This is a genomic window from Psychromonas arctica, from assembly GCF_038155225.1.
Lineage (GTDB): Bacteria > Pseudomonadota > Gammaproteobacteria > Enterobacterales > Psychromonadaceae > Psychromonas > Psychromonas arctica_B.
This window is the reverse complement of the sequence record NZ_JBAKBA010000010.1, coordinates 57,672-107,550: the sequence shown is the minus strand read 5'-3', so window position 1 is coordinate 107,550 and position 49,879 is coordinate 57,672. Positions and strand designations below refer to the sequence as shown.

At 36.0% G+C, this 49,879-nt stretch carries 40 protein-coding genes (1 of these 40 running past the window's edge); 10 read left to right on the top strand and 30 right to left on the bottom strand.

The annotated features are described in order from the left end of the window. Positions 1-255 precede the first annotated feature (255 nt). From V6255_RS06300 to V6255_RS06265, 8 genes are all read right to left on the bottom strand, one after another. Positions 256-1,233: a collagen-binding domain-containing protein gene (locus V6255_RS06300; RefSeq protein WP_341627389.1), complete on the bottom strand. Its 978-nt coding sequence runs from the start codon at positions 1,231-1,233 to the stop codon at positions 256-258. Between the two features lie 252 nt (positions 1,234-1,485). Then, positions 1,486-2,046: a heme-binding beta-barrel domain-containing protein gene (locus tag V6255_RS06295; RefSeq protein ID WP_341627388.1), complete on the bottom strand. Its 561-nt coding sequence runs from the start codon at positions 2,044-2,046 to the stop codon at positions 1,486-1,488. A gap of 230 nt (positions 2,047-2,276) precedes the next feature. Further along, the gene (locus V6255_RS06290) at positions 2,277-2,888 is read right to left on the bottom strand and encodes a hypothetical protein (protein WP_341627387.1); all 612 of its coding nucleotides are present in this window, start codon (positions 2,886-2,888) and stop codon (positions 2,277-2,279) included. Positions 2,889-3,062: 174 nt separating this feature from the next. Then, positions 3,063-3,803 (bottom strand): amino acid ABC transporter ATP-binding protein, encoded by a 741-nt coding sequence (locus V6255_RS06285; RefSeq protein ID WP_341627386.1) that lies wholly within the window; start codon positions 3,801-3,803, stop codon positions 3,063-3,065. A gap of 2 nt (positions 3,804-3,805) precedes the next feature. After that, on the bottom strand, positions 3,806-4,477 hold the full coding sequence (locus V6255_RS06280; protein ID WP_341627385.1) for an amino acid ABC transporter permease: 672 nt from the start codon (positions 4,475-4,477) through the stop codon (positions 3,806-3,808). A 25-nt stretch (positions 4,478-4,502) separates the two neighbouring features. After that, complete coding sequence (locus V6255_RS06275) at positions 4,503-5,261, bottom strand: amino acid ABC transporter substrate-binding protein (RefSeq protein ID WP_341627384.1); 759 nt, start codon at positions 5,259-5,261, stop codon at positions 4,503-4,505. A gap of 477 nt (positions 5,262-5,738) precedes the next feature. Further along, a complete protein-coding gene (locus V6255_RS06270) occupies positions 5,739-6,335 on the bottom strand; it encodes a glutathione S-transferase family protein (RefSeq protein ID WP_341627393.1) in 597 nt (198 codons plus the stop codon). 14 nt (positions 6,336-6,349) lie between these two features. Then, a complete protein-coding gene (locus tag V6255_RS06265; RefSeq protein ID WP_341627383.1) occupies positions 6,350-7,618 on the bottom strand; it encodes a DUF711 family protein in 1,269 nt (422 codons plus the stop codon). A 276-nt stretch (positions 7,619-7,894) separates the two neighbouring features. Between V6255_RS06265 and V6255_RS06260 the strand changes: the two genes are divergently transcribed. Next, the gene (locus V6255_RS06260; RefSeq protein WP_341627382.1) at positions 7,895-9,754 is read left to right on the top strand and encodes a sensor histidine kinase; all 1,860 of its coding nucleotides are present in this window, start codon (positions 7,895-7,897) and stop codon (positions 9,752-9,754) included. 94 nt (positions 9,755-9,848) lie between these two features. Further along, a complete protein-coding gene (locus V6255_RS06255) occupies positions 9,849-11,198 on the top strand; it encodes a sigma-54 dependent transcriptional regulator (protein ID WP_341627381.1) in 1,350 nt (449 codons plus the stop codon). A 141-nt stretch (positions 11,199-11,339) separates the two neighbouring features. On the opposite strand, the gene V6255_RS06250 is transcribed toward V6255_RS06255, so the two are convergent. The 5 genes from V6255_RS06250 to V6255_RS06230 all read right to left on the bottom strand — a co-directional run bounded on the left by V6255_RS06250 (position 11,340) and on the right by V6255_RS06230 (position 17,291). Then, entirely contained in the window at positions 11,340-12,713 is a 1,374-nt protein-coding gene (locus tag V6255_RS06250) for a TRAP transporter large permease (RefSeq protein WP_341627380.1), read from the bottom strand. Continuing rightward, positions 12,713-13,456 (bottom strand): TRAP transporter small permease, encoded by a 744-nt coding sequence (locus V6255_RS06245; protein ID WP_341627379.1) that lies wholly within the window; start codon positions 13,454-13,456, stop codon positions 12,713-12,715. The genes V6255_RS06250 and V6255_RS06245 overlap by 1 nt, the downstream gene beginning before the upstream one ends. Positions 13,457-13,555: 99 nt before the next feature. Beyond that, complete coding sequence (locus V6255_RS06240; protein WP_341627378.1) at positions 13,556-14,554, bottom strand: DctP family TRAP transporter solute-binding subunit; 999 nt, start codon at positions 14,552-14,554, stop codon at positions 13,556-13,558. A gap of 509 nt (positions 14,555-15,063) precedes the next feature. Beyond that, a complete protein-coding gene (locus V6255_RS06235; protein ID WP_341627377.1) occupies positions 15,064-15,780 on the bottom strand; it encodes a PEP-CTERM sorting domain-containing protein in 717 nt (238 codons plus the stop codon). A gap of 197 nt (positions 15,781-15,977) precedes the next feature. After that, positions 15,978-17,291, bottom strand: a complete 1,314-nt coding sequence (locus V6255_RS06230; RefSeq protein WP_341627376.1) for an Hsp70 family protein — start codon at positions 17,289-17,291, stop codon at positions 15,978-15,980. Positions 17,292-17,660: 369 nt separating this feature from the next. Here V6255_RS06230 and V6255_RS06225 point away from each other — a divergent pair, with 369 nt between their 5' ends. From V6255_RS06225 to V6255_RS06210, 4 genes are all read left to right on the top strand, one after another. Next, positions 17,661-18,305 (top strand): ANTAR domain-containing response regulator, encoded by a 645-nt coding sequence (locus V6255_RS06225; protein WP_341627375.1) that lies wholly within the window; start codon positions 17,661-17,663, stop codon positions 18,303-18,305. 234 nt (positions 18,306-18,539) lie between these two features. Then, positions 18,540-19,925, top strand: a complete 1,386-nt coding sequence (locus tag V6255_RS06220; protein WP_341627374.1) for a CmpA/NrtA family ABC transporter substrate-binding protein — start codon at positions 18,540-18,542, stop codon at positions 19,923-19,925. Between the two features lie 125 nt (positions 19,926-20,050). Continuing rightward, positions 20,051-21,046, top strand: a complete 996-nt coding sequence (locus V6255_RS06215; protein ID WP_341627373.1) for an ABC transporter permease — start codon at positions 20,051-20,053, stop codon at positions 21,044-21,046. 169 nt (positions 21,047-21,215) lie between these two features. Continuing rightward, complete coding sequence (locus tag V6255_RS06210) at positions 21,216-22,052, top strand: ABC transporter ATP-binding protein (protein ID WP_341627372.1); 837 nt, start codon at positions 21,216-21,218, stop codon at positions 22,050-22,052. A 176-nt stretch (positions 22,053-22,228) separates the two neighbouring features. Here the strand turns inward: V6255_RS06210 and trhA are convergent, their stop codons facing one another. Next, on the bottom strand, positions 22,229-22,855 hold the full coding sequence (gene trhA, locus V6255_RS06205; RefSeq protein ID WP_341627371.1) for a PAQR family membrane homeostasis protein TrhA: 627 nt from the start codon (positions 22,853-22,855) through the stop codon (positions 22,229-22,231). A gap of 99 nt (positions 22,856-22,954) precedes the next feature. On the opposite strand from trhA, the gene V6255_RS06200 reads away from it, so the two are divergent. Beyond that, positions 22,955-23,896, top strand: a complete 942-nt coding sequence (locus tag V6255_RS06200; RefSeq protein ID WP_341627370.1) for a M14 family metallocarboxypeptidase — start codon at positions 22,955-22,957, stop codon at positions 23,894-23,896. Between the two features lie 73 nt (positions 23,897-23,969). Here the strand turns inward: V6255_RS06200 and V6255_RS06195 are convergent, their stop codons facing one another. From V6255_RS06195 to V6255_RS06180, 4 genes are all read right to left on the bottom strand, one after another. Beyond that, a complete protein-coding gene (locus V6255_RS06195; protein ID WP_341627392.1) occupies positions 23,970-24,746 on the bottom strand; it encodes a pseudouridine synthase in 777 nt (258 codons plus the stop codon). Between the two features lie 196 nt (positions 24,747-24,942). Then, entirely contained in the window at positions 24,943-25,797 is an 855-nt protein-coding gene (locus V6255_RS06190) for a PhzF family phenazine biosynthesis protein (RefSeq protein ID WP_341627369.1), read from the bottom strand. Between the two features lie 585 nt (positions 25,798-26,382). Beyond that, positions 26,383-27,501, bottom strand: coding sequence for a glycine cleavage system aminomethyltransferase GcvT (gcvT, locus tag V6255_RS06185; RefSeq protein ID WP_341627368.1), 1,119 nt, complete (start codon positions 27,499-27,501; stop codon positions 26,383-26,385). Between the two features lie 252 nt (positions 27,502-27,753). Beyond that, entirely contained in the window at positions 27,754-28,380 is a 627-nt protein-coding gene (locus tag V6255_RS06180) for an XRE family transcriptional regulator (RefSeq protein ID WP_341627367.1), read from the bottom strand. A gap of 386 nt (positions 28,381-28,766) precedes the next feature. On the opposite strand from V6255_RS06180, the gene gcvH reads away from it, so the two are divergent. The 3 genes from gcvH to purU all read left to right on the top strand — a co-directional run bounded on the left by gcvH (position 28,767) and on the right by purU (position 33,528). After that, on the top strand, positions 28,767-29,144 hold the full coding sequence (gene gcvH, locus V6255_RS06175; protein WP_025563429.1) for a glycine cleavage system protein GcvH: 378 nt from the start codon (positions 28,767-28,769) through the stop codon (positions 29,142-29,144). Positions 29,145-29,331: 187 nt separating this feature from the next. Beyond that, positions 29,332-32,244, top strand: a complete 2,913-nt coding sequence (gene gcvP, locus V6255_RS06170; RefSeq protein WP_341627366.1) for an aminomethyl-transferring glycine dehydrogenase — start codon at positions 29,332-29,334, stop codon at positions 32,242-32,244. 405 nt (positions 32,245-32,649) lie between these two features. Continuing rightward, positions 32,650-33,528, top strand: coding sequence for a formyltetrahydrofolate deformylase (gene purU / locus V6255_RS06165; protein WP_341627365.1), 879 nt, complete (start codon positions 32,650-32,652; stop codon positions 33,526-33,528). 303 nt (positions 33,529-33,831) lie between these two features. Here the strand turns inward: purU and V6255_RS06160 are convergent, their stop codons facing one another. The 12 genes from V6255_RS06160 to dctP form a co-directional block, all read right to left on the bottom strand. Next, a complete protein-coding gene (locus V6255_RS06160) occupies positions 33,832-34,014 on the bottom strand; it encodes a DUF1778 domain-containing protein (RefSeq protein WP_341627364.1) in 183 nt (60 codons plus the stop codon). Positions 34,015-34,515: 501 nt separating this feature from the next. Next, on the bottom strand, positions 34,516-37,863 hold the full coding sequence (locus tag V6255_RS06155) for a hypothetical protein (RefSeq protein ID WP_341627363.1): 3,348 nt from the start codon (positions 37,861-37,863) through the stop codon (positions 34,516-34,518). A gap of 44 nt (positions 37,864-37,907) precedes the next feature. Next, positions 37,908-38,246: a hypothetical protein gene (locus tag V6255_RS06150; protein WP_341627362.1), complete on the bottom strand. Its 339-nt coding sequence runs from the start codon at positions 38,244-38,246 to the stop codon at positions 37,908-37,910. 381 nt (positions 38,247-38,627) lie between these two features. Next, the gene (locus V6255_RS06145) at positions 38,628-38,810 is read right to left on the bottom strand and encodes a hypothetical protein (protein ID WP_341627361.1); all 183 of its coding nucleotides are present in this window, start codon (positions 38,808-38,810) and stop codon (positions 38,628-38,630) included. Between the two features lie 401 nt (positions 38,811-39,211). Next, entirely contained in the window at positions 39,212-42,565 is a 3,354-nt protein-coding gene (locus V6255_RS06140) for a mechanosensitive ion channel domain-containing protein (RefSeq protein WP_341627360.1), read from the bottom strand. Between the two features lie 373 nt (positions 42,566-42,938). Further along, the gene (locus V6255_RS06135; protein WP_341627359.1) at positions 42,939-43,061 is read right to left on the bottom strand and encodes a hypothetical protein; all 123 of its coding nucleotides are present in this window, start codon (positions 43,059-43,061) and stop codon (positions 42,939-42,941) included. 222 nt (positions 43,062-43,283) lie between these two features. Further along, on the bottom strand, positions 43,284-44,495 hold the full coding sequence (locus V6255_RS06130) for a hypothetical protein (protein WP_341627358.1): 1,212 nt from the start codon (positions 44,493-44,495) through the stop codon (positions 43,284-43,286). Between the two features lie 305 nt (positions 44,496-44,800). Next, positions 44,801-45,550, bottom strand: coding sequence for an NPP1 family protein (locus V6255_RS06125; protein ID WP_341627357.1), 750 nt, complete (start codon positions 45,548-45,550; stop codon positions 44,801-44,803). Between the two features lie 787 nt (positions 45,551-46,337). Then, entirely contained in the window at positions 46,338-47,282 is a 945-nt protein-coding gene (locus tag V6255_RS06120) for an ornithine cyclodeaminase family protein (protein WP_341627356.1), read from the bottom strand. A 338-nt stretch (positions 47,283-47,620) separates the two neighbouring features. Further along, a complete protein-coding gene (locus tag V6255_RS06115; protein ID WP_341627355.1) occupies positions 47,621-48,946 on the bottom strand; it encodes a TRAP transporter large permease subunit in 1,326 nt (441 codons plus the stop codon). Then, on the bottom strand, positions 48,939-49,460 hold the full coding sequence (locus V6255_RS06110) for a TRAP transporter small permease subunit (protein WP_341627354.1): 522 nt from the start codon (positions 49,458-49,460) through the stop codon (positions 48,939-48,941). Before V6255_RS06110 ends, V6255_RS06115 begins: the two co-directional genes overlap by 8 nt. 79 nt (positions 49,461-49,539) lie before the next feature. Beyond that, positions 49,540-49,879, bottom strand: partial view of a TRAP transporter substrate-binding protein DctP gene (dctP, locus tag V6255_RS06105; RefSeq protein WP_341627353.1) — the 3' end only. 722 nt of this gene lie beyond the right edge of the window; the window shows 340 of its 1,062 coding nt (coding positions 723-1,062); its start codon lies beyond the right edge, outside the window — the gene reads right to left on this strand; the stop codon is at positions 49,540-49,542.

Genomic DNA, 49,879 nt, shown 5'->3' with positions numbered 1-49,879 from the left:
AAACCATTATACATTTCCACCATGCTGTTCAAAAATTACTCTTGAAAGATCAACACACCCTAGTAAAAAAATAGTACTTTATGATTTAAATATAGTTTCACTTCCATTAACCAGAATTGAGATTATGTAAACTAAATAGATGAAAATAAGTAGATAAGTAGATAAAGATACATAAAAGCAGATATAAAAAAGGTTACCAATTGGTAACCTTTTATTTTTAAACACTAATGTTTACACATTTAAAATGATGTAAATTTATTTTGCTGCAACAGTCTTACGACGCCATAGTCCTAAACCTAATAAAGCAGAAGCAAAAATAATCATTGATGAAGGAGCTGGTACATCGACTGCTGGTTCTTCAGAACCGATTGATGCGTCATAATCTATAGTACCGGCAAAAAGTGCATCATGAACTTCACCACCTTGATCAAAATTATTAACGACAACAGAACCTTCAATTGGCGTTGCATTACTTAAATCAGCAAAAGGTGCTAATAAACTACCATTTAATTGTTTAATAAGATCGATATCTGTTGCTTCGAAAAAGTTCCAAATAATATTTTCACGAAAAGCATCTGTAACAATATTACCAACACCATTACCATTGAAATTAGCATCATTAATCACTTCACCAGATACGTTAATAACAATTGCTGATGGCGATTGACCATTCAAGTCGACATCATATTGTTGAATTGAATTATTACTGAAGAAATCTTCAGCCGTAATATTAAAGACAGCAACATCTGTATCAATATCAGAACCAACTTCAAATGAAGCAGGACCAGGCTGTCCATTTGTAGACGTTGTTAAAATAGAGTTAACTGCTAATTCAGATAAATAACCTGAAAAGTTAACAAATTCTGATTTTATTAAATCAAAATCGTACTCAGATGCATCAGTTGTAACTGAGCGAGCATTAACTTGTCCATTATTATTGCCTGCAATAACAACACTTTGCCCGTTAGCGTTAACGGTAGAACCTGAGACTAAGTCCCCAGCAATGACTAACGCATCACCATTTGTTGGATCATTTTGTTGTAAACGAATACCATAATTTGAAGTCCCTGATAAATCACCACCTATCAACGTCTTACCTTCAACTTCACTTGTTGATGCAAGATCATTTAAAACGATAAGGTTGTATTCACTTAACGTTTCAATTGGCCCTGCTAAACTGTATTGAGAATAAAGCCCCACTAGTAATGCAGCTATTACATGTGTTTTTTTCATATATATATACCTTTAATTAAAATTTATTTTTTATCTAACAGGGATAAGCAATTACTATTCCAGTTTTATAACCCATTGTAATTAAATGAATTTAAATATAATCAATTAGAGGTAATTTAATTATCGTAAAAGATTTCGACTATATTTTATTGAATACTCATAAAAGGATAGAAAATCTTTACACTTCTCATAATAAGAGACGGTAAATGAGAGGGTAAAATTATTCAATTAAAAGGATTTAAAATAATAACTCTATGGCTGACGTCGTAAACTACTGTGATCATTGTGGTCAAAACTGTTTCCATAGATCTCAAGCATCATATGTTGAGAGTATTGTAGTTTATCTCCAGATAAGGTCATTTTTTGATTAAAGGTTTTTGTCATTGCTTTGTGCTTTAAAAAAGCAGATTGAGTTATTGGCCAATTCTCATTATCAAAACTAGCATCTACATTAAATACAGTAGAATTTTTAGTGATTACTTTACCTCCAGCAAGTACACAAAGTCCTCGAGGAATAGTTAGTGAATGTATCACATTATCTGTGCCTTGCTCCCAAAGCCAATATCCCGTTTGTTGATGAATAACTTTGTCATTACTTATTCTTTGTACTTTTTGTGTGTAATGAACCGCACTCAAGACTTCTTCTTCAGCATTAGATGTTTCACCAGCAGCGGTAAATACGATCGTTTCATAATATTCATTATGTTCAGTGCTTCCATCTGCTTCAGGAGAAAGATCTTTTCCTTTATTTCCCGACCAAATTCCTATTAGGCCAGCTAATGGGCCATAATCAAATGAGTTTAACTCTTGCATTTTAGTTCCTTTAAATTTGGGGGGATTTTGTCAATTTATAACGGGGCTTATTATATAAAAATCAGACAGATTATAGTAGTTTTTAGAGCGTTCAATTAATATAAAAAGTGTTTTTGGGGGATTTTTATAAAGTAATTTATTAGATAATAAAAAATTAAGCTAAGTGTTAACAAAGCTTAATCTTTATCGTGTGTTTATTTACAATAACTTCAGTATAAAAAACAAGTTCATTAAACGTTAGTTAACGTATGTCGACGCTTTCGACAAATTAAGACTAACTCAATAGCGGAGATAAAAATTAAAGTGTAGCCTAACGTTTCTGTCCCCTCTTCCACTATATTTTTCACAATGCGCATATAATTTTCACCCATGACAGATGTCCAAAAAGATCCTCTACCCATCACTCTTGAAAAAGCCAGTAATACCACTAAACCGGCTAAAAAAGTACCATAGCAAGCTGTTTCAGAATAAGCTTTCAAAGAGGAATAAATCGTTGAAAATTTACCTCGTAAGAAAAAAGCTAAGACAATACCGATACAGAGAACCAATGTTTCCCAGGCTCCATCATATACGTTTTGGTCTAATAGAGAATCAGACTCCCTAACAAACATCATGGCTAATAAAGCAGCAAGTAAAGTACTCGCTACTTTTAATTTATCGTCAAGACGAGCTGCATATAAAAATAGCAGACTACTCGAAAGTGTTAAAATATCTTGCATGTGTTCGGTTAAGGTATTTTCGTTGTACCGGGCAAGTGTTTTTAAATCATATCCTTCTAAACCGATTAAGTAAGCAACGCCAGCCAGAGCAATTAAATAAATGAATGCACGAAAAATGAACATAAGAAAACCTTTATATGGTGAGTAAATTAATAAATAGAATAATAATTAAAGTAATATAATTAAAGTAATATAATTAAAGTAATATAATTAAAGTAATAAAAAATAGAATGTAAATAGATTAAATAAGCTATCTCAGAATAAGATAGCTTTATAGATTAATGAGTGATGTTCATATTAATGCTGCTTAAGCGCCCTTTTTACAAACGCTTTAGTTCGCTCGTGTTTAGGGTTATCAAAAACTTCTTTTGGAGAACCTTGTTCAACGATAAAACCATCTTCCATGAATATCACTCGGTCAGCGACTTCTTTAGCAAATTGCATTTCATGAGTAACAACAATCATCGTCTGCTTTTCAAAAGCAAGCTGTTTCATTACCGCCAACACTTCATCAACCCATTCAGGATCTAATGCGGAAGTGGGCTCATCAAATAAAATCACCTCGCCTTTAGCAGCCATTGCTCTAGCAATACCAACGCGTTGTTGTTGACCACCAGAAAGTTGTGAAGGGTAAACATCAAGTTTATCTTCTAGGCCCACTTTGACTAAAATAGCTTTTGCTGTTGCTAACGCTTCTTGTGCTGGTATTTTCCATACAGTAATGAGACTTTCTGCTACATTTTGTAATGCAGTTTTATTAGCAAATAAAGAGTAATTCTGAAAAACAAAACTACTTTGCTGACGTAATGTCGTTACTTCTTTTGGTTTATGAGAAATAGCATCGATAGTTGCATTACCAATATGAATTTGACCCGTTGTAGGGGTTTCAAGATAATTTAAACAACGCAATAATGTTGATTTACCTGTGCCAGATGGACCAATAATCACAACGATTTCACCTTTAGCGACTTCAAAACTAATATCTTTCAGTACAGCTAAATCACCAAATTTTTTACTTAAATTGGATACTTTGATCATGATTAATATGCCTTATTCAATCTTTTTTCTAGCAGGTGTTGGACTTGAGTAAAGAAGATAACTACCCCCCAATAAATCACAGCAACAGCCAAGAAACTTTCAAAAAATTTAAAGCTTGAAGCGGCTTCCATTTGCGCTTTTGCCATGATCTCAGAAACACCAAGCGTAAAGGCTAATGAAGTACTTTTAATCATATCGATAAAATAATTCATCAATGATGGTGTTGCCACACGAGATGCTTGCGGTAAAATAACACGCTTCATTGCTTGTAAACGCGTCATACCTAAGCTTAAACATGCTTCCATTTGAGACTTATCTATTCCTAGAATCGCCGCTCGAATACTTTCCGCCATATAAGCAGAAAAATGTAATGAGAGTCCAATAATAGCAGCGGTAAATGCATCCATACCAACAAAAATAGTCATAAATTGTGGAAAACCGTAATACAATAAGAACAATTGTACCAATAGCGGCGTGCCACGAAAAAATGAAATATAGAGCGACGCAAGGTGTTGTATAAAAGCAATTTTAAATACTCGCACTAACGCTAAACCAAGCGCGAGTATTAATGCAAATAAGAACCCCCAAAGTGCCATTTCCATTGTCACCCCAAGATATTTAAATAAAATGGGCATTAATTCAATAATGTATTGAAGATCAAAAGAACTTTGCATAAAAATGACTCTTTAAGGGTTAATATTACTGAGTGATGTCTGTATCAAACCACTTGTTAGAAATTTCAGCTAATTTACCATCGGCACGCATTGCTGCTAATGCGGTATTAACTTGATCACGAATAACCAATTGAGATGGTTTGTTTAAGAATGGCATCGCATTTTGAATTTCTTCAAATGGGTGGCCAGCAAGTTGTAACGGTAAACCCGCTTCTTTAATTAGTTGCACAGATGAAACGCGATCCATGATAAATGCATCTGCACGTCCTAAAGCAACATCTTGTTCAATACCTGTATCATAAGTAACAATGTTAATTTCATTATTCACATCATGCTTTCTTAACACTTGTTCAAAATTACTACCTAAGTTTACAGCGACTTTTTTACCTTTTAGATCTTCAAGACCTTGAATATCATCACGCCCTTTACGAACAGTTATTTGAACACCATCAATAACATACGGTACTGAGAATGCGTATTTTGCAGTACGTGCTTCAGTGATTGTTATTTGGTTAGCAATCGTATCAATGTGTCCCGCTTCTAACATGCCAAATAAACCTGAGAAGCTTGCTGTTACATATTCTACTTTGTAATCAGAACGCTTAGCGATTTCATTCCAAACATCGACTTCAAAACCTTGTAACACATCTCTTTTAGAAAATGTGAATGGAAAATAACGACCAGACATACCTACTTTAACGGTTTGCTGAGCAAATGCAGGTACAGTTAATAAACTACTCACTGCAACTAATGCAATTAATGCTTTTTTAAAAAGAATTTTCATATTATTCCTATATAAATTGTTTAACGTGTAATTAAATTGTCATCAAAGCCTGTATAAATATATAAACTTATAAATACCTGATGATGAGTTTGTTATGTTCAAATAATGTCTAAATTATTTAACGTTAGTGCAATAAATTGGTTTGATGAACATTAAAATGAGGGTTTTAGCTATTAAAAAGATAGCTAATTAAGCTTCACATTCAACATCGTAATAAACACAACAACACTAATATTTAATTAAATTGTTTTCTATCAGGAGAACAGCTGAATTCTACATGAAAATAAATGATTAAATAATCTAAAATCACTGATTTTATTGTCGTTATGCTAAATGATTCAGCTCCCTATATAAGGCGCATTAGAACATTAAGCTGCGCGCCTGTCCTCAACGAATTTATAACATAACGTTATATATTAGTGCCATAACAAACAAACTTTCATATTCTGATTGATTTTTAATTAATTTGCTTAATATCTATCCAATATGAATAAAGTTTGGTTGTTGTTCAACACGTGAAATCCATGTCAAAATAGCTGGGAAATTATTTAAATCAAAACCACCTTCGTAAGCAACATGGGTGTAAGCAAATAAACAAAGGTCAGTAATACTGATCGTATCGCCTAATAAATAAGCCGTTTTTTGTAATTGAATTTCCATTACCGCTAATGCTTTTAAGCCGCCTTCTTGTTTGCTTTCTAATTCTTCTAATCTATCTGCAGGGCTACCAAGGTATTTATTGATGAAACGAGCGACAGCAATATAAGGCTCGTGACTATATTGCTCAAAGAACATCCATTGTAAACAAATCGATTGCTGTAAAACATTAGTGGGGAAAAACGAGGTTTGCTGAGAGAGGTAATACAAAATAGCATTAGATTCGGCAATAAACTGTTTATCTTCTGTTACTAACAATGGGATTTTAGCATTAGGGTTCATTGCTAAAAACGCACTAGTGCGCGTTTCTCCTTCTAAAATGTTCACTTCAATCCATTGATGTTCAATTTGTAATAATGAACATAACAATTTAATTTTATAACAGTTTCCTGACAAACTATCGCCATAAATTATTATCGACATATTTTTCCTTAAGGTACTGCTAATACAGTACAGTTACATAAATCGTCACTTTCAAATGACGTTGAATCACCTGCTTTTAAGCCAGGTATTGGAAATACGCGTACCGTTAATGGTTTGTTTAATCTAAATGCCATCGTACCTGTATCACGCATTAAGGCTGAAATTTTATCAATCGGTGTATCACCGGGAATAGGCACCGTATCTAAACCGATTCCACATACTGAGCTATAGGTTAATAAAGCACGAATATCGAAATGTGCTTGTTGGCTACCAGCTGCAAGCCCTCTGTCTTCAGTTAATGCTAACATTAGCCCTGAAAAGCCCACCAGCGGCATATTTTTTATTGATTTGAATACCCGCGTTAATAATGAGGAAACTTCAACGGTTCCAGATGCACCAAAGTACTCAACACCCATTAATTCATAGACTTCTGTCATACTCGCACAATTTTTTGAGGGAGCCGCAGAGCTATCGATACCTGCAAACTTAAAATCTTTTTTAAACCCTGTATTAACGTGTTGGTTAAGACGGCGATCTTCAATGATTGTTTTTAACTGATCAACGTGATGTTGTATTTGTTGAGTTAAAGATTGGTAATAACCATCAAAAGCTTGCTGATGATCTAAGATTGAATTTTGAGCATTAAATGCTTTTAATGTGGCGACTAATAAATCTGGTGTTTCTAAACCGATGACAAAACTATTATTGGTTGATTTGTCAGAATAGCTCGCAGGAAAATAAGGAATTAACGGTTTACAGTTAAAGTTAACGGTAAAATTAAAGTTACCTTCCCCACGTGGAGTAATTTGACTAATTCGATTAACCGCTTTCGTTGCACTTTCAATTAACTGATTATCCAATAGAAAGTGTTCATCTATTGGAATATTCACACACACATTACATAAATCACCGAATTCTTGGATTAATTCAGGAATGAGACTGAGTTGATGCGCAGTAGTCGCTTCTCCAATAGCAAATCGAAGTCTTAAACCTGATTGTTGGCTATTGCTGAGTAATGTATTTAACGTTCGTAAATCTTGTTGAGCTGTTTGTAAGTTAGTTGTGTCGATATATTCAGCAAAAGCATTAGTCACAATCCGAATAGATTGCACGGTATAGCCCTTTTCTTTGAAATCATCTGCTAACGATTGACAAAAATCATTCGCATTTTTAATTAATGAAGGCCATTGGCTTTGATCAAAATCTAAATGAATAAAGGTCGTAATGGTTCGGACTTTGCAAAGTGCTTTATCTAATATCAGTTCAGGTAGCTTCATAAGTCATGTCATAAAATAAAATGTGTTAATAACATAGCATATATCGTAACCATTAGTCATTTTCAGCTTTATTATCAGTCACTTCTTTAATGTATAATGCTCATTCTGAAGGTATTAAATAGAGAACCATGAGCAATCATACAACTTAAATACTCAAGTTAAGGTAAATTGGTTCAGTATAATAGGCATGTTTCAATAAACAGAGTTCGCTGTACCTTAAATGAATAAGAAAATAAATAAGGAAGTGAATAAGAAAATGGATAAGGAACAGTCACAATGCAGTTAATCATGGCGAAACTGAGTAAACACATAACAGCCGTTTATCTCTTCATATATTGCTTAACCCTGATTGTAAGTATTAACCTTTTATGGCAACACAGTTTTCAACAATTACAAACCAGTAATCAACAACAACTTGATCGTTTTAGTCGCCATCTAGAGAGCCAATTAGGACACTTTGCGTTCATTCCACAGCTGCTGTCTCGACAAGGTATAATAATCGACGCGTTAATGTCTCCCCATAATACCGCGCAACTTGATTTAACCAATCGCCATTTAAGATCAATCAATAATATAGTCGGCGCATCTGATACCTATTTATTAGATGCAAAAGCGAATACCATCGCAGCGAGTAACTGGTTAAAAGAAGCCTCTTTTGTAGGTGATAATTATGCATTCCGCCCTTACTATCAAGATGCAATGCGCGGTGAGCAAGGACAATACTTTGCATTAGGCTCAACATCGGGTAGAAGAGGTTATTATTTTTCTTATCCCGTAATGTATGCAGCTGAAGTGATTGGTGTTGTCGTAGTTAAAATGGATCTTTCATTAATCGAGAAAGACTGGATAGGCAAAGAGCAACACTTTTTAGTCTCTGATATGAATAATATTGTTTTTATATCCTCTGAAGAAAAATGGCTTTTTAAGAGTTTATCTCCCTTATCTGATAACCAAAAACAAACAATATTAAAGAGTCGCCGATACTTAGAACAACCCATTGAGTCAGTTTCTATCAATGGTGATTTACAACAAAACGCTAGCGTCTTAAGCATGCCAAATAAAAAACCTTTTTCGAATTATTATTTATCCCTATTAAGTGTTTCACAAAGCAAAGATTGGAGTATTAGAGTGTTTGCACCTATAGCTCCAATCATCATAGATATTTTAATATTAGTTACTTTTATTTCCCTGCTCTTCTTACTTCTTTATTTGACTTATATTCTGATTAAACAAAAAAGAAACAGACTTCAAGAACAAGCTATGTTGGCGATAAAATCTAAGCGAGAACTTGAGTATACGGTAATGCAAAGAACATCAGCCTTACAAGCTGAAGTAGAAGAAAGACATAAAGCCGAATCAGCCCTTCGTTCAACACAAAAAGAATTAATTCAATCCGCTAAATTAGCTGTATTAGGCCAATTATCAGCGAGCATCAGCCACGAACTCAATAATCCTTTGTCGGCTATACGCACTTACGCAGAAAATGCGGTGTTATTTCTAGAGAGAAATCAATTAGATCATGTGAGTAATAATTTAACTCGCATTGATTTATTAACTGAACGCATGGCAAAAATAAGTTCACAACTAAAATCATTTGCACGCAAGCCTAATGGAGAATTACAAGTCATCGCGTTACAACCCGTTATCTTCGCTGCGCATGAATTATTAAAACCACAACTAAAAGCCAACAAAGCTAACTTAACAATAGCATTACCTGACACACCTGTTAACGTAAAAGCTGAGCCTATCCAGCTAGAACAAATTATTGTTAACCTGCTATCTAACGCTTTGCAATCAATGCAACACAGTGACGATAAACAAATCATTATTAAACTAGCCGTTCAACTAGAAGATAAGCAGAATAGCAAAGAATCACTGGCTATCATCAAAGTACTGGATAAAGGAACAGGTATCGATAAAAAGCATCTACCGCATTTGTTTGAACCCTTCTTTACCACTAAAGAAACCGGACTGGGCTTAGGTTTATCCATTTCACAACAAATTATCAGTAATATGCAAGGATCTTTATCAGCGCAAAATAGGCCAATAGCAGGCGCCGAATTTACGATTACCTTACCATTAGTCATTAACGGCGTATTCAGTGAATTAAACACGATTAAAGATAGCAACAGTTGAGAAGATGAGTCATCACGTTAAGCATGGCTTTTGTTAGAAACATGTTTGACAATGAATAAAATAATTTGAATCGAAATAAGATCAGGGAGTAATAATGAGTTTGGTATTTTTTATTGATGATGAATACGACATGCGTTTATCAAACGAACAAACCTTTGCATTAGCTGGTATTGATGCGGCATTCTTTGAAGACGCGGAGTCGGCACTCATAGCAGCTAAACAATCATTACCATTAGTGGTGATCTCTGATATCAGACTACCGGGTATCACAGGTCAACAGTTGTTAAATACTTTACAGCAACAAGATATTGATTTACCGATTATTTTGATCACCGGGCATGGTGATATATCAATGGCAGTTGAAGCAATTAGAAATGGCGCTTACGATTTTATTGAAAAACCCTTTTCATCAGATAGATTAATAGAAGTGACGCGTAAAGCCATTGAAAAAAGAAAACTTACGCTTGAAAACAGAGAATTAAAGAAAGCGTTACAGAGTAAAGAAACATTGGGTCCAAGGATTATTGGCAACACACCCAGCATTATTTCATTAAAACAAATGATATATCGTGTTGCAGATAGCCATGCAGACATACTGCTGTATGGAGAAACAGGTACAGGTAAAGAACTGGTTGCCCGCTCATTACACGAACAAAGCCAGCGAAGCTCTAACAACTTTGTCGCTGTTAACTGTGGGGCTGTACCAGAAAATCTCATTGAAAGTGAATTATATGGGCATGAGAAAGGCGCGTTTACAGGCGCTGACTCGCAACGTATCGGGAAATTTGAATATGCCCAAGGAGGCACCCTATTCCTTGATGAAATAGAATCAATGCCAATGCAAGCTCAGGTACGTTTATTAAGAGTATTACAAGAAAGAAGTTTAGAGCGAGTTGGTTCTAACAAAGCCATTGACCTAGATATCAGAATCATTGCAGCCACTAAAGTCGATTTAAAAGAAGCACCGGATTTTAGACAAGACCTGTATTACAGGTTAAATATGGTCACGCTAGATTTACCGCCTTTACGTCACCGCAAAGAAGATATCCCTAAGCTATTCCATCATTTTTTATTAGTTGCCGCCGCTCGATATGGAAAAGCCGCACCGGCATTACCCGCTCATTCATTACAGGCACTATTGAGCCATGATTGGCCAGGTAATGTAAGAGAATTAAGGAATGCCGCAGAACGCTTTATTTTATTAGGTTCACTCTCTGATTTAAACGATGCAGAGAACGATGTTAATGCAGGTTTAAGTTTATCTGAACAGGTTGATGCTTTTGAAAAAACCTTAATAGAACAAGCCTTAAGCTTAACTAATGGCAGTATCAAAAATGCGATGCAAGCGCTTAACCTCCCACGCAAAACCTTATACGATAAAATGCAAAAGCACGGTATCGAAAAACAAAGTTTTAAAGCAGAACATAATGAGATAATGGAATAAGTGAGAAAGGAATATATAGAAAGAGAAGAATAGTTGAATTAAAGAATTAAAGAATTAAGGAAAAAGGAAAAAGAAATTAAATGAATGAATAATTGCTGGCGGGTTAGTCCACCAGCAATAAGTTCATAATATGAAGATTAACTACTTAGTAATCACCTCAGGTCCCATCATCATATTAGGTAACCACGTAGATACCGCAGGTACATAAGTCACAATCATCAAGAACAAGAACATCACCCCGACTAACGGTAATGATGCTTTGACCACTTTCATCATCGAAAGTTTGGCGACCCCAGCGGTGACAAAGAGATTTAAACCAACGGGTGGCGTGATCATCCCTATCTCCATATTCACCACCATCATAATACCCAAGTGAATAGGATCAATACCTAAAGCAATCGCAATTGGAAATACCAAAGGTGCCACAATAATCAGTAAACCAGACGGTTCCATAAATTGTCCACCAATCAATAACAAGAGATTAACAACAATTAAAAACTCTATTGGACCTAAGCCAGCTGACAACATTGACTCTGTTATCATTTGTGGAATTCGTTCTTCAGTTAATACATGCTTAAGGATTAACGCATTAGCAACAATGAACATCAACATGATCGTTAACTTACCCGCATCATATAATGTCTTACGCGTATCTTCATGGCAGAACACATGCATCGCTTTAAACCAATAAGCTTTGCCCTTTTTCTCTGCAGGTTCCTTATCTGATAATGGCCCCATATCTTTATAAACAAAGTTTGAAATAATAAAGGCATACACAGCGGCAACAGCAGCAGCTTCAGTCGGCGTAAAGACACCACCATAAATACCACCAAGGATAATAACAATCAGTAATAATCCCCAACCAGCATCTCTTGCAGAGCGGAACACTTCGCTCCAACCAACGAAAGGTTGTGCAGGAATGTTTTTATAACGCGCATAAATGTAGATGGCGATCATCAACATCACTCCGGCTAACAGACCAGGAATAACGCCCCCTAAAAACATTCGCCCTACTGATACATCTGTTGCCGCAGCATAAACAACCATGACAATTGAAGGAGGGATCAAAATACCTAATGTACCCGCATTACAAATAACACCAGCAGCAAATTCTTTTGTGTAACCATTTTTAACCATACCTGCAATAACAATACCGCCAATCGCAACAACCGTTGCAGGTGAAGAACCTGATAAAGCAGCAAACATCATACAAGCCACTACGGATGCCATCGCTAAACCACCACGCAATGACCCAACCAATGCAATCGCAAATCGAATAATACGTTTTGCCACACCACCCGTAGCCATAAAGCTAGAAGCAAGAATAAAAAAGGGAATCGCCAATAAAGTATAATGACCAGTAAATGCATTAAGTAGCGTTTGTGCAATAGATGCTAACGACGCATCAGAATGCACCATCAAAAAGACAATACTTGAAGCCCCTAGAGAAATAGCAATAGGCACACCGATGATCATCAAAGCGATCACCATAATAAAAAGCATTAACATAGCCATTAGTTATCCTCCTTTTTAACATTAGCTTGTTCAGCTTTATTTTTTTGCTCACTATCACTTTGCCCATCGTTTTTATGATCATAGCTTTTGTTTGCAAAGCTTTGTTTAATCTCTTTTAGTTCGTTATTACCCTGCTCTTGATGAAACTCTTCAAGCTGCTCTTCTGCTTCATGACTAGCAATCATACGATCTAATTTATTGGTCATGATTAACCAAGCTATTTGTAAGAATCGAAACGTCATCAATGCCATCCCTAATGGCAGTGCAAAGTAAGGAATAAAGCGAGGTAGTCTTTCGTATCGTTCGCCCTCATTAAACCAACTTGAAAGAAACTGTAAAATATCAGGCATTGGAATATCTTCGGTTTCATACCAAGCTCGGTCAGTAATAAAAGGCACCCAATAATTCCAAGAACCTATTAATAATGAAACAGAAAAGAATAAACAAAAGAACACTGCGACCAACGCAAAAGTCTTTCTCAGCCCTTTGGGTGCAATATTAATAACAACATCCACACCAATGTGAAAATGTTTTTTAACGCCATAAGAAGCGCCTACCAGTACCATCCACGCAAACATAAATACGGTAAGTTCTAATGCCCATAAAATATTGTCATTAAAAACATAACGCACCACTACATTGGCAAAGGTTAATAACGTCATTAACCCTAAGAATGCCGCAATTAATGTTTCTTCTGCATAGTCAGTGATTTTCCCTATTCGGGTAAAAAATCCGCTTTCCATTTGTTTATCCCTTTCTTATTCTCTATTTTAACGCTATTCAGTAAAGCCATTACCTACCAATCGAAATAATCATGGCAGGCAATGGCTAAATTTTAATAGTTACTGATTAGAAGCTTGTGCTGCCTCAAGTAAGTCACTACCAATATCTTTTTCATATTTTTTCCATACTGGTTTAAGTGCAGTAACCCAAGCTTCACGTTGCTCTGCTGTTAAAGTACGAACAACACCGCCCGCTTTGATAATGTTTTGCTTGTTCGCTTCATTCACAACCGTTGATTCAGCATTTCTAACTTCAGTTACTTCTTTTAAAATAGTGCCTAATTGGTCACGAATATCATCAGGTAAGTTGTCCCACCAATCGCCAGAAGTCACGACTAAGTAGTCTAAAATACCGTGATTCGTTTCTGTTACGCCGTCTTGAACTTCAAAGAATTTTTTACCGTAAGTATTTGACCAAGTATTTTCTTGTCCATCGATAACTTTAGTCTGTAGACCGCCGTAAACCTCTTTAAATGACATTTTTTGAGGATTAGCACCTAGTTGTTCAAATTGTGCAACTAACACGTCAGATGCTTGTACACGGAACTTAAGCCCTTTAGCGTCACTTGGTAACAACAAAGGTTTATTCGCTGACATTTGTTTCATACCGTTATGCCAAAACTCTAATCCTTTTAAACCACGACGATTCATCGCATTTTTTAACTTATCGCCCGCTTCAGAGTTCTGAAATCTATCAACAGCAGCAACGTCTGTGAAAAGAAACGGTAAATCGAAAATGCGATATTTTTTAGTGATTTTTTCAAACTTAGATAAAGAAGGAGCTGCTAGTTGCACATCACCATTTAACAGTGCTTCTAATACTTGGTTATCATCATATAAAGTGGAGTTTGGAAAAACCTGCATACACGCTTTACCATTCATTTCAGTATTCACTCGTTGTTCTAATAATGATGCAGCGACCCCTTTAGGGTGCTTATCAGAATTAGTAACATGACTAAACTTGATCACCATCTCACCAGGATCACAATTAGCATAAGCATTAGCACCACTTAAAAGTGCTGCACTACATAAAGACATAACCGTTAATTTTTTAAACATGTTGAGCTCCTATATCCATATTGGTACGCGTTAATTGCGTATGTTGAGTAAAGATTGTTTTAACAATATTGTTCTATAAATTAATAACGAAAACGTTCTATCGTATGGGTTGATATAGCAAGGGGCGAGCCAATGTTAAATTAATGTTAACAATGCACTGGTAGTAAGGAATACAGAGAAGTGTTTGTATTTAAAGAAAAGGTATCATTGATAGAATGGGGGGAAATCTACCCATTAAAAAATAAACAATGAGTCAAAAGCCGCCATTTTATGATTTCCATATAAGAAGCTATATCAACTTCACTATATAAAAAGACAGAACATGAAGAGCTACTGTATTAAAAGCCAGTAAGGAAAGTAACTAAAATAGATAAGTTAGAAATATAGCTAAGAAAGATAACTAAGAAAGATAGCTAAAGACGCTAGATCAATTTTTGATTAAGCATAAAAAAAGGCCACTGAAGTGACCTCTTTAAAAGATAAGTTTTAAATTAAATTAAAACTTCACATTAAGCTTTACGGCGAACTGAACCTGCAAAACCTAACAATGCTAAACCGAAAACAGCGAGGGTTGAAGGCTCAGGAACAGAAACGGTTGCATAATCAAAATTTAAATTACTGATAGCACCAGAACCATTAAGGTTTATTTCTAACGAGTAAACACCCGTTACATCAAATAATAAACGATCCCACGTATTATTACCGCCAGTACCTGGAGTGAAAAAAGTACCTGCACTAATTTCATCGCCATTGACATCGTATAAATTAATCTCGTTATGATCAGTTGCTTCTTCAGACTCAATATCAAAGAAATCGATACTGTTTAACGTAATAGCTTCAGAAAAGTCAATTGTAAAATATCCCGCAGGACGATTACCTTCGTCATCTGGATTTGTACAAGTCAATGCATCACAAGTGCTAGGGTTTTCATGGATAACTAAAATATTACCTGGATTAGAAGTTCCCAAACTTGGATTATTAATATTCGTAAAAGGCGATTCTAAATCACTATCTTGAGTATTCGTTAGGCTACTGTCAAAAACAACAGCTAGATTGCTTTCATTTTGAAAAACATTAGTACCATTAAAAGTAATGCCATAATCAGCAAAGTACTCGTCATCGACAATTGTTCCGTTATCTAAACCGTCAAAAGCAATAGTAGTAGCAGATGCTAATGGCATCATTGCTGTTGAGGCAGCTAATACAATCCAGTGTTTTAATTTCATAATTGTTCCTTAATTTATAATATTAACTTAGCTCACGGAAAGTGAATGGTTAATAAAGAGCATATAATGACAATGAATAATAAAAATGGCTAAACACCAAGCTTAATCATTGATACAACAGATTATATCACCCATCCACCTAGTCAAATATAAGTCATTACTAAGTATTTCGTAAACATTTCTGAAATATCTACTCATTAAGTATACAAACGCTTCGCTTTTAATAATGCGCCAAACACAACGGAGCTAAATGCATCAGCAACAGAGATAGAAACAGAAGGATATCGTTCACTTAACGCTTGTTGCACTAAAGGAGATAACCCCATGCCTCCTGTTAAATAAATAATTTCAGGAGTCCTCTGTGCTTGTTCTATTGCATCGTCAATCATCACAAACATTTTATCTAACCAATTAACCATGGTTTCAGATACTTGTTGACGTTCAATATCAAGTTCAAGTGAATTGTCGATGAATAATAAAGGCAGTTCAGCTATCTCATTATCACTTAAGTTAATCTTAGCTAACTCAATCGCATGCATTAATTGATGTGTTAGCCTTTCTTTTTGAACTTGTTGTAAACGCATTAACGGAATGGGATCTTCACTTTCATTAATGTATTCAGTAATCGACTTACTACGGGCAGGAGAATAAAAATCACTCATTAATGGCATATTATCGATATCGTAAACGCCCGAGAACAGCATATTGGGAATAGCTCTTCCACTGTTAGTACGAGTACCTCTACCAAATAAAGGTGAAACAATGCCACTCGCTAATAATTTATCGCAAACGATACCGCCTTGACGAATGCCCACGGTTGAATAGATATCAGCACTGCGATCCAGTTTCTCTGCATTTTCTTTGCTTAACATACAGAAAGTAACATCTGACGTACCACCCCCTAAATCGACAACCATCGCATCGGTTGCTTTATCGATATTCTGCTCAAAGTGATAAGCAGCTGCTAAAGGTTCATGGATAAACTCAACGTCTGTAAATCCCACTTTATTGGCTGCCCGTAACATTAATGCTTCAGCTTGCTTATTGCCTAGCTCACCCATTGTTGAATGATAATTAACTGGACGGGCAATTACCGCTTTAGTAATAACAACGGAAAGTTGTTTCTCTGCACACTTCTTTAAATACGAAAGAAAACGCACCACTAGCTTTTCGAAACTATCTAATAAACGTTTAGGAATTTTTGCCCCTAAAAAGTTTTTAGGGCTGTTAACATATCGGCCTTCATGTGGCGTTTGCAAAAAAGCATTAAAACCTTGCTCACCGAATAAGATCTCCCCCGCAGCTAACATATCATTTAAGGTTTGCTCATTTGCTTTAGCATCTAGACTATCATCACCAGATTCATCATGAGCAAGGTAAATCGCAGAGCGTATTTTATAAGGATTTTCGCTGTTCTCATCTACAACAATTAGTGTTGGTAAGTCGTTAACTAGTGCTGCAACAGCACAATTACTCGTACCAAAATCAATGCCAATAAAATCAGTTGTCATAGGTTTGCCTAATGAAAAAAAATAAGGGGCGAGATATTACCTTATCAAGTCATAAATACAAATATGGATTAAAAAAATTCAAATGTTATTGATAAATAAATAACATTTAATTTTAATAGCTACCTATTTCATCGTTTAAAAAATGTCATTAATATATCCTTAAAATACCCCTTCATTGCGCACCAATTCAGTGCAAAATGACAAATAATTCGCTTGATTGGTGCAATATTTATCCTTTAAAAACAATAAAAAACACCTCATAAAAAACATAAGCTATTGATTTAAATGCAAATAACAAACATGGCATCTAATGTGCTATATCATTATTGTAAAATGGATGTTAACCGTTTTTTACTAGGAGTAGTGACAATGGTCGCAACACAAACTGAGCAGATGAAGCCCAAACAGAAAAGTGCTGTTTTACTTGTCGAAGAAGGCAATGTTGATCAATGTATTACTACTTTAAAAATTAACGAGAATAACAATTCCATATTAAAACAATCACTTATCGATCTTGATTACAACGTAACTCATCATGTAAATAGCGATGTATTATTGTCAGAAAAATGTGCACAAAGTTTTCCTAATATTTTGATCATTAATACAGATGCTCCCTCTGATGAAATATTAAAAGAATTAACTAGTATTAATAAACTAACGCCTTTACCAGTGTTGGTTTTTGCAAAACAAGAAACTCAATCATTAATTAAATCATCTATCAAAGCGGGTGTAAGTGCATATATCGTCAATGACATTCAACCTCATCGTTTAAATAGTTTGATCAGTGTTGCTTGCGAAAGGTTTGCACAACATCAAAAATTAGTTAAAGAGTTAAAACAAACAAAAACCCTGTTAGCTGACCGTAAAATTGTGGAGCGAGCAAAAGGTTATCTTATGCAGCAGAGAAAAATAACAGAGCAGGAAGCATTTACTTTATTGCGAAAAATGGCCATGAATAATGGGCAAACATTAGCAGAGGTATCAAATAATATTATTACTGTTTTTACTCATTAAAAAACAGCTGTAAAACAACTTGTCGTTAATTAGAGCGACATAGCTAAAATATGTAAATGAAAAAGTAACACCCTTTTTATTATCAACGGCGATAATGAAAATAAAAATTTAAACTTAAACAATGACGTTTAAGTATTTAAAAAGAGCAATGGCGCTCATTAACCCCCTTCTTGTAAGGAGGCTAATGAGCGCTTTTTTTTGCATCAAAATAACCAAAATAAAAGGATTTATATAATGAGTTGGATTAAACCAGTCAAATTTGTCGCTAAAAAACTGGCATTAAGCATCGCAATATCAGCAACAGTGATTTCTTTTGCACAAGCTGAAAAGTTAGGGTATCCGGAAAAGGAAGAACTAAAATTTGGCTTTATTAAATTAACAGATATGGCGCCGATCGCCATTGCTTATGAAAATGGTTATTTCGAAGATGAAGGTTTATACGTCACTATAGAAGCACAAGCTAACTGGAAAGTACTGTTAAATGGTTTGATTGATGGCACGCTAGATGGTGCTCACATGTTAGCAGGCCAACCAATTGCTGCAACAATGGGCTTTGGTACGAAAGCCCATATCATTACGCCTTTTTCAATGGACTTAAATGGTAATGCGATCACGGTTTCTAATGAAATTTGGAAACAGATGAAACCAAACATTCCTAAACAAGCCGATGGCTGGCCTGTTCATCCAATTAAAGCGGATGCTTTAAAACCAGTGGTTGAATCTTATAAAGCACAAGGTAAACCATTCAATCTAGGCATGGTATTCCCTGTATCAACACATAACTATGAATTAAGATATTGGTTAGCAGCTGGTGACATTCACCCAGGCTTTTACGCACCACATAAAGGTGATACAAGCGGTCATATCGATGGCGATGCTATCTTATCTGTAACACCTCCACCACAAATGCCATCAACATTGGAAGCAGGTACTATCTACGGTTATTCCGTAGGTGAACCATGGAACCAACAAGCTGTATTTAAAGGTATTGGTGTACCGGTAGTCACTGATTACGAAATCTGGAAAAATAATCCAGAGAAAGTATTTGGTTTAACTGCTGAATTTGCTGAAAAATACCCGAACACAACGATTCGTTTAACACGCGCATTAATTCGTGCGGCTATGTGGTTAGACGAAAAAGATAATGCAAATCGCCCTGCAGCAGTAAAAATATTATCGCAATCTAACTACGTAGGTGCCGATTATGAAGTCATTGCAAACAGTATGACTGGAACATTTGAATACGAAAAAGGCGACAAACGAGATGTACCTGATTTCAACGTATTCTTTAGACATAATGCGACTTACCCATACTACTCAGATGCAATCTGGTACTTAACGCAGATGCGTCGTTGGGGTCAAATTTCAGAAGCTAAATCAGATGAATGGTACAAAGACTTAGCGAAAAAAGTTTACCGTCCAGATATCTACCAACAAGCAGCACAATCTCTAATTGATGAAAAACTAGCTGATGCTAAAGATTTCCCTGACTTTGCAACAGAGAAAGGCTTTAGAGCACCACAAACGCACTTTATTGATGACTTAGTTTATGACGGTAACACACCAAATGCTTACATAGACTCTTTCAAAATTGGACTTAAAAAAGATGACAAAATTTAAGGTTATTTAACTGTTACTAAAAAAGTACATAAATAAAATTTAAATTTAGTCTTTAAAAAGCAATTGATACCCGCTCCTACGCTTGGTTCGGGTATCAAAACAGCGTTCAATAAGGAACAGTCGCAATGACAACAAGCTCACTAAGCAATAAGTTAGAATTTTCGTCGATAACAAGTCAAAAATTACAAGGTTGGTTTAAATCACTTTGTAAATTATTAGTATTACCGTGCATAGGCATCATGATATTTCTATTTTTCTGGAGTGTTGCCGCTAAAAACATTCACACTTCATTAGGTGATTTCCCTGGGCCTAATGCGGTTTACCAACAGTTTCATTCATTGTATGACGAGCACACAGCAGAAAGAGCAAAAGCAGATAAATTTTATCTACGTCAAGAAGTTCGTAATGATGCGAGATTAGCTGCAGACCCAGCTTACGAAGCAAAGATTAGAAACTACACCGGTAAAGAAACATTTATAGATCAAATCATCACTAGCTTAATCACTGTCACCAGTGGATTTTTATTAGCCGCAATCATTGCTATTCCATTAGGTATCGCGATGGGGTTAAGTAAAAACCTCAACTCAGCTGTGAATCCGATTATTCAAATATTCAAGCCCGTATCTCCTCTAGCATGGCTACCACTAGTTACCATGGTGGTAAGTGCACTCTATGTTTCAGACGATCCTTTAGTGTCTAAATCATTTGTTAATTCATTATTAACAGTAACACTTTGTAGCTTATGGCCGATGGTTATCAATACTTCAATTGGTGTTTCATCGTTAGATCAAGACTTAAAAAATGTCAGTCGCGTTTTACGCCTACCACTATTCACTCATATTAAGAAAATTGTATTACCAGCATCAGTACCAATGATATTTACCGGTATGCGTTTATCTTTTGGTGTGGCGTGGATGGTATTAATAGCCGCAGAAATGTTGGCACAAAATCCAGGCCTTGGTAAATTTGTATGGGATGAGTTTCAAAATGGTAGCTCTGATTCTTTAGCACGCATCATGGCGGCAGTTATTGTAATTGGTTTTATCGGATTCGTACTTGATAGAGGCATGTTACAACTTCAACGCATGGCATCTTGGGATAAATCAGCGACAACGGTTTAAATATAACAATTTAGCAGTACGAAACTCACTTAACAGTAAACAGTAAAAATAGCGCTAACGACAGTCGCTTAGCGTTATTTAGTAAGCAGTTAATTTAATAGAACAACTAACAAAAATGCGATTAAATCACTACAGCAAACAATGATTTTAAAGCGATTAAGGAACAAACATGGATACTTTACTTGATATAAGCCATATAGATATGGCTTTCCCAACACCTGAAGGTGGTTTCACAGCGCTTAAAGACGTTGATTTAAAAATAAAAAAAGGTGAATTTGTTTCACTGATCGGGCATTCGGGCTGTGGTAAATCAACCGTATTAAACGTCGTTGCTGGCTTATACCAAGCAACCAAAGGCGGCGTTATTTTAAGTGGTAGAGAAGTCACTGAACCCGGCCCTGAACGTGCCGTTGTTTTTCAGAATCACTCATTATTACCTTGGTTAACCGCGTATCAAAATGTAGAGCTTGCTGTTGAACAAGTTTTTGGCAAAACAATGAGCAAACCAGCAAAGAAAGAATGGATTGAACATAATTTAAAACTCGTACATATGGACCATGCTATGTATAAGCGTCCTAATGAAATATCTGGCGGTATGAAACAACGTGTCGGCATTGCCCGTGCGTTAGCAATGCAACCAGAGGTTTTATTAATGGATGAACCTTTTGGTGCTTTGGATGCATTAACAAGAGCACATATGCAAGATTCATTAATGGAAATTCAAAATGAATTGAACAATACTGTCATTATGATCACGCATGATGTAGATGAAGCCGTATTGTTATCAGACCGTATAGTCATGATGACCAATGGTCCAAGTGCAACGGTCGGTGAGATTCTTCATGTAGATTTAGAGCGCCCTCGCGATCGATTAAGCTTATCAAAAGATGCACATTATAATCGTTTACGATCTGAGGTATTGACTTTCTTATATGAAAAACAACGTAAAGTTGAAACCATTAAAAATAAAACTATTTCGACAGGTACCACTGCAAAAACGGCTTAGCTTTTATGATAATAATAGAGCAGACAATAAACCGGCTAATAAATTGGGGGGTTAAATCCCCCCGATTAATCAAGTAACAAGTACAGAGGTTAAAAAGACTGAATTTACATATAGTCATTAATTACAGTCTTGAATTCAAGTCTCAAGGTATAAGTGCAGTCAATAACTATTAATGACTATCGAACGTAGAATGCTATCGAGATAAAGTGACTAATTGATCCCATCAATACAAAAAGATGCCAAATCCCATGTGCATGCTTCATGTTAGTCAAATCATCTAATACATAAAATATAATACCAACAGTATAAGTGATTCCACCAATAGTTAACCAACTGATACCCGCACCCGGTATAGCGATTTGTAATGCAGAATACTTAAAAACACATATCCAGCCCATTGCCAAATAGATAACGATTTGTAACCACTCTATTCGTTTAACCACTAACACATCAATCAATAAACCTATCACAGCAAGTCCCCACACTAAGGCAAGCATTAACATGCCTCCGTTACCTTGTAATGTCAGTAACATATAAGGCGTATAGGTCCCAGCAATCAAGAGATAAATTGAAACATGGTCTAACTGTTGAAAAATTCTTTTAAGTTTAGGTGGATGGAAACTATGATATAAAGTCGACATCGTATAAAGCATGATCAAGGTAGTTCCAAACACAATAAAACTAACGATAATTCGCCAATTATATTCTTGAAAAGCAATCGTTAATAATGCGCCAAAGCCAATTAAAGCTAAGATGGCACCAATAAGATGGGTAATACTATTGAGTTTTTCGCCGTAATACATAAAAACCTTTCTATTAATGATAGGATATTAAGTTCATCAATAGTATGACTTAAATGGCGTATCTCACACTTAAAATAAATAATTACTAAGGAAAATATTATGTCAGAGAATACATTTTACCCTATTGGTACGCCAGGCACTCCTTGGTCTGATGATCAAAAAAAGCAATGGCATGATGCAGCTGTTAAATCTCGATCTTACGCGGATGAAGTGATAGCGAAACTTAAATCACTTTCATCCCATGGTTTTAACCTATTACAATACGGTACGCTAAGTATTGACACGAATAGTTACCCATTGTTCGCACTACAAAGTAGAAATTGGGATATAAATAAACCAGTAATATTAGTCACTGGCGGTGTCCACGGTTATGAAACAAGTGGTGTACAGGGTGCAATTCAGTTTTTACATACTTCAGCTCAAGATTACCTCTCTCAGTTTAACCTTGTTGTGTTACCTTGCATTAGTCCTTGGGGATATGAACATATAGCACGTTGGAATCCTTATGCAGTTGATCCTAACCGTTCATTTACTACCGATAGTCAAAGCCAAGAAGCCGTACACGCAATCAATTTCGTTAATGATTTAGAGGGAGAACTGCTTTTACACATCGATTTACATGAAACTACCGATACCGATGAAAGTGAATTTAGACCCGCATTAGCAGCCAGAGACGGCGAACAGTATATGGCAGATACTATTCCAGATGGTTTCTACTTAGTCGGCGACTCAGAGAATAAGTGCGTTGATTTCCAGAACACTATCATTAAAGCGGTTAAGCAAGTGACTCATATAGCGCCTGCTGATAACAATGGTAAAATCATTGGCTCTACAGCGGAATATGAAGGCGTTATATATTATCCAGTAAAAGCATTAGGCTTATGTGCGGGTATGACGGATGCTAAGTTCACAACAACGACGGAAGTTTATCCCGATAGTGACAGTGCAACACCTGAAGACTGCAATAATGCACAAGTTGCCGCGATTGAATCTGCCTTAGATTACCTAATACAAATCCATTTGCCTGAAATAGCTAAATAGCTAAGCGTTTAGCCACATGTTAGTTGCTTCTTTATAAAAGATAAAAACTAGATTAAAAGTTAAAGATGAAAGATTAAACAAAAGAAGCAACCTCAAGTGGTGTTAAATAACGCCACTTTCCTAATTCAACATCAAGTTTCACGTCTCCAATTTGCTCTCGATGCAATTTAATCACTCGATTACCAACAGCCGCAAACATACGCTTAACTTGATGGAATTTACCTTCAGTAATAGTTAATAACACTTCTTTTTCAGCTAGTTGAACAAGCGTTGCAGGTAAAGTTAACTTAGCTTCTCCTTGTAATTGAATACCTTGATTAAATTGTTCAATAAGATGCGCTTGTAAAGGCTTTGATAAACCCACTCGATATACTTTCTTACAATCGTTCGTCGGTAAAGTAATGTTAAATGTCCAACGGCCGTCGTCAGTAATTAAAATGAGGCCTGTCGTATCCGCATCTAAGCGCCCTGCTATATGCAACTCAGTAGTTTCGAGTATTTTGGGGGTGTCTATGTTCGGTATATCTATATCGGGTGTATCGATGACAGATTCATTCACATCACAGCTACCCACTTCAGTATTTAAATCAGTTAAAAGATTTAATACAGAAGGATAAACGTCATCGACATTAGAACAAATGGTATTAGCAGGTTTATTCATTAACAAATAACGAAATGGACCACAAACTAACAATTGACCGTCGAGTGTTACGTGATTATTTTCATGTACTTGAAAAGCTGCATCGTTAACAATCGCTTTATTAACCACCACTTGATTGTTAAGGAGCCTTTCAACGGCTTGCGCTTTAGTTAAGGCCGTACTCTTACAAATGAATTTATCTAGACGCATAATATAAAACGTACCTTGTAAACGGTGATTGTAGTGAATGCTAATGCTGCTATTAGTCATGTTGCCGTTAATAATATTGTTAGCATAGTCGTGGTGTGAATAACGATGTGTAACGGCACTCTACCAATAACGTGACAAACCATTCCCATTAACGACTTTAACTAACCATTTGAATCAACGAAACAAGTTAAACTGTTTACACAAATATTTTACCTTGAAGATATAAAACAGCAGAACCAGACACTAACACTCGATCGTTTTCTATTTCACAATAGAGAATGCCACCACGTTTTGAAGCTTGGTAAGCGGTTAACCTATTTTTATTCAGGCGCGTTGACCAGTACGGAGCTAACCCTGCATGGATAGAGCCAGTAACTGGGTCTTCATCTCCTCCGCTGGCAGGCCAAAAGTATCGAGATATAAAATCAGGATTTATACCTGCATCCTTACTTTTGCTAACATTACCTTCATTAATACTTAAATCAGAATCATCAACATTGCAACTTGATGTCACCACTAAGTCATACGGCGCTAACAACTTAAGCAACTCTGCGTTATATTCAACGTTTAATACGTCGTTTGCGGAGGCTAGAACAGCAAAATAAGCTTGTCTATTCTTCATTACTACTAACGGTTTTATAGATAAGCCATCAAGTAATGCTGGTGGAATATCTTTCACAACGTCAGGCAATTGATTAGGAAAACGCATTTGAATACGTCCATTATCTAACTGCTGAACCGATAAAGTCCCTACTTCCAACGTCACAAAATCAATGTCACCTTGAACATCAAACTGATTAAACAAGATAAATGAAGACGCTAACGTAGCATGCCCACAGAAATCAATTTCAGTTAACGGTGAGAACCAACGTATTTCGTAACGGTTAGGCGCCACTTTTTTAAAAAAAGCGGTTTCAGATAAGTTATTTTCAATGGCAATATTTTGCATTAATTCATCGGCTATCCATTCAGTCAAAGGCACAACAGCAGCAGAATTACCTTTAAATTGTTGTTCGGTGAATGTATCTACCACATATATTGCGAGTTCCATTATTTTTGCTCCGTTAACTTTACCAATATTGAATGGTTAGTATCAGGGGTGAGTGACAAAGATACAAGATAGAGTTGGGGTAATCTTATTTTAATATTTTCTAATGTCGTTTAATGTCATTGGCATAAAACCAAATTAACCTCATCATGAATAGTAAGCGTTCCTTTTTTATTTAAGCCTAAATTGTTGGAATATTTAATTCTTTTCAATTGAAACGCTTATTTTACAAAATCTCAGACCTTACAAATTAGTACTGCTTACAAATTCACACTGCTTAAAAACTCATACTTAAAAAGTTATACTTAAAAATTAACAATCAAAAAATAGCTGTATATAAATACAGCAAATGTTAAATATTAAAAAGAAATTATCATGAATACGTTAAAAATAAGGGGAAATGGTTGTTAATTGAGCAATACAAGCATATATGTCTGGTTTTTGGCTCAGTCTACGAATAATAATGTACTATTTATTTATACAGTTAAATTTATTATTAAGCATTATCATCATCAATAAGCATAAAAAAAGCAGGCAATAGCCTGCTCTATAAAATATTAACCTTCAATAGGGTTTTAAATAAAAGGTTTAGCCTCGGTAATAACTTTGCGCAACAAAAGGCATTTTTTCTACTGTCATTGCTAGCTTTTTGCCACGTACTTCAGCAAATATTTCAGTACCAATAGCAGTGAATCCCGTGTAGATATAACCCATTGCAACTGGCATACCTTTTGATGGACCAAATGTACCGCTCGTTACTACACCAATTTGATTATCGTTTGCATCAAATAATACTGCACCTTCACGAACAGGCGCTTTCGTTTTACCAATTAAACCAACACGCTTGCGTGAAATATTTTTAGTTTTAATCTGCTCTAGGATTAACTCACTACCAATAAAACCACCAGCACGTAAACCATCTTCACGGCGTACTTTGCTGATACCCCATAAAAGGCTCGCTTCAACAGGTGTGGTTGTTTCATCTAAGTCATGGCCGTATAAACATAAACCACACTCTAAACGTAAAGAATCACGTGCACCTAAACCAATCCATTCAACTTCATCGTTAGCTAATAGCTCACGCGCTAATTGCTCAGCTTGTTCAGCAGGTACTGATATTTCAAAACCATCTTCACCCGTATAACCAGAACGGCTGACGTAACATTCAACACCAACAAGATCTACTTTCTCGGCATCCATGAACACCATGTTGCTAACACTTGGGTTTAGCTTAGCTAACATGTCAACCGCTTTAGGTCCTTGAAGCGCTAACAAAGCACGATCTTCAATAATCTCTATTTCAACATCTGCTGGTAAGTTAGTTTTTAAATGTGCGATATCTTGTGTTTTACAAGCCGCATTAACCACCACAAATAAATGGTCGCCAAAATTAGTTACCATTAGATCGTCACTAATGCCACCTTGTTCGTTAGTGAAAAAGGCATAACGTTGTTTACCCGCTGGTAAATCAATAATATCTACAGGCACTAATTTTTCTAATGCTTTAGCTGCACCTTCGCCTTTTAAACGAAGTTGCCCCATGTGCGACACATCAAATAACCCTGCCGATTGGCGACAATGTAAATGTTCTTTTTTTACACCTAATGCATATTGAACTGGCATATCATAACCAGCGAAAGGCACCATTTTCGCGCCCATTTCAATGTGTAAAGCATGAAGAGGTGTAACTAATAATTGTTCTGACATCAGGTTGTACTCCAAAGGCTGTAAGGTTTAAACGTCTTCTAACGTTTAGTCATTAATAAGGTTTATATTATTTTTTTATAAAGTGTTAATGGTTAAAATGTTTGCTGCTAAAAACTTCATGTTAAGTAACTAACATGAAGTTACTTAACATGAAGCAACTAATTGCTAAGTAACTAATTGTTAAGTAACTAAATATGAACTAACTAAGCATGAACTAACTAATTAATTGTTAAGTAAATAAGCGTTAAACAACTAAGACGCCGTTACCCATATAATCGAGGCATCCTCTTCACTCACTGAAATAAGCATGTGTCCCATGTTCGCATCGTAATAAACAGAATCACCTTCGCTTAAATTCACTGGTTCATAATATTCTGAGAAAAAAGTAAGTTCACCGCTGAGCACTAACAAAAACTCTTCACCGTCATGACGTATCCAATCGGCATAAGCATCAAAATCACGTGCACGAATTAACGACTTAAACGGCATCATCTTTTTATTGGTGAGCTGAGTAGCTAATAATTCATGTTCATAAGTTGATGTAGGGTGAGCTTTGCCCTCCTCTTTACGCGTAATGTCACGACGACCTGTTGTATTCACTTGCTTAGGTGCTGCAAATAATTGCGGAATATTAATCTGCAGCCCATTAGTCAGTTTTTGCATTGCTTGAAACGTAGGAGATATTTGCTCGTTTTCTATTTTAGACAAAGTAGACCGCGCTAAACCAGTCTTCTGGCTTGCTTCTTCTAAGGTTAACCCTAACGAAGTACGTATCTCTTTTAAACGCTCACCTAGCTTAATGGGCGCAATCTTTTGTGTTTGCTGATCGGTAGAAATGGTCATTGATGGATAAATATCTTGGTGTTGCTGATCAGTCATTACTGCTCTCCTGTTAATGTTCTCTATATTAACCTGCAAAAATAAAAGCGCACCTTAAAATAACGATCTAGATCACATTCGAGAAATAAAGTTTCCTTTTGGAAACTTTTGCTTAATTTAACTAAAATTAGACCATATAATGCTCGCCAATTGTTATTGCTTTGTTATATATTGTAGATAAACGTGCATTAAGCCTATTATTTAAGCTTGTTAGTGAGATGTTAAACATTAATTTCTCAACTTAATTATGCAAGAAAACTAATTCCACTATTGGAAACAAGTTTATTTAACGGTATCTTAATGACTCATTAAATTTATTAAGTGAGTGTTATGCTTCATTGCACAACATTTATTCTAAACACCATTTACTAGCTAAGGATTTAACTATGGAAAGTGCATTAAAGTTCACAGAATCACATGAGTGGGTACTAGACAACGGCGACGGTACCATCACTATGGGCATTTCGAACCAAGCTCAAAAATTACTAGGTGATGTAGTATTTGTAGACTTACCAGACGTAGGTGATGAAGCAGAAGCAGGTGAAGCATTCTCGTTAGTAGAATCAGTTAAAGCAGCGTCAGATCTTTATGCACCAGTAACAGGTGAAATCATTGAGATTAATGAAGAGCTTGAAGGTAGCCCAGAGCTAATCAACGAATCACCATATTCTGCAGGTTGGATTGTTAAAATCAAACTAGCAGACGCTGGCGAGTTAGATAACTTGCTATCAAGCGAAGACTACCATGCAGCGAACGAGGAATAAGCATTTTGCTTTTCTCAACACATTGCATCAACAGTAAAAAGAACCATTAACTTTATTAAGGCGACTTCATTTGAATTCGCCTTTTTTTTATAAAGCATTTAATTACTCTTTGCTTCGTGCATGCTTAGTAATTGCTTATATAAAGAAGAAAACAACCTTTCTATAACTGCAACTGTTTAGGATTAATATGACTGCCAAAACATTACTCGATTTATTAAGTGACCAACAAGAATTTGCAACTCGCCACAATGGCCCCGACTCAGCTCAACAGCAAGTAATGTTAGAGACGATTGGTGCAACTAGTTTAGATCAACTGATTGACCAAACCGTACCTGCGGCAATTCGTCTACCAGAGAAAATGAACCTAGCAGAGCCACAAAGTGAATCGGCTATGTTGGCATCATTAAAAACCATTGCACAAAAAAATGTCGTTAATCGTAGTTTTATAGGTCAAGGTTATTACAACACCCTAACGCCTAACGTTATTCTACGTAACGTTTTAGAAAATCCAGGCTGGTACACGGCTTACACGCCTTACCAACCAGAAATTTCACAAGGTCGTTTAGAGTCATTATTAAACTACCAACAAGCAGTAATGGATCTAACTGCAATGGACTTAGCGAATGCTTCTTTATTAGATGAAGCAACAGCAGCCGCAGAATCAATGACATTATGTAAGCGCGCAAGTAAAAGCAAAAGTAACGCTTTCTTCGTCAGTAATGAACTACATCCACAAACTGTAGACGTTATCCGTACACGTGCTGAATACATTGGTTATGAAATAATTACTGGTTCAAGTGAAGAGCTAGATAACCACGACGTCTTTGGTGCCATCCTACAATACCCAAGCACAACCGGTAATGTCACAGACCTAACAGACGTGATTGCACAAGCGCATGCTAAAAAGACATTAGTGACCGTTGCATCAGACCTACTAGCATTAACCGTATTAAAAGCACCCGGCGAAATGGGCGCAGACGTAGTAATTGGTAGCGCACAACGTTTTGGTGTGCCAATGGGCTTTGGTGGTCCACATGCAGGCTTCATGGCAACACGTGATAAGTTTAAACGTACTATGCCAGGTCGTGTTATTGGCGTGTCAAAAGACAGTAAAGGCAAGCAAGCTTTACGTATGGCAATGCAAACGCGTGAGCAACATATTCGCCGTGAAAAAGCCACGTCAAACATTTGTACTGCTCAAGCATTACTCGCTAATATGGCTGCATTCTACGCGTTATACCACGGACCAGAAGGTCTATTGAAAATTGGTCGTCGTGTACATCATTACACAGCTATTTTAGCGGCGGGTTTACAGAGTGAAGACATTGAACTAGAAAATACAGCTTTCTTTGATACCATCACCATTAATACGAATGAACAGAGTAAAGCAATTTACCACCGTGCATTAGCTGAAGGCATGAACTTACGTAAGTTCCCATCATTAGATGCAACAACAGACAATGCACTCGTGCAATTGGGCATCAGTTTAGATGAAACAACCACTGCAAAAGATATTGAAGATCTATTACTAGCCATCACAGGTAAAGCACTTCAAGTTAGTGAATTCAGTGATACCATTGCAAAAGATGAATTCGCAGCCATTCCAGCAGCATGTCGTCGTACCAGCAAATACCTAACACACCCAGTATTTTCAGCGCATCACAGTGAAACACAAATGATGCGTTACATGAAAAAACTTGAAAACAAAGATTACTCATTAACACACGGTATGATCCCATTAGGCAGCTGTACCATGAAGTTAAACGCAGCCGCTGAAATGTTACCTGTGACTTGGCCTGAATTTGGTCAAATGCACCCGTTTGCACCAACAGAGCAAAGCTTTGGTTACCAAGAACTCGCTGAAAAGCTATCAACCATGTTATGTGAAATAACCGGTTACGACGGTATGTCTTTACAACCTAACTCAGGTGCCCAAGGTGAATACGCAGGGTTAATCGCGATTCAACGCTACCATCAACATAATGGTGATGCGCACCGTAATGTGTGTTTAATTCCAAGCTCAGCACACGGTACTAACCCAGCCTCTGCTGCCATGGTTTCAATGAAAGTTGTCGTTGTTGGCTGTGATGCTGAAGGTAATATCGACCATACGGATCTAAAAGCTAAAATCGAAAAACATCGTGAAAATCTATCTTGTATCATGATCACCTACCCGTCTACGCACGGCGTATACGAAGAATCGATTCAAGAAGTGTGTGAATGGGTACATGAAGCTGGTGGCCAAGTTTACCTAGATGGTGCAAACATGAATGCACAAGTAGGGTTAACCACACCGGGCTTTATCGGTTCTGATGTATCGCACCTTAACTTACACAAAACATTCTGTATTCCACATGGCGGCGGCGGCCCAGGTATGGGACCAATCGGTGTTAAAGCACATTTAATCCCGTTCCTACCAGGACACATCGAAGTCACTGAATCTGCAGACAACAAACATTACGCAGTATCAGCAGCCGAGTTAGGTTCAGCGTCAATTCTTCCTATTTCATACGCGTACATTGCAATGATGGGTGAGCAAGGGTTAACTGAAGCGACTAAACTGGCTATCTTAAATGCCAACTACGTAATGGAACGTTTACGCCCACACTACCCTATTTTATTCCGTGGTAAAGGTGGACGAGTAGCGCATGAATGTATTATCGATATCCGCCCTATTGAAGCTGCCTCTGGCATTTCAGGTGAAGATATTGCTAAACGTTTAATGGATTACGGTTTCCATGCTCCAACCATGTCATTCCCAGTGGCGGGCACACTTATGATTGAACCGACTGAATCTGAGAACTTAACTGAGTTAGATAGGTTCTGTGATGCAATGATTGCAATTCGTCATGAAGCAAGCAAAGTTGAATCAGGTGAATGGACGCTAGAAGATAACCCATTAGTAAATGCACCACATACGCAAGTTGACCTAATGGACGCTGAATGGACACACGCTTACTCTCGCGAACTAGCTTGTTTCCCAACTGAATTCAGCAAAGGCGCTAAATACTGGCCAACTGTAAACCGTGTCGATAATGTCTTTGGGGATCGTAACTTGATTTGTTCATGCCCGAGTATTGAAAGCTATATGGAAGATTAGAAATCTATTAGTTAACGATTTTTAGCATTAAACATCGTTAACTTAATACTTTCATTAATCAATATGCATATAAGAGAGCTACATGTTAATCATTGAATATGATGTAGCTCTCTAATGACTTACTAGCCGTTATTTTTAACCGTGCTTTCTAAATATTATTATCTAGACACTATTCTCAAACATAACTTTCTAAACATAATTATCTAAACATAACTGTCTAAATAACAGTTAAATATTGTTGATTGATTTCCAAATCAATTATTTCAAACAGTCATTCATTAACACGTTCAAAACGTCTATTCACCACTATTCATAACAAAAATATCTCTATAGCAACACAATTTAAATACATCTGAAGATACCTCTTAATCATCACATTTTGTTGAAATACCAAAAGGATTTAAAATGAAGGATATTGAATCAGCAGCACAAACCTACATCATCACTGCAGATTGCCCAAGTCGAACGGGTACCGTTGATGTGGTGACTCGCTTTTTATTTGAACAGCAATGTTACATTAACGAAATTCATTCTTTTGTAGACACCACGGAAAACAGATTTTTTATTCGTGTGGAATTTAGACTCGATTCAGATGCAATATTTAACCAAGATGACTTCACAGAGCAATTTGAGCAACGTGCGAGTCAGTTTGAAATGAAATGGCAACTAGCGCCAAGACCTTATAAATCAAAAGTCGTTATTATGGTGTCAAAACATGACCATTGTTTAAATGACCTTTTATATCGTTACCGTACGGGTGATCTTAATATCGAGATACCGGCGATCATTTCAAATCACCCTGATTTAGAAGAGTTAGCAAAATGGCATGGTATTCCTTATTACCATCTACCGATCACAAAAGAAACGAAACCAGAACAGGAAGCAGAAGTTTATAAAATAATTGAGGAGAGTAAATCTGATTTAGTCGTACTAGCACGTTACATGCAGGTACTTTCAAGTGACATGTCTAAAAAATTATCTGGCCGAGCAATTAATATTCACCATTCCTTATTACCGGGATTTAAAGGTGCAAAACCATATTATCAGGCATACGATCGCGGTATTAAGTTAGTTGGCGCGACGGCGCATTATGTCAGTGACGATTTAGATGAAGGTCCCATTATCACACAAAGCGTAGACACCGTTGATCACAGTTATTACCCAGAAGACCTAGCAGCCAAAGGACGCCATATAGAATGCTTAACCCTATCTCGTGCTGTGCGTTACCATATTGAAAATAGAATATTTCTTCATGGTAATAAAACCGTTGTGTTTGGTAAGTAAACAAGCGAATAGCTAATGCTAAAGCGTTAATTGAAAGAGTATTGCTAACGATGTTATCTAAGCTTTAGGACTAGATAACATCCGTTAAGCGAAATGAATAATGATTGAAGTAAAAAGCGCAGATTGGAAATTTATTATTTGCAGAGCCTGGTATATAGAGGGTAATATCATTGTTCTACTAATACCCGCTTGCATGTGTTTAGCAGCTTGCGTTTTATAAACACATTCAACTCAAGTTCACCACAATCGAATGAGTTACGATCATGAATTGACTTATTAATTCTTCAGACGTTTTAGAGCAACTCATTCAACGAGACTTTCTTTTGTAAATTCAGCGGCGGTTAATAATACGGTATTAGGATTATTTGCTTTATCACAAGCTTCGACAAACTGATCAAAAGCACTACCCTCCACAACCATCATTTCATGTTCAGCTTTTGCTTTTATGTTTTCATCCAATCTAATATCTAACTGTGCAATCGCCATCATTATCTCCTGTTTGTTGTACGGAACATTACCTGAATCGAGAACGTATAAGCCTAAAAAAACCAATAATAACTGTACGGAAATATGACGGACTTTTATTCATTTAGAAAACATATATAACATGTAAATGAATTCAGTAAAGGCATTAAATACTGGTCAACCGCAAACCGTATAGATAATGTATTTGGGGATCGTAACCTGATTTGTTCATGTCCGAATATTGAAAGCTATATTGAAGATTAGGTTTTAGTATTAAGTGTTAATTAAATTTGTGACAAGTTTTTTTAAAATTACTCACGACTAAAAACTAGGCAACCATTTTATGATTGCCTATTTTCAATTATGTAATTGTTCAAACTATAAAAAGTGTTTGTAATTCTTAATGAGTGAAAATCGACATAACGAAACTATTTTTCTGAATATGTTCCGAAATCACTTTCCCCCCATAGCTCCTTAGGAACCAATAAAAGGAGGCCAGTTTAATTTGACCACTTCAGTAATCTAACAAAGTCCTTCTATTTCTTTCGCTACCTTAGATGAATTATGAATCGATTTTTTTAAAGCGTTCGAATATGCGGCTACAACCGAACTTGTTGCCATTATCATGGCATTTCCTATGAAATGTAATGTTAATGTTTTTAGTAACTCCTTTTCAAAAGGCTGAAATATACTAGGAGAAGGTGTATTTATGAATACCAGAGCGACTTCTTTCGGTGTATGGATAGATTCAAATAATTTTGTAAAAAGAGATTCGAGAAGATAATTGAGGCCATGAGAGTTTAAATCATTTAGGCGTTTTATAAAGATAGTCTTTACCACTATTTCGATGTTCTTTTCAACAACCTCTTTTTCAAAATTATTTATATCATCAATAAATAACGTTAAATTATGTAAAGATTCTTCAGAACCATTGAAGCACAGCTCATTGAATACAGCCCAAGGAAGAAACAAGTTAAAATTATGCTGATGAAGAGCAAGTAAACGGCCAATTTCATCAACATTAGAATTACCAAGCATAAAATCTTTGACACTTATAGGAGCAATATTGACACTACTAAATTCAGGTTTAGAAAAGAATGCCCTGAGTTGGGAATCTACGGTAAAATAACTAAAACCTTTAGTATGAGCCAAACCAAGCGAACTTTTAGTGCTAGGGCTTAGTAGCTGATCAGCTAAAATAGTTAATTTTAAAGGAACATCATAATCACGCTCATTGTGAATGTTGCATTTTTTTAACAGCTTTTCCGTTATATTCCTTAGGTTTAAGTTTTGATCTAAATTTTCTTCATTCCCCAAAGCAATAAAGTTATCTTTTTCAGGGTCAAACACAATTCCCTGATCTCCATAGGTATAACACCACTCTTTTATTTGTTTCGCTGTATCACTTGTAATGTGCATTCTAGCTTCTATTTGAGTGAATAGCCCAGATACGACAAGAAAAGCAAAACCAACTTCATCGAGTATAAAATCTTCACTATTTGATTCCTCAAAAGGTGCATCGTTATCACTGAATAACTCCATATATACATTTTTAGATAGTATTGCAGTCAATGCTTTACCATAAGAGTTATTAGCATTAATAAGTTGGTATTTAAATATACAAGGGAAATTCCCCCTTAAATAATTTTTCACTGTAGGGGAGTAACAGTGGTTACTATCTAAAAAGTTTGTAAGAACCTCCATAATCTCTTCACCAGTAGCATTTTCAGGGAAAGATATACTGGAAAAAGTTTGATTTTCATCATTATCTAAAATATTAACCGCAATACGATGAGCTGCTATAGTTGGTGGGAGAATTTCTTGAATTAAGCAGTGCTTAGTATTGTGTATAAAGTAAGGTTTTTTTTCTTTGCTTTGCAACCTTTGTGCAAGAGAAGTGCTTGGATGAATCAAATACTGCGGGTTTTCAGTCGTTAATCTTTGATCATCAACAACCATACGATATTTTGGTTGCTTGTTTTCTGTATATAGATAACCAGCTTTAAATATTCCGCTGTTATAACCTACTTGCGTTATATTAGGAGGCCTATTCATAACGACTTTAAATAATTGGTTTGCATACTTATTTGGATCTGTGAAAAACCAAGTTAATACAGTGTCTTCTACTTCTATATATCGTTCTCCAAAAAAGGTTAAAAGATCCCAAGCAAGCTCATTATCAGGATCAGAAAATATAGAAATTGGTATTTTTTTAACATACTCAGCAAGATTAGACGTGGATATTGAGCGGTTTAAATTTATAAGTAAGCTTAGCCAGAGATATATACAATATTTTTTTTCTGACTCTGATAGAGGCCTCCCATGGTAACTTTTTAGTTGCTCCTCTATTAATTTTACTGCTTCTGGAAATTTATCTGCATGGCTTGCAATACATGACTTTAGATTAACAATATCAGGATGAGATTGTTCTTGATCGCTCATTGTACTTAGATGAGTGTTTAAAGAGTTATATTGTTCATTTTCATATAGTAATGATAGATACTGAGAATATGCATCTGATATCCAAGGGCTTTTATCTTTAAATAACAATCCCAAAGCAAGTAAAGATAACCCTTTATAACCAGCTATAGATAGAAAATTTGCGGTTGAGAGTAAGAAATTAGATTCAATAGTTTCTCCCTTAAAGTCATCCGAGAGAATTTTTTCAATCTTAAGTAAAGGGAATTGGCTTTTATCTAAAAAATCAGCTGCTTTTGCCGCTAATGCACAATAACATGCCAAACTAGTAGTCGTTTTATCTAATTTCATTAATTCATTTAAAGTGAATTCCACACTTTCTGGATTTTTTTTCTCACATAATACTAATATTTTTCGAGTAGAAAATTTTTCCTTTTTGACATCTTCGATAATTTCCAGAGCTATTTCGTGTTCTGACTTTAATGGAGAAGGTAATTGAACTGCGTTATCATGATCCAAAAATGAGATAACAACATCCTTACCTCTGAAATCAATTTGGTTAAGCAGGGAACGATGATCTTTCACAAAATTATGAAGTTTAGAGTTCGTAAATTGGGTATAAAGCAACAACTGACAGGCAAGACCTAAGTATTGTTTATCGATAGATTGGAGGTTACTTGTGAAATTAGTTAACTTCTCAATTACATTATCAAGATATTCTTTTTGCTCTGTAGATAGTAATAAGTAATCATTTATTTGAAACTTATTAATTGATATACATTCTAAAATTATTGCTTGCCCTGAGAAATCTGAAAAAAGATCTTTTTTCTTGAGCTCATCAAAAATCTGTTGACAGATGTCATGTTTCCCAGAAGCCAATGCTTTTTCTAACAACAAATGTAAAACAGGTAAAGAAAAACTAGATAATTCTCTAGAAATATCATCACTCGAACTGATCTTAGTTAATGTTTTATAGTAAGCGATATCAGTGCAAGGGTTTGCAGGAAGATCACAATAAAAGTCTTTTAATTCTTGTTCTGATTTTTGTTCTCGAAGTAAGTTAATTGCAGCTGCATTTAAAAAGTCTTGAAAATCTTTATCTTGGGAAGAACTCTCCGAGTAAGCTGTCTTTATTATTTGTTTTTCATCATCTGACAACTCAATATAACTAACTGATTTTAAACATGCTATAGCTATTCTTGCTGTAGAGTTGAGGTTGCCTAGCATACCTAAAGCTCTTAACATATCTTCTGCTTGACCTTTTTTCCCCTCACCAAGCTTTTGAACAATATCTAACAATACAGGCTTAACAGGTTCTAAAGAAACATCACTTTGGATAATGGTGATGTACTTATTCCCCATTACTTTATCACCATATACAGCATCACCACTGCCTGTAGCTGATACACTTGCAGTAATATCGTTTGCAACGTTATCTTGTGTTCTTGTCATATATTGTCTCTGTTAAGTATTTATATTTGTCTTAGGTCATCATCTTATCCGACGATTTTGTCCCCCATAACTTTATCGCCGTAGACTGCATCCCCACTACCGAAAGTTTGAACAACTACTTGAGGTGAATTTGCTTGGTTTAGCTGGCTCAATAAAGCTTTAATCTGAGAAGAGGATTCAAGCTTTTGTATTACTTCATCTTGAGACTCACATTGGTTAATGTCTATTTTTGTCAATTCTTGACTTAGCGCTAACTCAATAGTTTCATCAATATTAGTTACTTTACTGACTGTTTCTCTAATATTTTCAACCGTTGGAGCAGCTCTGAACTTGATAAAATCCCAAAGTAACCCACCTAATACAGCACTAGTAATAAAATCCATAAAAAACCTCAAAAATATGTATGTGAAAATACTAATCATAGGCTACTAATTTATAGTAAAATAAGCAATGTTTTCTGTGACACAATGTGCCCCTTTCCGCCTTCTGAAGCTAGCTCGGAACCGCCCCAAATGTAAATTAGAACCCTACGATTTTATTGCCAATATTCGCCTCAACAACCGGAAATTTAGGACAGCCAAAACTTTTAAAATATGAAACAGACCTAAATATGATTGATCAAATCATCAGGGGTATTAACGAATATACTTTTTAAGTGTCTAAAACAAAAAAATATTGCTCATTTTCAGATAAATCATGAATCTTGCGCATGTAAACCATTAGCGAATGCTAATTATGTTTTTATTGTGTGGGGTTACAGGAAATTAATGAATTTGTGGCCGCAGTTGGTTTTTACTGGCTATCCAACACTTACCCGTGTGCTCTGCGAATGACGCTAGCTCTTCTAAAGAGCCAACTGCACCTTGGTCATCTTTACCAATTAACGAATAAACAGCAGATATAACAATGACCAGTACGTCGTCCATCAACCAGTATTTTGTATACATATATCGATTAAGGGATATTAATGTATTGTTTATTGAGGATTAGAGAGCCTTCCATCGACATTTCAGCCTATAAACCACGTGACGGAACACAACCTAATAAAGCTATAAAAAGATAATTTCAAATTTAATACTACCGAAAACATACATCAAAAGAGAATGCCGTTTTAATTAAATTTATTTCATATGAGAAAGTTGTGAACAGCCATTAGTTGATCGCAACAAAATCAATCTATTACGATCTAAAGTCACTGGCTGTCCAGCACTTTTCAATATTTTTATAATCCATATTTCTCATTAACCCAACTCACTTTGATAAATTTATAATGCATAGAATCTAACGTTGTAAGGCTTAGAAGCAATATGTAACCAACGTTTGTATTCTTAACTCTAGGCAATCACAATTACGGGACCAGTTGATTAGAAACAATATGCAAGTCTCTTTGTGGGAACGGTATAGAGATATTATTTTCTGCAAGCACTTGGTTAAAACTACTATTAATAGCATGTGTGACTGGAAGGCGATGTTCAGTTTTTTCTACATAGACACGGGCTTCAAAGTTAAGTGAGCTATCACCGTGCTCTAAAAAGAAAACTTGCGGCCCTGGTTGCGTTAATATGTCTTGTTTATTTTTAAGCTCTTGCATCAATAAATCTCGAACCTGTTCCACATCAGAGCCATAAGCCACTCCAATTTTAATAACGACCCTAGTCACTGCATCGTTTAAAGTCCAGTTCGTTACATTTTCAGTAATAATCGATTTATTTGGAAGCAGAACCTCTCGATTGTCAAAATCTGTTACCGTAGTCGCTCGAATTGAAATATTAGTCACGGTACCCGATTGGTCGCCAATAGTGACTAAATCCCCTACCCGAATTGGCCTTTCAAATAAGATAATAATACCTGAGACAAAGTTAGCGACAATTTCTTGTAAACCAAAGCCTAATCCAACACCTAAAGCCGCGACAATCCACTGTAATTTTGACCAATCTATACCCAATAGAGATAAACCAACAACACTACCAGTCCCTACTAAGATGTAACCTAAAAGTGTAATTAAAGCGTAGCGAGCCCCGTTATCCATTTTGAATCGTTCAAAAAATCCAATTTCAATAACACCACGAATGTTTTTAGCCGCAACCACCCCACCTGCTATAAAACTGATGCCTAGAATAATTTGCAACAATGTCACATCGCTAGCTAACTCTACACCACTTACTACAGTCACTTCTTGCCAAAGAACAATATCATCAACAATACCTAGTGCAGGTAATAAAGGTTTCCAAACAAACCAAAGACAAGCTATAAATAATAGTCGAGAGATCCAAAGTATGATTGTTCGACTTTGTCTTATTACTTCATCATTGTTTATCTCATTATTTACTTCATTGTTTATAGTTTGAGGTGGATTTGATTCATTATTACTTTGTGCTAAAAGCTCCTCTTGTTGAAGCTTCGCTTCTAAGCGTTTCTTTTTCATTATGTGGCGACGAAAAGTAACTAAAAAGATACGTAACATAATGCCATAAACAACTGCTACTAATACCAATAATATACCTGATAGGAAGAGCTTTGATTGTAATTCGACTGCAGTATCAAAAAAACCAAATAACGGAAGTAAACCTATAACAAATGGAGAAATAACAATAAAAGGAAATGATAAATACATAAATGTACTGGCAGATGAATCGCCTTCGACACTATTTGCTACACCATTATTAGGTTGAAAAAATTGGTAGGTAAATATAGTAATAAAGAGCGACCCAGTAATAAAAGCAATAATAGCTATGCCATAACGCAATTCAGGCTCGCCACTCGCAATTGCACTTGCAAATACAAAAGTGACTAAAGATTGTGCCTGCACAAACCACGTTAACATCTTTCTGAGTTTATTTCGTGCAATATCACTCCACCCAAAATGTTTATCAAATATGCCATCTTGGCGACTCATTGACCGAAAGAAAAGTAAAATCAAACTGACTGAAGAAGCTAATCCTAAGCCTGTAGCAATAGCAGCTGAAAAACTGCTAGATTCAGCATTATTTAAAATTAAACCTGCAAGAGTGCATAAAACAAGGGGAACAGGCAACGCTAAAATAAACGTTAACAATAGAGCAAGTGGCGTTGTAAAATAAGTATCCTTTCCGACTCTACCGACTTGATTAACTAATGATTGTAAAACATTAATAATTTTAGATTTTAAGGCTAAAATAGTAATTGGGATGATAAGTGAGATTAAAAATAAAGTCGGCGTTTTTAAAATCCCTGCATATAAAATCTTAATTGAGTTTAACCATGAATCTGGTGAAAGATACCACTGAATATTATTAATAAAATTATTGGCCAAGTTACCTGCTTTCCCTGAATTTGAAGGTAACCAAATAAGCCTACGATCTAACAGTTCTCTTAACTCTGCGCTTGATAATAAAAGTTGATTAATAAGCAGCTTTTCTTCATTGATGCCATCAGACTTTTCATTTGATGCTGCAATTAATAAACTTAATAACGCACGACGTGTTTCAACCAGTTTTTGCGCAGATACGATGTCAGAATAGGTAAACACAGTGCTACTATCATTTTGGTCCTGAACTAAATTTTCTTTATTATCTTGGAGCGCCTCTTCCAGAAACTGTTGAGAAGTAACCGAACTATCAGAGATATTACGTACTCTTTCCTGCCACAATATCACATCGAGTTGATTTCGAATTGCAGCTTCCTCAATGGCATCTTTGCGTAGATCAATCGCTCCAACGTTGGGTAAAGATGTGCGCAGTTTACGTAATAATTCGCCTAATTCATCTGTTACTCTTCCCGTGGCCAATACACGTTCAACTGTTTCTGATGACTGCTGCACTTCAAGCTTTTTATTTCGTAGCGTACTAATATTTTCTTTATTAAAGGATGAGTCAGCCTGCATTTTTACGAGCAATTCAGCTAGCGAAACATTTTCACTAGCAATAGTATAAAGCGGAGTTTTTGGTTCAAATTGTTCAAGTGTTTCTTTATTTTGATTTAGCGTTGCTTGTACTTCTATACTCCGGGTTTGGGATAAATAATCTCGCAGAGCCGTAATTTTTTTTTCATAATATTCACTTTGCATACGCAACTGGACAAGTTCTGCATCGACTAACGTTTGCCTTACTGGAATCGTGTCGATTTCACGTTCGAGCTTATTTATTGTTGCAGAATATTTCTCGACATTTGCACTTTGTTTTAAAAAATCGGCTATTTCAATAGGGTTTGTACTTTGACTTGCATCTTTATTAATTGCTTCACTAATTATTTTTTTATTCGCTAGTGCTTCACTAAGCTCGTTTGCAATTTTACTACCACGGACACTTAAATCACTTTGTTCTTGTTGCTTTTCATTTAGCATGGTTAAGCGACTTTCTTGATCTGCAAGCTCCAATAAGACCTGATTTTGTAGTTGATTAACAGGCAGCTTTGCGTCGATTTCAATTGCTCTATTTTTTAAACGCGTATTTTCATCTTGGATAGTTAATATTTTTTGAGACGCAGTATTTGCTATTTCATCATAATTTTCCGCGAGTTCGGCTTGCTCATTTGCTTGAATAAGTATTCTTTGAGCATCTTTGAGTGTTGTAAGAACTTGATTTTTTTGTTCCTCAACTAATTCTGTGTTTTGGTCGAAACGATCTACTGCGTCTATAATTTGTTTTTCTAGTGCGTTTTGTTCTGCAAATGCAAATGGAACTAATAAGTTAAGAGTAACTAGTACGAGTATAAAAAACTTCATTATTCACAACCTGTTATATGTTTTCAATGCATTGATTTGGTTTAAAGACTATAATTTATGTATTACTATCGCAATGAATATTTAAAAACATTTTTGTTAAATCTATTGACGATTCGAAGATAGTAAAAACACCACTATCCTACCTTGTATTTCAAAAATTGATTACCACAAACATATCAAATCACACTCAATACATCATTTTTTGCAATAGATAAATCATATCGACCAATAACTTACAGGGTGCTAAGTTGTAATGGGTCATTAGCTCGATAACATCTAACAGAGCGATACCTAAGCAATCTAATTAAAATTGAAGTAACCGTTAATTAATATTCCCGTCACTTCCTTTATCTACTCGAACAAATAAACAATCTTATATTTCTGTTCCATTTAGCAGGTGCGTCTCAATATAATGCGCAACGGCTTCATCATCGCAGTTTTCAATGACTTCGATATCAGGCAAGGCTAATTTTACCTTATGGATTGCAGTCGCCATATCCAGACTGTAATAAAGCTTAGAAGTTGTGAACAGTCATTAGTTGTTCGCAAAAAAATCAATCCATTACGAGCTAAAGTCACTGAGTATCCAGTACTTTTACTTGATCGTATTTACTCATTTTCTAGGCTCCAATTTGTAATTTTTCTGTATATCTATGTTGAATTAACCTTCTACACCCTTCAAAACTTCGTGGTTAAATCGCTCATGATAATAGGCGATTTAATTACTATTCATAGAACTTAAAATTGTGTGTATCTCTTGCTCAGAAAAATCAGTCTGATCATTAAGATAATCAACTGCTGAACTTGTATTCTCTTGATATAATTGATTAAAAATAAGATAGTGCATTTCGTCTACATCATAGTTATTTTCAATTTCTTTTATCCATTTTTGAGCAATGTTAATGTCATTTTGTTGTACTGCGATTTGAGCCAAAGAAAATCCTGCATCACTATTACCTATATCAACGGATGATAACCAATCACTGGCTGCAGACAAGTCTTGTTCCGCCCAATGATTAATAATCGTATCAAATGCTTGCTGACGCTTGTCATCACTTTCAAAATAATCAATATAATTTAAAGCTGTTGGAATATCGCTACGCATTAATATCCCGACCATCTTTTGCTGCATCGCATCACGAACTTCATCACTCGATATATTATCGATAAGTGATATCGTATTGTCTGTCGAACTATGAGATAAAATAAGTGGCAAAATAGCTTCGATAATAGTGTCACTGAAGTCATTATGGGGTAATGACAATAGCGCTAAAGCAATATTATCCGCATCAAATCCCTCTTCGCTAACTAATTGAAATGTTTTAGTAGTGATTGCATCGATAATGGCAGCAGTAATTGACGGGTCTTTATCTGATAATAAATACAAGGATGAAAGTGCAACATCCATATCTTCTTCAATCACTAGACTATAAATTGGTAGTCCGTATTGTTGATATGCGATGTTGTTTTGACTAACCCAGTCAACGGCATCAAATATATCCGTGTCGACCCATTTTTGGAGGATTTGGTCGATTGATTTATTACGCAAATCAATCTCATTTATTTTTTCAGTATATTGAATAGCTAACTGTGGTGAAATATTATTATTCTGAGACAACTCAACAATCACAAAGTCTAATGTAGTACCTGTCTTCGTCATTAATAACCATGTATTGAGAGCATCAGAGTCAGTATCAGACCAAGCCTTCATGGCTAATAACAACATGGAGAAACGAAAATCCCCATCTTTTAAATTTAATAGATAAGCCATTACACTTTCAGGTTCTTTCGACATCCATAGCACAAAGAAAGCCTTGTATTGAGCCGCTGTGTATTGTTTATTGTCAGTAATAATAACTTGTTGAAGTAAGGTGCTTAGTTCCGAACTATCACTTCTGTTTTGATAGCGATTGTCATCATTATTATTCATTCCATCATTTGAGATTATCGCAATAGTTTGATTATTAGGAGTAGTTGATATAGTTGATTTTTTTGACTCATCAAAGATGACGTTTTTAAGTAATAAAAGGAGTAAAAAAGTAGTTAACAGTAATATGAATAGCGTTTTAATAAGACGAGAAAGAATCAAAATGGCATCACTTTAATAGTTAAGAACAAAGATTGTAAACGCCTTAAAACATGAGTAGATTTTAAGGCGTATTAAACTCAAAAAAAATCATTCAAATATTTAGTAGTAAGTAAATATAATGAGTGAGTTATTATGACGAAAATACTTTATAACCCTAGAGCATCTTTCGCTTTTTCTACTTCATTTTGAAATTTATTATCTCTATTTCTTACTGGTACTACCGCATTTCCAAAATCTCTAACATTTAAGGAATTTCTAGCAGCATCTGTCATTAACCCCCAGATAATAGCTCTATGTTTATCAACTGAACCTTTAGACCCTTCAGCAAAGCTGTGTGTAACACTCCCATGAAAATCATAATTTATGTATATATGGGTATTGTTATTGCCACCACGATTAGGGTTTGTGCTTGCAGAAAGGCCGCCATGGGCTGAATACACTGCACCTATAATTTTTTCATTGCTTGAGTTATAAGTATCATTGTAATTTTCAACAAACACCATTACATATTCCCAATCATGACGATGACCGATTGAGGCAACTAAATATCCATTATCTTTAGGGAAATAATAAGCATACATAATCGCAGTTATCGTATCGGTTATTGCCGCACCACGTACATAAACTTGTTGCTTGGTATCTAAACTACAATTCCCACCATTACTACCCGAATCTTTTAGCCCAGCATTCCAATTACCATCAGCATCAACAGCGGTATAAGGGTGACAACCATCGCCAATATTTAATAATGGTAGGTAACGCTGTGTAAGTGTATTTGTAAGGCCAGATATCGGTTCAAGAGAATCGTGAGGCACTGAACTAGCAGCAAAAGAAACATGGGATGAAAAAGAGGCTATCGCGATGAGGCCTCCTCCTAACAATTTTGTAATATTCATAATAGACTCATATATATTTTAAAATTATCCTCATCTATCAAAAAAACTTAATAAGTAAGGCCGACACTCTTAAAGAGCGTGATCATACTACCCATACAAATATTAAAGTGATAATCATTACCACAAAAAACGTGATTAACATCACCCATTTAGTGTTACTAAAATTACAATAAAAATATGTTTTAAAGCTTTTAAGTTCATTAAAAATATTAATTATCTTACTTATCAAATAAATTAACATCTAATAATGCGTTAACTTATCCCTTTTAATGGTGACTTTATTACGCGATTTAGATTACTTTGATACTGAATAGTCTAAAGCCTTTATTAACCTTGCTAGCAAACTCAAACATCAATTTATTTAAGATTTAAAATAACGTTATTTTTAGTGAAAAAATTGAATATCTAACAAACAAACTGATTAATAAAACTTGAGGGAAAAATAATCATATTTGGAAATTCTTTAGCCGTCGTTAATTAATCGTTTTTCATTACATTCTTCCAAAAATACAAAGATTAGACGAAAACCTGCCTAGCCTGCTCTACTACCTCTCTAAATAATTGTAAGTAACGTGCTTCCAAGTGCTTTCTGAAAAAGTCCGCGTGAGCGTTTCACCTGTTGCGCGTGTTAGCAGCTCATCTGTGGTATGAAGTGATACTTGTAAGCTCAATTGAGTCACCTTTTAGGGTATATTTTTAAAAAGAAGCTAAAATAAACTATTGAATATAATGAGGAATACTCTTAAGAAGTGACTAATTCGAGTCACTCCTTAATCACCTGAACATATTAATGGGTTAGTTTATCTACCACTAAACAAGCCGCCGCTAAATCAGACAATGCAGTACCGACGGTTTTAAAAACGGTAATTTCTTCTTCTGTTTGTCGTCCTTTATGTTGACCTCTGGCAAGTTCAGCCAACTCAGCTTTGACATCACCTTTACTAAACACACCTTCTTCGATTGGTATTAATAACTCACCAGCTTCACTTAATACATTTAAGCGGCTATCAACAAAAACATTGGCTTTGGTAATTAAAGCTGTGTCGCATTCTCGACGGTTTGGTGAATGATTGCCGACAAAATCAGTGTGCGTGCCCGGTTTTACCCACTCACCTAAAATTAATGGCTCGCCAGCACCCGTCGCACAACTAATGATATCCGCTTGACCTGCCGCACTTTCAAGATCGGTAATAGCTACAACGGTTATATCTGGTCGTTTCTCACGCACCTGCTCTGCCACTTTTTCAGATTTTTCTAAACTACGCCCCCAAATATCTATATGGGTAATGGGTCTAACGCTAGAATGGGCTAATGCCATATACGACGCTAGATAACCGGTACCACAAACTAATAAACGGCTGGCATTTTTACGTGACAGATATTGACTACCCAAAGCAGAGACTGCAGCGGTTCGCCAGTAAGTAACACTGGAACCGTCAACTAAAGCTAAAGGCTCTCCAGTTTCGCGTTTAAACATTAAAATCTTTGAATATAAGCGATCTAGACCCTTAGGACCGTTTTCAGGGAAATGGGTAAAGGCTTTAACGCCAATTGCTTTGTTGTTCCAAGCGGGTAATACGGCAAATCCATCGCCATGGTCATTGCCCTCTTCTAAAGAAAATACATTACGTTGCGGCATACCGTGATTACCTGCAAACGTTTGTTCTATTGCTGGAATCAATTCTTCAAAATTCATTGTCTGATGAACTTCAGACGCTTCGATTACATGCATTTTATGATTTCCTTTGATAAATAATTATTTACAAGTGAGTTTTACTGACAGCGTCTAAGCATGCATAGTCATTATTCGTTACGCTATTTTCACCATCAATTTAAATCATGCATGTACTTCGCAATAGTTAATTGATGCTGACACAGGGGGCTGATTATGTACGTGGTTCTCACGAATATTTGGTAGAGCGATATTTTTAATATGAATTGAATGCCTAGCATGTCGTAAATTATGGGAATGTTGTATTGGTATAGAGACATCAACTTAGTTATTCGTCATGGTGTTCAGCTTTTGTATAACCCAGAGAAACATGGCTACTGGGTTATACTTTTACTAAATTACCAGTCTTTAGCGCCAAGAATACGCGGTAACCAGAGTGCTGTTTCTGGAAAAGCGAGTATGACAAATAGAACAACCAGTTGAATACAGATAAAAGGAACGACACCTGCGTACATGTGCTTTAGCGTTATACTCGGCGGTGAAATAGCTCTTAAATAGAAGATTGACGGGGCCAGTGGCGGCGTTAGGTAGCTGGTTTGTAATACCACTAAGAACGCAACACAGAACCAAATGTCGTCAAAACCTAACAAACGGACAATTGGAATGGCAACTGGAATAATGATCAGCACAACCGACATCATATCCAGTAAAAAACCTGCAATAAAGGCAATTAACAGGATCAATCCAAGGACAGTAGTTGGACTGAAACCAGACCCTGTTAGCAGTGATTGCACGGTTTGCATGCCACCTGTCGCAAAGAAGATGCCTGCAAACATGTTGCCAGTCATTACGATCAGTAAAATCATTGCGGTGATATTTACGGTGCTCAGCATCGATTCCCAAAGGACTTTTAATTTACAGCTTCGGTAACAAACAGACAAAATGACAGCACCTAATGCCCCACAAGCGGAAGCTTCAGTTGGTGTTGCCAGCCCCAGTAAAATAGTACCGAGAACCGTAAAGATCAGAGCAGCTGCGGGAATGATTGCTGTAACGGTGACTTTCAATCTTTCAGCAAGCGATACCTCTACCTCGTCATCCTGTTCTCTTGGTGCCATATTGGGTTTAAAATACGCGATGGCAATGACATAGATAATAAATAAAGCAGCCATTAATAGGCCAGGTATAAGCAAGCCATTAAATAACTGACCAACAGATATTCCTGCAACTGGTCCTAGCACGATAACGGTAATAGAAGGCGGAATAGCAGTACCTAACGAACCACTTGCGCAAATGACCCCTGATAGTAAGCGTTTATCATATTGATGCTTCAACATAACAGGAATCGTCAGTAGACCAATAACCGCTTCGGTTGCACCGACAACGCCACTGGATGCTGCGAATATAGCGCCAAGCAGTATAGTTCCAACGCCAATTCCACCCGGAAGACGCTTTGTCCACAAATGGATAGCGTGGAATAGTCTTTCAGCTATGCCAGACTTTTCTAGCATAGCCCCCATAAAGATAAATAATGGAACTGCGGCCAATATAGAGTTAGAGGCTGTTTCTTCAATTTTTGTTAGTAGTTGATAAGCGGTTACGTCACCAAACATTATTAAGCCAAAAATAGCGGCTGTTAGGAGCATCGCAAAAGCAATCTGTACACCTGCAAAGATAAATAAGATAAGTACAGGGAACATTAAAATAGGTAGAAACTCATTCATATAAGTCATCCTCTTTTCCACTAGTCAGGGTGATGATGGCTTTAATAAGTTCTGCAATCAGTTGTAAAACTAGTAATAAAAAGCCTAAGAACCAAGTAAAGTAAATAGGCCAAACGATTGGATTCCATGCTGAGCGTCCAGACCGCTCACCACTTTCAAAAGCCTCGTAAAAATAATAAGCCAGCTCCCATGTTAGCCACATGAGGATTGGCAACAACATGAAGTAAAATATCATTCGAATGAACGCAACGACTCTGATTGGCATTTTCATGGTAAGTAGATCTACACTTACATGTTGCTTGAGTCGAAGTGCATTCGCCATGCCAAGTACGAAAAGAGTCCCCATTACCATATAACTAATTTCAAATGCCCAAACAGTCGGCGAGCCTAAAACATGTCGGCTAAAAACTTCGATAATCAATGCAGCAACAAGCGGTAGTATTAATAGTGCTGCAATGCCACCAAAAAACCGTGTTGTCATTTCTATTACTTTTATTATTTTGATATGAATCATTGTATTCCTAATGTGACGGATCCGAATAGCTGAAAACAAAAAAGGGAAGAGACCGTAATTCAGCCGCTTCCCTTATTTTTTATAGTTCTGACTCTCCAATTTTTAGGCGATACTCTGACCAGTTATTCATATCTTCTTTAAACTTGCGCTGAGAAGTCAGCACTTTTGCAAACCAAGGATTTTTTGCAGCGTTTTCGTCTTCCCATGCCATTGTTTCTTCAAGAATCTTAGTAATAAAGCTAGGATCTAAATTAACGATTTCGTTCTTGCCATCTTTTAATTCTTGGTAAGCGGCTAAATCAGCGTATGAAGATGCAAGCCATGAATCGAATACAGAGAGTTTAGCCGAGCTGCGAAGTACGTTTTGCTCTTGTTCGTTTAAACTATCCCATTTGCGTTTGTTTACCTGACATTCAAGT

What these genes read in the sequence shown, in the direction of transcription:
- V6255_RS06140 (WP_341627360.1), bottom strand. Translation starts at nt 42,565, where the DNA reads ATGAAGTTTTTTATACTCGTACTAGTTACTCTTAACTTATTAGTTCCA.
- V6255_RS06300 (WP_341627389.1), bottom strand. Translation starts at nt 1,233, where the DNA reads ATGAAAAAAACACATGTAATAGCTGCATTACTAGTGGGGCTTTATTCT.
- V6255_RS06255 (WP_341627381.1), top strand. Translation starts at nt 9,849, where the DNA reads ATGAGTTTGGTATTTTTTATTGATGATGAATACGACATGCGTTTATCA.
- V6255_RS06290 (WP_341627387.1), bottom strand. Translation starts at nt 2,888, where the DNA reads ATGTTCATTTTTCGTGCATTCATTTATTTAATTGCTCTGGCTGGCGTT.
- V6255_RS06220 (WP_341627374.1), top strand. Translation starts at nt 18,540, where the DNA reads ATGAGTTGGATTAAACCAGTCAAATTTGTCGCTAAAAAACTGGCATTA.
- V6255_RS06190 (WP_341627369.1), bottom strand. Translation starts at nt 25,797, where the DNA reads ATGGAACTCGCAATATATGTGGTAGATACATTCACCGAACAACAATTT.
- V6255_RS06200 (WP_341627370.1), top strand. Translation starts at nt 22,955, where the DNA reads ATGTCAGAGAATACATTTTACCCTATTGGTACGCCAGGCACTCCTTGG.
- gcvP (WP_341627366.1), top strand. Translation starts at nt 29,332, where the DNA reads ATGACTGCCAAAACATTACTCGATTTATTAAGTGACCAACAAGAATTT.
- V6255_RS06295 (WP_341627388.1), bottom strand. Translation starts at nt 2,046, where the DNA reads ATGCAAGAGTTAAACTCATTTGATTATGGCCCATTAGCTGGCCTAATA.
- V6255_RS06180 (WP_341627367.1), bottom strand. Translation starts at nt 28,380, where the DNA reads ATGACTGATCAGCAACACCAAGATATTTATCCATCAATGACCATTTCT.
- V6255_RS06260 (WP_341627382.1), top strand. Translation starts at nt 7,895, where the DNA reads ATGCAGTTAATCATGGCGAAACTGAGTAAACACATAACAGCCGTTTAT.
- V6255_RS06235 (WP_341627377.1), bottom strand. Translation starts at nt 15,780, where the DNA reads ATGAAATTAAAACACTGGATTGTATTAGCTGCCTCAACAGCAATGATG.
- V6255_RS06210 (WP_341627372.1), top strand. Translation starts at nt 21,216, where the DNA reads ATGGATACTTTACTTGATATAAGCCATATAGATATGGCTTTCCCAACA.
- V6255_RS06145 (WP_341627361.1), bottom strand. Translation starts at nt 38,810, where the DNA reads ATGTATACAAAATACTGGTTGATGGACGACGTACTGGTCATTGTTATA.
- V6255_RS06215 (WP_341627373.1), top strand. Translation starts at nt 20,051, where the DNA reads ATGACAACAAGCTCACTAAGCAATAAGTTAGAATTTTCGTCGATAACA.
- V6255_RS06245 (WP_341627379.1), bottom strand. Translation starts at nt 13,456, where the DNA reads ATGGAAAGCGGATTTTTTACCCGAATAGGGAAAATCACTGACTATGCA.
- V6255_RS06135 (WP_341627359.1), bottom strand. Translation starts at nt 43,061, where the DNA reads ATGGCGACTGCAATCCATAAGGTAAAATTAGCCTTGCCTGATATCGAA.
- V6255_RS06120 (WP_341627356.1), bottom strand. Translation starts at nt 47,282, where the DNA reads ATGCATGTAATCGAAGCGTCTGAAGTTCATCAGACAATGAATTTTGAA.
- V6255_RS06280 (WP_341627385.1), bottom strand. Translation starts at nt 4,477, where the DNA reads ATGCAAAGTTCTTTTGATCTTCAATACATTATTGAATTAATGCCCATT.
- V6255_RS06195 (WP_341627392.1), bottom strand. Translation starts at nt 24,746, where the DNA reads ATGCGTCTAGATAAATTCATTTGTAAGAGTACGGCCTTAACTAAAGCG.
- V6255_RS06230 (WP_341627376.1), bottom strand. Translation starts at nt 17,291, where the DNA reads ATGACAACTGATTTTATTGGCATTGATTTTGGTACGAGTAATTGTGCT.
- V6255_RS06225 (WP_341627375.1), top strand. Translation starts at nt 17,661, where the DNA reads ATGGTCGCAACACAAACTGAGCAGATGAAGCCCAAACAGAAAAGTGCT.
- V6255_RS06150 (WP_341627362.1), bottom strand. Translation starts at nt 38,246, where the DNA reads ATGGATTTTATTACTAGTGCTGTATTAGGTGGGTTACTTTGGGATTTT.
- V6255_RS06125 (WP_341627357.1), bottom strand. Translation starts at nt 45,550, where the DNA reads ATGAATATTACAAAATTGTTAGGAGGAGGCCTCATCGCGATAGCCTCT.
- V6255_RS06240 (WP_341627378.1), bottom strand. Translation starts at nt 14,554, where the DNA reads ATGTTTAAAAAATTAACGGTTATGTCTTTATGTAGTGCAGCACTTTTA.
- gcvH (WP_025563429.1), top strand. Translation starts at nt 28,767, where the DNA reads ATGGAAAGTGCATTAAAGTTCACAGAATCACATGAGTGGGTACTAGAC.
- purU (WP_341627365.1), top strand. Translation starts at nt 32,650, where the DNA reads ATGAAGGATATTGAATCAGCAGCACAAACCTACATCATCACTGCAGAT.
- V6255_RS06250 (WP_341627380.1), bottom strand. Translation starts at nt 12,713, where the DNA reads ATGGCTATGTTAATGCTTTTTATTATGGTGATCGCTTTGATGATCATC.
- V6255_RS06265 (WP_341627383.1), bottom strand. Translation starts at nt 7,618, where the DNA reads ATGAAGCTACCTGAACTGATATTAGATAAAGCACTTTGCAAAGTCCGA.
- trhA (WP_341627371.1), bottom strand. Translation starts at nt 22,855, where the DNA reads ATGTATTACGGCGAAAAACTCAATAGTATTACCCATCTTATTGGTGCC.
- V6255_RS06275 (WP_341627384.1), bottom strand. Translation starts at nt 5,261, where the DNA reads ATGAAAATTCTTTTTAAAAAAGCATTAATTGCATTAGTTGCAGTGAGT.
- V6255_RS06130 (WP_341627358.1), bottom strand. Translation starts at nt 44,495, where the DNA reads ATGAATAATAATGATGACAATCGCTATCAAAACAGAAGTGATAGTTCG.
- V6255_RS06110 (WP_341627354.1), bottom strand. Translation starts at nt 49,460, where the DNA reads ATGATTCATATCAAAATAATAAAAGTAATAGAAATGACAACACGGTTT.
- V6255_RS06285 (WP_341627386.1), bottom strand. Translation starts at nt 3,803, where the DNA reads ATGATCAAAGTATCCAATTTAAGTAAAAAATTTGGTGATTTAGCTGTA.
- V6255_RS06155 (WP_341627363.1), bottom strand. Translation starts at nt 37,863, where the DNA reads ATGACAAGAACACAAGATAACGTTGCAAACGATATTACTGCAAGTGTA.
- V6255_RS06115 (WP_341627355.1), bottom strand. Translation starts at nt 48,946, where the DNA reads ATGAATGAGTTTCTACCTATTTTAATGTTCCCTGTACTTATCTTATTT.
- V6255_RS06160 (WP_341627364.1), bottom strand. Translation starts at nt 34,014, where the DNA reads ATGGCGATTGCACAGTTAGATATTAGATTGGATGAAAACATAAAAGCA.
- gcvT (WP_341627368.1), bottom strand. Translation starts at nt 27,501, where the DNA reads ATGTCAGAACAATTATTAGTTACACCTCTTCATGCTTTACACATTGAA.